Here is a 54,062-nt window from a genome sequence, read left to right as displayed (position 1 = left end):
GCCAGAACCAGAGCCAGAACCAGAGCCAGAACCAGAGCCAGAACCAGAGCCAGAACCAGAGCCAGAACCAGAGCCAGAACCAGAGCCAGAGCCAGAACCAGAGCCAGAGCCAGAACCAGAGCCAGAGCCAGAACCAGAGCCAGAACCAGAGCCAGAACCAGAGCCAGAACCAGAGCCAGAACCAGAGCCAGAGCCAGAGCCAGAGCCAGAAGTCAACGTTGTTATCAGTAACTCAAATACAATTGTCGTCAGCAGTGAAACTACAAACGTAGTTCAGTTCAATTCCTTAGAGGAAATTGGTGGTACCGTTGTTGGTTTTAGTCCGTCAGACTCATTATCATTCAACTCATCACTGTTCGGTAGTTTCAGTAATTCCAGCTTCACCAGTGTAGTTGTCACTGAGTCAACTAGCAGTACTGATATCGAAGGCCAAGGTCTACTAATTGTTGAGCAACAAATTAACTCATTACAAGAGCTACAAGCACTCCTAGTTAATTTAGAAGTAGACAGCCCAGTATTCATTGAATACACTAATTCCGCAGGTAATACCGTAGTCGCCTTTGCACAAAGTAGTAGCGAAGTAGAAGTTGTCAGCCAATTTACATCCGAAGTACAACTAACAGAGACCAACTTTAACTTTACTCAAGTAACCACAGCAGCAGCAGAAACAGAAATTACTGCTACGGCAGGTTTAGTGGATACTATTTTATTCGAGTCACTGGTTGAAGAAACCACTATTAGCGACTTTGAGGTAGAAACAGATATACTTCAGTTTAAAACAGGAGTATTTGGCAACTTCAAGAATAGTAACTTCACTCAGGTTACTGTGAATGAGTCAACCAGTACTGTTGAAAGTAATGTAGGTCTAGTGAAGCTGACTCAAGAATTTTCTTCTCTAACAGAAGTGGAAACACGATTAGAAGAACTTGATGTTAATGGTGTCTTTGCTACCTATACTAATGCCCAAAATCAAACTGTCCTCACATTCTTCCAGGAAGGCAGTTTAGAAGTTGTTACTACCTTTAATGCAGAGATAGAATTAAACGCCAGCAACTTTTCTTTTGCTGGTATACTCGCAGGTAGCGCGTCAGACGACTTCCTTTCTAGTGGAGTTGCTTCAGATATCCTCAATGGTTTTGCAGGGGATGATACCATACAAGGTCTTGGTGGAAATGATACCCTGCGTGGTGGTGATGGTAATGACATTCTCAACGGCAATTTAGGCGACGATCGCCTCAATGGCGGTGACGGTAATGACACTCTCAACGGTGGTTTTGGTAACAACTTTATCCTGGGAGGTGCTGGTGACGACCTTTTGATCGGTCGTACTGGTTTTGATATTATGCTAGGTGGTGATGGTGACGACACTCTAAGGTCTGGCATCGGTCGCGATCGCCTCAATGGTGGTGCGGGTGATGACGAACTTACGGGTGGTGCAGGTATTGACCGTTTTATCTTTGCTACAAATCAGACTTTTAGTCAAGCAGATATCGGTACAGACACAATAACTGATTTTGTTGTAGACCAAGATATTATTCTCCTGGATAAAACTACTTTTGCTGCTCTTACCAGCGTTCAAGGAGAAGGTTTCAGTGTGGAAACAGAGTTTGCGTTAGTTACCAGTGACGAAGAGGCAGAAAGTTCTGATGCGTTTATAGTTTACAACAGTGAAAATGGTAAATTGTTCTATAACGCTGATGGTAGTACTGCTCATTTTGCCACCTTAACTAATAATGCGGCAATTACTGCTGAAGATTTCTTCCTGCGTTAATTTAGCTGTCAGCTGTCAGCTTTCAGCTTTCAGCTTGGGTTGAAATTTCTAAGGCCAATCTAAGCTGTTTGCTGAGTGCTAAATTGCTCAAGGCTTTTGAATTAGAACTAACAAAAGACTATAGAGCTTATAGTTTTACCTTGATAGGATAATAGAATTACTGGGAAATTCCTGGTAATTCTATTATTTTCAGGACTTATATCATGTCCAGATAATTAGTTATAAAAAAACTTTCTCCTTCAACTCCTCTTTCTTCCCTCCTTAGTTCCCCTCCCCTCCTGGGAGGGGTTAGGGGTGGGTTGGGAGGGGGAGGGGCGAGGGGTGGGTTGACTCCTGAGGACTCCGTAGTTATTTATCACTGTTCAACCGGACATGATATTACGCAATTGCACCAATCATAGTTTTTATATCAGCAATAATGACAAATAATACACTATATGTAGCGGTAATGCGTAAGTCCTGATTTTGAAAAAATTGTAGTTAATTTTGGGTAGTTATGGCTAGAAAACGTTTAATTATTGAAATGGGTATGGGGATAGACCAGCATGGCCAGGAGCCAACAGTAGCTGCAGCTAGAGCTGTCAGAAATGCGATCGCTCATAATGCTTTACCCGGAGTCTGGGAAGTAGCAGGTTTAAGTCACCCCAATGAAATGATTGTAGAAGTACAGGTAGCTGTACCTTACCCAGAAGAGGTGAAGGTAGAAGAGGTTTTGGCAGTATTGCCTTTTGGCCAGAAAAGTATTACTATTGAAGATGGAGGTATGGTAGTCCAGGGTCGGGCGATCGCTGAGTTGGAAGATAAAAATGATGAAATGTTAATTGCGGTAGCAGCAGTAACCGTGTTGGTAGATACTTGACATACTCCCGACGTTGCGCAAGCGCGACAAAGCGGGATTCTTCAGCCAGATAAATCTTGGCCGCTGTTTTAACAGAGGTGATGTCCTCCCCCTGTGTTGGTAACAATTATAGTGACTATATTTGCAATTGTCAATAACTATAGTAAAATAACTATAATATGTATTCTATAAAGAGAATAAAGAAAAAATTCGCTGAGGAACAACAAATACAACGCCCGGCTTTCCCATCCCTCCGCTCCCCTAATAGCTGCCGCACTTGCTCCGCCTTTTCCTGACGGAATGCTCCGCAAACATGTCGGCGACAGCCGTTAACGCAGTTCTGCGCTAGCAAAACGGGAGAGCGCGGGACTTCCCGCCGGGGGAGTTAAATCGGTTGTTTGGGTTGATACAGATATGATGTACTTCATAGTGTCTGCAAGAATAAAAAATCTGCTATGCTTGACTACAAAAGACATAACAGATATATCTAGGTTACTTAGTTGAGGTTACTATAAGTTAGTTGAAATTCATACTTACTATTATTAACTTTTTTTTTGAAAAAACATCAATTTTTTCTCATCTTCATCAAATCTTTAAATAATAATGAATTCTTGTAAAGATTTGATGAAGATATTTATATATCAATAGATATTTATTATTTTTACAGATGTTTTTTTCTTAAATTTAAGACTTTTGGCAGTTGACAAATCAATCATTCAAGTGTTAAGCAAATTTGAAAAAAGAATGTCACCAATTTTGTATTTGCTCAATTATGTAGATGATGAGGCTGATCGTCGTCGCATTTTAACCCAACTCAATCGTGGTGAAAGTCGTCATAGTTTAGCAAGAGCTTTAATTTTATGGTCGTCGTTGTGAGGTATGTCAGCGTTACCGTGAAGGTCAAGAAGAACAGTACAGGAAGAAGGAGTCAGGAGTCAGGAGACAGGAGACAGAATTTGAGAAGAAAATCATAGCTGTCGCGATCGAGTACACCATCGAGCAAGTATTTATGCGTAAATTTTTTACTCAGAATTTGATCGACGAAAAAAGTAATTGAGATGATTTGCATAGTATAAATACCTACCAAGCTACGGATTTATATACTACTTTTAATGCTACAAATTGACGTGCGGAATGTGGGTTTTAAGATTAATCTTTTTTTCCCTACTCCCTAAAGTCCTAAAATTTTGTACCTCATCAACTCTAAAACTACTTTAAGTATTTGTAGGAAAAAGTGAATTAGACAATTTCCAGAAAAAAGGAATAATCAAGCAATAGGAAATAGTACTTCTAATGCAAGAATATTAACTTTAGTTGAAAATTGCTATAAACTGTATATTTTGTAACTAAAATACTTGAGTAAATATGCACTTTGAATTTATTTCTTGATCTGAAATACTAATTATTTTTGAAGATGGCTAAATTTGATACACAATTTACTTTTGCTTAATGTATCATTAGCAATTAAGTTCCACTAATAAATGTATAACTTGATAGATTTTAAACATTTTTCACACGAATATCCTTAAGGGAAGCATTGAAAATCAAATACTGATTTGCTTTCGATCAGCAGAATTACTTATGCAATTCAATCATTACTACTAATAGTCAAAACTTAATAATTATCTAGTTATAACTAGATTTTTTCATATCAGTATTCTCTGAAACTAGAACTACGATTAACAGTTTTAGTAATCTAGCCAATTCAATCTTAGAAGAAATGTAGAAACTTTATTTCAGAAAGTTTAGTTAAATATAGTTATCCCAATGACTGTAGTTCTTCCTATCAATTTTTCATTCTCTCTAAATACAAACCTTACATTAAATAACTTTTGTATTTAGAAATAATTAGGGTTTGCGCTTCACTAGTCTTATGGATGAGGGTAGGAGACAGGAGACAACCCACCCCTCGCCCCTCCCCCTCCCAGGAGGGGAAGACAGGAGACAGGAGAAATGGGTACGAGCGAGGAGGTAGGAGTAAGAATTGTAAGAATGATTTTTCTGCCCAACTATGCGCCTAACATACGCTCCTTTTTGAGGGTTTTAGACGTAATACCAGGCACTTTTTAAAGGCAAAAAAAAGGCTCAAACCTTTATCTGTAAATACTTTTAGAATTAATCAGCAAGCCCTAATTAACTAAACTTTCAATTTAATCCTAAGTTTTTTTCAGTTTGTGAAGTTTGAAAATAATCATAATTTAGCCATGAATAACTGTCCTTGTTGCTCTACTCAAATGCTGCGTCATAGTCGTAATTCCCAAATTTATTGGTATTGTTCGCACTGTAAGGCAGAAATGCCAAATTTAGTAGATCAGCTCAAAAAACAAATTATTTTAAACAGTTTTCGTGAACATTCTTGTCAAGTCGCAATCAAAACTGCCTACAGAAATGTAGAAACCCACTTGCATGAAGAAAAAACAGTTATGAACTTACTTGGCATTGCCTAATATCATGTTCGGTTGAATACTTACACTTTGGAGGAAGGAAGGCAGAAGGCAGAAGGCAGAAGGCAGAAGGCAGAAGGGAAGAAAAGGAAAGGTGAAAAGGGATAAAGTTTTTTTATCATATCATGTCCGTTGGTATCGTTTGTGTATAAAGATTGGAGAAATATCTACCGTCATATTGTGAAGTAAACTGCTGTTCGCCCCTACTTCTTCCTTCTTCCTGACCTTCTCTATGCAATACCGATGCTACCGGACATGATATCACTGATTATCCGAACATGATATAATAGAAATAAAAATAATAAAACTCCTGTATGTTAATCTCATAACACAGTGTCAATTGTATAACCAGATTTCAGGAGTTGCATAAATGCGGGATGATTTTAATAGTTTTGTGAAATGGGCATCTTGCCCGCGATGGGGTGTACCTCAGGCTTAATAGAATCTGCTGTAACTACTAACTACTAAAAATCATCAAATCATTCAGCAACGCCAATTATTTTAAAGTAATCACAGTTCTCACCACACCCGCACGTTGCCCCCGCGCCGTCATTTCAATTTCACAACCAGCAAAACCTTTAATCACCCACTCAACATGACAACGATAATCATTACCTCCAGCAGAATTAGCAAAAGCTTTATTCGATCGCCCCTCCAAATGACCTATTTCCTGTAACTGCTTCCCACTAAGCAACACTACATTTTCAGGCAAAGTCAACATCACCTCTATAGGTCGAACACTTTTTCCTTCCCTCGCTTTTTCACTGGTATAAGTAGGCAAAAATCCCTGATTTTCCAACTGCACCACTACCAAATAAATATCACCACCCTGATGCTCAACTACCGTCTGACTAACTGCCAAATGAGGTGACATCAAAGCATGAGAAATAGCAAACTGACAATGTTGCTCGCACAACTTTGGTAAATATTCTACAGGAGCATTTTGCCAAACCTCCTTATGATTCCATCCACCAATTTCTACAGTACCTAGTTGTGGATGTTCAAACAGTTGCCAGTCAATAAAACCCTTCCCACCTAACTTTTCATCATTCCACTGCATCAATTTCAAATCGTCTGAAACAGGATGGCGTTGTAACCACTTAACATAATCTTCCTTCTGAACACCTGCTGCCGTAGGTGCATCCCAAAGCTCTATAACAAAACCAAACCAACCAAAGCGATCGTAACAATAATCATCCATCCCACCATAAGTCTTCCGGTTAGCAGGATAGCAAAAGTTATGATAAACCGAAACACATTCATAACCAGTAATTTCAGTACCCTTTTCCCCAATCAACTCGTAAATTTCCAAATCCTCCACAGGTAAGCGGTCATCTGGATAAATACTATAAGGACGTAAAATTACCGCAGAAAAGGTATGATAACTAATGAAACCATTAATATTAGAATGCTCGCGCCAAAATTCTGCTACAGCACGAGTTTCCGGTTCAGAAAAAGGAAAATCTCCAGCACCTGTTTGTTTTCCCTCCGGTTGCCATTCATAAGGATAGTTGCGATTAAAATCCATTCCTTCTAGTACAGGAGCAATTTTAATATCGTAACCGTTATAGTTTTTGATGATTCCCTCTTGGAGAATAGTGTAGTAAATGCCTCCAAATTCATCGGGTTCACGACGCACCATTATTCTATGGTCTTCTGGCGAAATTTTCCACGCTCCACAGTCATCCTTGAGTCGCATCTGCAAAATTAACCCATCCCCATTTACATCTTCCCAGTGGAGTCCGTCGCGTTCTTCGGGATATGGATAATGACGAATACTCGATCGCAATCTTTGGGGAGTTGTTAAATATTGTTCTGCTCCATCAACAGCAATACGAGGTAATACATAAACTGTGTAGTTGTCTAATAAACGAGTAATTTGAGGTTCCCTAGCGTAATTATTAAGTAGGTGATAAATAATATATAGAGCAACAGCAGAACCTGTAACTTCTCCAGCATGAATATTAGCATCAATCCAATATCCAGGTTTTTCTTTTGCTTTTCCTGTATTTTGGTTAGTAACAGTAGCTAAGAAAATATCCAGTCCGCCGTAGCTTTTACCAATAACTTCTAACTCAATCAAATGGGGATTACTTTCACTCATTTGATACAAAAAATTCACCACTTCTTGATATGTATAGTAGTGGCTAAAGTCAAACCCTGATTCTGTCATTTTAAATTATTAAATCTCTATACATAGCAATCTTATTTGAGTTGTGAGATATTGTAAATCTTAGGGAATAGGAAATAGGGAATAGGGAATAGGGAATAAGAAACACCAAAACAATAAAATTATCGCGAATGATTTAGGATTACTATAATTAAATTAGAAAGCCAAATCTGAGAGTAAAATTATCAGTTTGAACCATAATTATTAAACTTTTTATCAAAATAATATAGGTCGCGCAACCCCCGCCTTTTAAGGCCAAATATTTTTTGGAGTGAAGCTCAAATCCCCTACTTCCCCTCCACGGTCATGGTTAGGGGTGGGTTAACTTCTGACTTTTAACTTCTGACTTCTGACTTTGTTAAGACTCTTGGTAATTATGTTCCCATTTCCACATACTGCTAGAAATCAAATTTGTCAAAATGTGCGCGATAATTGGTATTAATAAATTACCTGTTACTAAGGCACTATATCCCAACACCATTCCAACTATTGTTGCCCAAACCATATAAGGCCATTGTTGCTTACCGCTCAAATGTAAAACACCAAAGAAAATACTTGAAGCAATTAATGCCACTGTATCCAATCCCAAGGCAGACAAAATTACACCTCGAAATAATAATTCTTCACTCAATCCTGGTAGTAATCCCAACCAGATTAAATCGGGCCATAACAAAGGAGTCACAACTAATTTAAGATATTGATCTGCACTACGACGATAAGTTGGCCAAATGCGATAAACTAAGGAACTGGCAATAGTAATACCTAAAGCGATCGCTACTCCCCACAATAATGCTCTGGGATTCCAACTCACAGGTAATAAATCAACACCAAGTAGCAAACAGGTTTTAGAGATTGCCAGTAATACTAATGCTGTTACTCCCATTGCCACCAATACTTGAGTACGAGTTAGAGGCTCGATTTCTGGATTTTCAGGAATTTGCTCTGTCACTTGTCCGCCATTAAATTAAGTTTAGATTTTATATTTAACTATTGTATAGGATGGTATAGCAGTGCGTGCTGGTATATTTACAAATTGCAGGAACTACCCAATAGCTAAAAGTCTTATAAGATAAGTTTTTTATTCCCCTCCTGGGAGGGGGAGGGGCGAGGGGTGGGTTGCCTGTTGCCTGTTGCCTGTTGCCTGTTGCCTGTTGCCTGCGCGAAGCGCTGTACTACTGAATTTTGGCAATAGGTAATATTTCTGGCCTTAATGCTTCTGAACTAATACCAGCTCGATGAGCAACTAATACCCCCAACGCCTCCAAATATGAATTAACCTCTAATGCTTTTATCCCCAAACTTTCTGGTGAAGCTTGCATTTGAGTTTGATTTTCTCTGACGGCAACAATTTGCGCTGGAGTTTGACTGAAACTCATTATTGCACTACCACCACAAGCAGTAGCAGGTACAACTACAGCATCTACTTGTTTTGCCAAAATAGTATTAGGGGGTAGGGGACTATCTTTTGTTTTTACTAATTGTGGCGCTCGACTCAACCCCACCAATACACAAGGCAAAAATGTGTAACCAATTTCTTCGGCAGCAGACCGAGGCGATAAGTTAGGGTCTAAGGGTAGAGGTAATAAAGCAGGAGCATGAGCGCAGGGAACCTGAAAAGTTTTGACAATCAAATGACTAATAACTGCTTCTGCACCAGCTAAAGGGTCAACTCCTTGTCCGTGGCGATATAGTTGTAATCCTGTACTACCTTCATCATCGGGAAATCTGGCAACAACAGCGATCGCTTCTGCTTTAGCTTTGTGAATTAGAGTTTCCGCAGCTCGTAGCAAACTATCTGAATTAGCTATGGTGCCCCAGGATGCTCCAGAATCAGATTGTTGTAATTGTACTTCTAGTGGGACATCTGTAATTATATAATCTGTGAGATTTAGCCCTAAAGTTGCTCTAGTCGCATCCGCAGCTTGTAAATGGCGCAGTTGCAATTCTGGTTCAATGCCTTGGTCAAGGATTAAACCCACTCGGTTTTGATGTACAGGTTGTAATCCATACCATCCCTGAGCAAATTTGTCAAGGGCATAGCCTTCTACATAGAGAGTATTAGATAATGGCCAATAGAGTTGTGCCCCATTCAGAACATTGGGGTGAGTAATTAAGAGGTCGCAAGTTTGCGCGATCGCTCGTGCCACTGGTAGACCATCTCCAGCATAACCACCAATAGATGCACCGATACCAGTGGGAATAATTAAGACTACTGTATAAGGTTTTAAGTCGAAGGTCAAAAGTCAAAAAGTAAGTTCAAAAGTTTTAACAAGTTTTTGATTCAATAATTTCAGCAGGAAAGCTAATTTTTCAACTCTATTAAAAATAATTTTAGGTTAGGTTTATTTACGATAATACCTAACCCTACACTCAACAATTATCAATCAAAAAGCATGAATAACTAATTAAGAATTAGTGCTTAAACTTTCTGATTCAATTACAACAGCTTCTACATGAGCTTGTTGTTTTTCTGTATCTATCTTTGTCACTGCCCAACGTAGAGGTTCACCACGTTTTTCTAACTCTTTTTCAATTTCTTGAGTGAGTTTATTTGGTGATTCTTGTAGGTCAATTTCAGCATTAATAAAGTGAGTAGTCATTTCAGTTATCAGTTATCAGTACAATTTTAATTTAATTAGTTTACGAAATAAACTTTATTTACCGAATAATTAAGGTTTAAAGTCTCTCCTTTAAAGGATAAAAAAGCGGTCGAGGAATGGGGGAGTTCTCCTCGCCATATCCAATCGACCAAGAGAAGAAAAAAAAATCCCTACCGCGTCAATCCTCTCCTTGATAAAGAAGAGGTAATTATTAATTATTAATTATTAATTATTAATTGTTGAAGTCTTCCTTTTCATTCATTTTGAAGCTATTTGTGAAGCACCAAATTGACGGTCGTAAACCTCATCTTCCTTTCCAGTTTCTATCTTTAAATTAGACCGAGGATAGGCAACACATAATAAAACATAACCCTCTTTTTGAAGTTCTGGACTAACTCCCATACCATCAGCTTGATCTACAGTACCCTCTCCAAGAATTTGGGCTGCACAGGTTGTACAAACCCCTGCATTGCAAGAGTTAGGCAAATCTAGTCCATACTCCTCCTCAGCAACCTTTAATATTTTTTTATCCTCTGGCACCTCAATAGTGTGAGTTTGTCCCTGGTGGTGAATTTCAACAGTATAAGTCTTTGACATATTGTAATTTGTAGATTTAATTCCAGAGAGGAATTTAGGCTCCTTGATTTTATGAAATCCTATGTATATTAGCCCTTTTAGAGATTGAGGGCAACGTTAATTCTCCAAAATGAAACAAAATTTTACAATCCTAATAGTGACAAAATTTTTCAATATTCAAAAATCACTTAACTGAGAGAAAACTTATTTTTATCTTTAGAAGTATTTTTTATTCAAATAGAATTTTTATTAACAGCAGGTATTACTAATTCAAGAAAATCTAAAAGTAATTTTATCTAGAAAATAAATTTCAAAATCATCTTTGATTTATGATAATTTTTTATTTCTTAGCTTTACTTCAACACAAACTTAAATAGCCATGCTAGAAATATACAGCAGTCGAAGGAAAGGGCGCAGACATATCAAAAGCTAAAACTCAGACAAAGCAATATTTTTCCTTCTTCCTTCCCTCCTAGATAACTAAATTCCTTCTTCTTTATTCCTTCTGCTACACTATAAAAAAACCGTGCAATATTAAAAAAAATAAGTTAAGTAGCTAGACATAATCCAAAGCAAAATAAAGTAATTTAATTTATTTCATCAAAACTATAAACTATTATCTAGTTCATAAACCTGTCAACTTCTCTATCTATAATCTCCTGATTAAAATTAATTTCAAAGTCAAATAATATCATGTCCGGTTGAACAGTTATAAATAAACGACGAAGGAGTCAGGAGTCAACCCACCCCTCGCCCCTCCCCCTCCCAGGAGGGGAACTCAGGAGTCAGGAGGGTAGAAAGAAGAAGAAAGAGAAAGTTTTTTTATCACTAATTATCCGGACATGATATAAGACCGTTTTTAATATTTTTATTGCTTGTTCTCTGTGTAGCGATCGCCACAATTTTTTAATCTTATTTTCTAAAATTGATATAATTGACTTCAATTCAATTTTCATTATCTCAGGGAAAAAAATGGAAGGTCAACAATACGAATTCGAGCATTCTCAAAATGAATTGATTTTAGACTTATCCAACAAAATGCGCTTTGTGAGCTACTTTTTAATTGCTATTGGAGTTCTTTCTGGAATAATTGGGTTGTTGAGTATAAATCCAGGTGCTATTATTCAAGGGGTTGTTCAGACATTTATTGGTACTTGGACTCTAAATGCTGCTTCTTCTTTTAAACTAATTGTTGATACAGAAGGTAATGATATTGTTAACCTGATGGGTGCTTTAGGTGAACTCCGAAAACTATATCGACTACAATATTGGTTATTAGTTAATGCTCTAGTTTTTATGGCGATGGTACTTGTTATAGGTATTATTGTAGTTATTTTTAGTAGAGTTGTCGCTAAATAGAGGGAAAAAATTGCTCCAACCTAGACAGAGCAATAATCCCAAGGCATTTTAGAAGCAAATAGCTACAATCCTTATCGAACAAGGATTTTGGGGATTTTTTAAGTTATAAAGCGACAAGTCTAGTAATTATTGACATCCTCCCCGGCCTAAAGGCGCGGGGATTCCTACTGAGCCGTAGCTCCTCGGTGGGTTGACACTTCACAGGGTACTGCTTCCTTGGCGGTAGTCTAACGCTTTCCTCCACGTCCGTTTAGAGTTTCCGAGTGCCCCCCGGCAACTAAAAACACTGTAGCATATATTCCATTCACTTGCAAATAAAATAAAAAGTCGCCCTACAAGGGCGAGGCTTTAAACCCAATTTTTCGGTAAATGCTACTTTAGCACTTGCTGGTAATGGGACTTACACAAAATTAACCCTGAAAATAGGCTCAAATATATATGGGCAGAGGCTTTTACGTCAAAAAGGTATAAATCCTGAATTACCAAGGTTTCTAGCCATTTCTAAGACATCGACGTAATTCCCTTGACTAGACTGACTTTGAAGCATTTGTTCTACCAAAAAAATGTCTAAGTACCAGTAATAGTTAGTAGAGAATAATTTAACGTATTGCAAAATCTGACTTAGCAGGTTTTAGCAATACCTTATTACCTGCTTCTCTAAATATTATTTCCCTTTTTTTCTTCCTTTTTGCCTGTTCCCTCTTCCCTCTTTCTTCTGCTATTAAACCTTCCTAAATACGATCAAAAATCCCCTGCTATAAAAATCTATAGCAGAGGATAAATGCAATTTAAAAAGCGTTTCCTGGTGGAATGCTGTGCAAACAGCAGTTCAGTAGTCAGCTTTGTAGATAGCTAATTCCATGCACTACCTTTTGAGGCTGATAACTGAGGCGCTAATAGCTGATAGCTAGTTAACTGCGGTCAGCTATAGCTACAGGTTCAAAACTAGGTATAACCAAATCATCATTTTGCTTAGTTAACTGGTTATACAGTCTTTCAGTATTCGGGAAATTAGCAGCAGGAAGAGTCGGGAAGCGACGATAAGGAACAGTATCCTCCCCAAACATCTCAATATACTCAGCACTATTTACCATAGCGTTGATAAAACCTTTAATTCCCAAAGTCGCCAGAATCTGATTATACTTACGAATCTCAACTTGATTGCGAGGAGCGCGTCCTAAGAAATGTTTAGTACCAAGTTCAATTACCTTAGTATTAGGATAGGGTGTATAAAACTCCTTAACATAAAGTTTAGAACAACCTAACCCTTCAATAAATTCCTTGAGGTTGATTTCATCATTCCCTAACTTACTTTCTAAGGAAGAGAACTCACTCTTAACAACGTAAGGATCGATATCGCGTTCAAAAATCTGACGATAAGCAGCAGCAATAATCAATTTCACCTGTTGCTTATCTTGGGTACTTGTCAACTTAAATACCTTAGACTGCTCTCGTTGCTTGTTAACACCTTGAAGAACTCGGAACTGAATATCAGGTTCGCTACGAACTTCCTCAGGAGTACCCAACTCCACGAATCTTGGCGTAACTTCTTTCTGTACAAGTAGATTCTTGTCAGCAATACTACCAACCCTAGTATTTCGCAATGACAAACCACCAGGAGTCAGATAACGTTCATAAGGAATCGTATCTTCTCCAAAAGATTCATTGTATTCTTGACTATCAATAATCGCATCTACTAAAGTATAGAAACCTTTCTTAGCACAAATATCGAAGTAAGAATTAATTTCCTTACGTCCATAAGTCGGACGACCTAACAACCTTCGGTGAATATACTCAATTGCCTTGCACACATACAAGGAACTCCAGTACATATTACGGAAAGTATCAGACTTCGCCAAAGCACGAATGAACTCGCGAACAGTAATATCGCCGTTTTCAAGTCTGTTCTCAGCACTCTTTAGACGCTGACCATCATAAACATCACGACCAAAGACCTGACGATAAGCAGCAGTAATGATCTTTTGAGTAGAACTTTCAGAGAACTTGATACTAGCACCGTTGCTACCACCAGAGTTACTGAAACCACTACTAACATAACCTCCAGGCAGTTGGTCAAGTTTGAAAACCTTTGGACCAAGAGAACCAGGATTTTTAGCTCTTGCACCAGGATTACTAATTTGGCTATCAATACCAGCACCCTGACGAATTAGAATCCGGCGAGTATCTTTGCCAAAAGGTGCAGGACGATTTTTGGGACTACGGGTTTCTTTCGGGAAGATTGCCCCAAACTGGATTTCTAATGAGTCATTACCTCTACCATAAACGTGTTGATCTGGCAAGGGCTGATTGTAGTCAGCAAATAAGGTAACAAATTGAGGTACTTTTCGGAAAGGGGCACTGTAGTTAAACAGATCGATTTGTGGTCCCCAGTTACGACATTCCTGAGCCTCTTGACCTAGACCACGGAGATATGGTACTGTCTCTTCGCCAAAATAATCGGAGTATTCTTGAGAGTCCACCATGGCATCTACCAAAGCTGACAAACCACCTTTGGTAACAATGTTAAAGTATTTGCTGAACTCTTGGGGTGAACTCAAACCCCTACCCAGAAAGTGACGAGCTGCCAATTCCACAACACGACTATTGACAAAACCTTCATAAAACTGTTTCCGGTACAAAGGAGATTTACCCAAACGACGGATAAACTCTTTCATGGAGATTTCACAATTTTTGGCTTGAGATTCCAGGTAGGAAATATTCAGACTATAAGCTCGGAAAATATCCCTCTCAAATACTTGGCGATAAGCAGCTTTAATAACATCCTGTTTCTCGAAGTTAGACAAACCAGGTTTCATCACAAATTTTTGTCGCTTTTCAGCAGCATTAAAGTAAATTTGTGGTAGTTGTAAACCTTGTTGGTCTGAACTTTGGCCCCGGCGTTGCTTACTAGAGGGTGTTGAACCACGGAACTCAGTCAAAAGGACATCAAAGTATTGAGCAACAATTTCTTTTGCTTCCTGGTCTTGAAAATACTTAATCGAAGCTTGTCGCATCTGTTGGATAGCTACAATTGTAGCTGCAGAGGAACAGGCATTCTCAATTATTTCTCTTAAACCACGAACGTTGACTGAGATAATATTAGGGTCTCCCGCCACAATAGCGTAAGTAATATAGCGTAAGAACCAGGATAAATCCCGCAAGGATTTGGTCATATTAACTGGACCATACCGAGACACACTAATTGGCCTAAAGCCGGCAGGTACAGGGCCAGCACTACTAGCTCCTAAATTAGTGAACAGCGAGCGTATACCCTGCAATGGGTTGTTTCCTTTCTTGTTCTCTACATAAGTAACAGTACCTAGCTTCATGCCTTCAGAAACTGCTGTTGTTGCAGCCGGAACAGCACTCATGGCCATTTCTTGATCATCTGGCTTTTCTAAAAAGGCTAAAGGCGAACCACCAGTAAAAATAGTATTGGCAGCAACAGAAACAATTCTTTCTGAATTATTAGTCAGTATTTGAGCAATTTCTAAACGTTTTGCTCCTGAACTAAAAAAAGTTGCCAGTTCATTTAGTTCTCCTTTTCCTAAAAAGCGGTCTTGTTGTTCCGCTTGAGAAATAGTTGATACTGGTAAAGTTTGATATAGTTGCGGACGTGCAACTGAGCTTCCACCACTTGCTTTGACAGTCATTCGATTATTATTGCTCCCTATTTTGAAGTTTTTACAGCTTCTATTCAGACTGTTCGCTTGAATTTTTATGACATTTCCCGGATACTTTCTTTAGTTAGTAAGTATGGGTTTTTATGAGGTTGCAATGAAAATTTCTCCTACTATAAAAGCTGTTTTACACACAGGAGAAAATATTTTTTACTGTCTGTGCTTGTTTACTTTCATCAGCAACTTAATTGATATTTGAGGCGATGCCCCACCTCAAATTTTATGGCTCATTTAGCCTGCTTTCTATGGTTTATTCTGGATTATTGCTGAAAGCATAGTTGTTTTTTATTAACACCACACTTGCTGAATTTACACAGATAAACTACTGTAGCTTTACATCAAAATTTTCCTTTGAGATGTTTCTTACATCAGCATTAAAAACTTATACCTTATTTTTGCAGATATTCTAACAGACAGAACATCTTTAAAAACTAGGCTTAATTTATATTAAGTATTGCCTAGCCCAATGTACCTGCTTTATTTCTAATCCTGGCTTGGTTATTTAACCTGAGGTTTTGTAACACTAACCCGATAGAAATATTGAGGCAAAATAAAGTAGGTATTTTTGCTATTTTTACTTTCTAGCTTTTCCTTACTTTGTTTCAAAGGTAAAATATTTTGGGCTAACTACCCGCGTTTGTTAAAAACCTTACAGAATTTTATTTTATAGATTTATGGTCATTTATCTTAGAAAAAATAATAATTTTTGTTAAGTAACTTTTGCTCCGAGGGTTTTAGTCAAAAGTCAATACTTAACAGCCAAAAGTTATATAAGTCTTTTTTAATCATTTTTTAATCGGATTTAGACAAAGGCGCTATCTTAATACCAATTTTATGTAAAGCTGCACAGAATTAGGTATTAGGTGGTAGGTTTTAGGTCTTAGGTGTTAAGTGCCACAGAATTATGAAATTTATTAACTTGTCTGTCTCAATCTACAGTCAACTCTGATAAAAATATTATTCTACACAACTTAGAGATGAATTTATTATTAAAACTATAGCGCTACATATATATAGGTTTTGGGCATGGTTGTGAAAAAACTAATAAGTAGCAGTTCAACAATTAATAATTAGGGTTTGTTGAAAAAGTCTTATGGGTGAGGGTAGGAGTCAGGAGTCAGGATAAATGGGAATTATAGAGGAGATAGGAGGAAGAATCGTCCCTTAATTTTTCTGCGCAACTATGAGCCTAAAATGCTAATTTTTTGAACCTAAGCAACCGAAAAGCTTGGATTTTTTTTAACTAAAAAATGCTAAAAACTTTATATGTTAATGCTTTTAGATTTAATCAACAAACCCTAATTACCTCTGATATCAAGTCCCCAGTATTGTCAGGTAAGAATCAGAAATAAGGAAGATAAAAGAAGGCTTAAAAAATTGAAAAAACTTAAATTTCCTGTAGATATTCACCTCTGGGTTTACACAAACGATCAAGTGCGGACATGATATTATATGATGCTTAAAATAAAAATAAGTATGATTTTTTATACTTTAACTTATTACTTTTTTTACTATTACAAGAAATACAAAGAAGTTGCAGATTATCCCAAGTTGTTAAACCACCTTTGCTGAAAGGATAAATATGGTCAGCCTTAAGTTCTTTATCTAATTTTAAGATGGGTTGGATTCTCCAATAAATTTTTCTATAGCATCAGTAAAATTATCCCAAGGGTTAGATAGCCCTTGTTTTTTAGCTATTTCAACCATTCTCTGAAATGGCTTATGACGATCTTCATCATTTTCACTATCCTCATCATTTATAGTAGTATAATTTTTGTGAATACCGACTAATCTAATGAAAGTAACTGATTTAGATTCACTATAGTAAGCTAACCTAATATCTTAACCAGAAAGAGGTGTTCCACCTTCATTTATTCTTCTGAAGATTTCCAGTTTGGTTTCTAATTTTAAATCTTTGGGAAGATAAATAATAGTCAAAGGATAATTTAAGAATATTTTTTGTAGCTTTTTATCTAACTCCTTAAATTTTTTACCACTGTATAAGATTGATTGAGGTGCTATATAAGAAACCTTATCATTAGCATTCATAGTCAAATCATTGTTATAAAATTTATAGATAGTACTAAGACGTTGTTGACCATCGACTACCTCATCATTCAAGTCTTCACCTTCACAAAAAAAGAAAGCTGGTACATTCAACAATTAATAATTAATAATTAATAATTAATAATTAATTATTACAAACGGATAGGATTGACTCAAAGGAAATTTTTTTCTCTCTTGGTCGATTAGATATGGTTAGGAAACCCATCCATCCCACCCTACGGGAAAGCTGCGAAGAGAGAACTCCGTTCCGCTGTCGCGTTTCTCGTCAGCGTTGCGAAGCAAACGACCGCTTGTTTCTCCACAGCGAGTGAGAGGCTTTAAACCTTAATTATTCGGTAAGATTATTTAGTAAAGATTCTATAAATAGAGATTGTTTACGATAATCCCATTGTTCAGAATCTCTTTGATAATCAGGAATATATACCTCTCCATCATCCAATTTGCCCACAATAGTTCTGATACTTTCATTTTGAGCTTTTGTCGTGTATTGTACTAGAGGCGAGAAAGAATTTGTCATATTATTTATAACTTTAAATATTAGGAATTGACGCAATTATTGTATCTTTGTAATAAAAAAAATCAAAAATAATTTGTCATATTATTTATAACTTTATATTAGGAATTGACGCAATTATTGTATCTTTGTAATAAAAAAAATCAAGATGAAAACGGCAACACTAACAATAATTTGCAAATTTATCAATTTAAGAAATTACATATACTAATCCTATTTCACTTATCAGTTATCAGTTATCAGTACCTCTGCAATAAGGAAGCTACGAAAATACAGAATTCTCTGATTTTTCGGTAAAAATATCTTTTAATTTAGGCAATAGGGAATACCGTATCTGGGAATACTGGTAAAAGTCTCATAATTTTTATCTATCCTTAGATTTTTTGACAAATTATTTGGGATTGCTATATATAGCACTATAATTTTTAGCAAATATATTTAGTAACTATTAAACCCAAAACAAAATGAAGGATAAATTAGATATTAGTTCTGCTGTAGAGGGACTGTACGATACTTTTCCATTTCCCCCAGACCCTTTAGTAGATGAAGCACCACCCGGATATAACTGGCGCTGGAGTTGGCCAGTAGCTTACAGTTTTTGCACTGGTCAAACACCCCAAAAACAAAATATTAGGATTTTAGATGCAGGTTGTGGCACTGGTTCTAGTACAGATTATTTAGTTCATCTTAATCCTCAAGCATCTGTAGTTGGAATTGATTTAAGTAGTGGAGCTTTACAAGTGGCCAAGGAACGGTGTAGTCGTTCGGGAGCTTCACGAGTAGAATTTCATCATCTCAGCATATATGATGTAGGCCAAATAGAAGGAGAGTTTAACTTTATTAATTGTGTAGGAGTGCTGCATCATTTACCCGATCCAATTAGAGGTATTCAAAATCTGGCTTTGAAATTAGCTCCTGGTGGAATTATGCACATCTTTGTTTATGCAGAGTTGGGTCGCTGGGAAATTAGACTCATGCAACAGGCGATCGCTATCCTTCAAGGTAATGAACGTGGCAACTATCAAGATGGAGTGAAAATCGGACGTCAACTTTTTGCTTCTCTACCAGAAAATAACCGTCTTGTCAAATATGAACAGGAAAGATGGGCTTTTGAAAATAAAAGAGATGAGTGTTTTGCAGATATGTATGTCCATCCCCAAGAGATTGATTATAATATCGATACTCTATTTGAGTTAATAGAAGCATCTGGTTTAGAGTTTCTGGGATTTTCTAATCGTGAATACTGGAATATAGAGAGACTGGTCGGAAAATCTTCCGAGTTGCTCGATAGAGTTGTTGGTTTGGATGAGCAAGAACGTTATCGTTTAATTGAATTATTAGACCCCCAGATTAGTCATTATGAGTTTTTCTTGAGTAGGCCACCTTTGCCCAGGATTAATTGGTCTGACGATCGCCTTCTCTTAGCAGCAACACCTAAATTAAGTCCTTGTATTCAGGGATGGCCGAGCGAGAATATATTTGATGGAGATTATAAATTGGTAAATTTGTCAAGGGAAGAATATGAATTTCTACAAGCTTGTGATACTAACTCTAACAGCCAATCTCCATCCACAGTAGGAGAAATATTAGCTAATGTACCAGTAGGATTAGAAATTGTGCGATCGCTTCAGTCCAGACTTTTGATTCTACTTACCGAATAATTAAGAATTAAAGCCTCTTCCTTATAGGAGAAAAAAGTGGTCGAGGGATGGCGAGGTATTAATTAGCCATAATAAAAATCTTTTCCCCGATCAATTTCTCCCTGTTCCCTATTCCTTCAATTTTTTATTGTGGGTATTCAAAGAAACATGATATTATATCTTGTTCTGAATAATTAGTGATAAAAAACTTTCTTCTTCTCTTCCTTCTTTTTTCCTCCTGACTCCTGACTCCTGAGTCCTGACTCCTCAGACTTATGGCCTCTAAATTTTAACTTTTGACTTCTGGGTATGCTTGCTCCAACATGGTATGATGACTCTTGGCATATAGAAAAAGCCTACCACTTGTGATTAGTATCTAAATTTTTGTGAATACATCTGATACATCACCAGAAACCATAACTGTTGACGATAGTAATACTCCAGAAGTTGAAACTGCAGCGGCAGAACCAAACACTTCAATGCAAGAGTATTACAAACTGCAGCAGGAATTATATGTAATCACCTTGACAATTACAGGTATAATATTTATCTTTGTCTGGGTTTTTTACTCCCTAAACATTGCTCTTAATTATTTGATAGGAGCAACTACAAGTGTGGTTTACTTAAGAATGTTAGCTAAAGAAGTTGAGAGTATTGGCGGGGATAAAAGAAGTGTAGGTAAAACCAGACTAGCAATATTTGTCGGGCTAATAATATTAGCAACTCAGTTAAATCAGCTCAAAATTTTGCCGATTTTCCTAGGGTTTCTGACTTACAAAGCAGCACTAATAATACATGTACTGCGAACCACTTTGATGCCAAACTCATAGCAATTCAAGCTAATTCTAATTGTTGAAAAATCCACTTGATATAAATCGGGAAGCCTGAGAATCAAAATGCTAGATATTTTGCATACTATTAACTATTTACCTCTGGCTGAACTAGAAGTTGGCCAGCATTTTTACTGGGAGCTAGGCAGCCTCAAAATACATGGGCAAATTTTACTCACATCCTGGTTTGTAATTGCCTTGATAGTCTTGGCTGCCTTAACAGCAACACTAAATGTGCAGCGAATTCCTAGTGGGATGCAAAATTTCATGGAGTACATCCTAGAATTTATACGCAGCCTAACAAAAGACCAAATTGGTGAAAAAGATTATCGGCCTTGGGTGCCATTTGTTGGTACTTTGTTCCTATTTATATTTGTGTCAAATTGGTCAGGAGCGCTAGTACCATGGAAAGTAATAGAACTACCTGCGGGAGAACTAGCTGCCCCCACAAGTGACATTAATACAACAGTGGCATTGGCACTACTGACTTCCATAGCATATTTTTATGCAGGTATCAGCAAAAAAGGCTTAGGATATTTTGCGGGCTATGCTGAACCAGTACCATTTATGGTCCCCTTTAAGATCATAGAAGATTTTACCAAGCCTTTGTCCCTAAGCTTCCGTTTATTTGGTAATATTCTTGCTGATGAATTGGTTGTGGGAGTGCTAGTTCTGCTAGTACCTCTATTTATTCCTCTACCACTAATGGTTTTGGGTCTATTTTTAAGTGCTATTCAGGCACTAATTTTTGCAACCCTAGCTGCTAACTACATCGGAGAAGCGTTAGAAGAACACGGCGCAGAACATCACGATTAAGAGTTAGTTAAGTAGTAGAAAAAAAATTTGCTTAAAAGTAACTCAAAGTCTGGTATTCTAGGCAGTGAATGGGATGAATTCTCGCCAGATTCACGGAAACTGGAAATGGTAGAGCAATAAGTCCCCCAAAACAACAAAACAAGTAAACTTCAGAGTTGACGAGTGATGTGAGATAAAAGCATGAAACTTGAACTTATTGAGTTTCGGATTTCACTTCAACCATCACATCAGTTCATCGAAAAAAGTGACAATTGTGTATGTAGTTGATTACGCAACAGTGTAATCAATATAGTTCTAGTTAATCGTCAAGTTTGTACTTTAGGTTAAAAAAGGAAAGAAAATTATTATGGATCCATTGATTGCTGCTGCTTCCGTCGTTGCTGCTGCCTTAGCTGTAGGTTTAGGTGCGATTGGTCCTGGAATTGGTCAAGGAAATGCAGCAGGTCAAGCTGTAGAAGGTATTGCCCGTCAACCAGAAGCAGAAGGAAAAATTCGAGGCACATTATTGTTAAGTTTGGCATTTATGGAAGCTTTAACAATTTACGGTTTGGTGGTATCACTGGTGTTGCTATTTGCCAACCCCTTTGCATAAACAACCCTCATTATAGAAAATAGGGATTTTAGATTTTTGATTTTGGAGATCGAAAATCTAAAATCTTTAAAAAGCATTCAGCAGTTCAGCAATTAGCAGTCAGCTTTGCGCATTTGCAGAGCATTCTGAACGGAAAGGGGATTTAAAGCAACCCCTAAAATTAAGCGAAAAGCTAGAAGTCGGGGATGTTTTACCCAAGCTTTTTCTGGCGGAATGCTACGCAAACAGATACCTAAATTATATGGGCAAATTTTTAGGCTGATAGCTGATAGCTGATGGCTAGTTAAACCCAACCTAAACTATTGGGAACCACCTAAAAATTAGAGAAAATGATAAATTGGACAATATTACTAGCCGTTGAAGAAGTAGCAGAAAAGGGTGGTTTGTTTGACATTAACGCAACTCTACCCTTAATGGCAATTCAGTTTCTGATTCTGGCTTTTGTCTTGGATAAAATTTTTTACAAACCACTGGGTAAAGCTATAGATTCTCGTGCAGATTATATCCGCGACAATCAAATAAAAGCAGAAGAGGGTTTGGCAAAGACCAAAAAATTAGCTGAACAATACGAGCAAGACCTAGCAGAAACTCGTAAAAAATCTCAAGCAATTATTACTGAAGCTCAAGCAGCAGCTCAGAAAATAGTAGCCGAAAAAGTGGCTAAAGCTCAACAAGAAGCACAAGCCAAAAGAGAACAAGCAGCTCAAGAAATAGAACAGCAAAAGCAAGCAGCTTTGCAACAGTTAGAAGAACAGGTAGACTCTTTGAGCCGCCAAATTCTAGAAAAACTATTAGGACCAGAATTGGTCAGATAGCCAAAGAAAATTCCAGGTTGAAAAGTTGAGCTATTGATCGTAAAACTCAGCATACAACAAGATAATTTAAGGCTAACTATCACAGGATATCATGGTAAATGTTTTATGGCTAGCCACAGAAGCTAGCGCAGAAGAAGGTTTTGGTCTAAACCTGGATATTTTAGACACTAACCTAATTAATTTAGGAATTTTGATTGTAGTTTTAATTTATTTTGGGCGAGGCTTTATAGGGAAAATTCTTAGTGAAAGACGCGCCACTATTGAACAAGCAATCAAAGAAGCAGAAAAACGTCAACAAGAAGCAGCATCAGCTCTAGAAGCTCAACAACAAAAGTTGGCTCAAGCTCAAGTAGAGGCCAAAAAAATTCTAGCCACTGCTGAAACAAGAGCACAGGAAGTCAAGCAAAAAATTGAGCAACAGGCAGAACAAGATATTGAGCGGATGAAAGCTACTGCTAGCCAAGAGATGGACTCTGAAAGAGATAAAGCAATTGCCCAACTGCGCTCAATTGTAGCATCTAAAGCATTGGCACAAGTAGAATCTCGCCTCAAAGAAACTTTAGATGAGAATTCCCAGCAACAATTAATAGATCGTAGTCTGGGGTTATTAGGAGGTCAATCATGACTGTAATTGCTGGTGAAATTGTAGAACCCTACGCAGCAGCTCTAATGTCCTTGGCTAAATCAAAAGACCTTGCCGAGAGGTTTGGGGAAGATATACGTTCCCTGATTAATATTATGGATGAATCCCCAGAATTGAAGCAATTTATGGGAAATCCAATTATTAAACCAGAAGACAAAAAAGCAGTACTGCAACGCATGATGGGCGATGAAGTCAATCCCTATATGCGTAATTTTTTAAAGCTGCTAGTTGATAGAGGTCGGATTATTTTTCTAGAAGAGATAGGGAAAAAATACCTAGCACTATTGCGAGAACTAAATCAAACTGTTCTAGCAGAAGTGACCTCCACAGTAGAATTAAACGAAGACCAAAAAAATACAGTCCGCGAACGAGTCAAATCAATGACTGATGCAAGGGATGTAGATATTGAAACCAAAATCGACCCCAGCTTACTCGGTGGTGTCATTATCAAAATAGGCTCTCAGATAATTGACTCTAGTCTGCAAGGACAACTACGCCGAATTGGGAATAGCCTCAAATCTTGAAGAAGGCAGAAGGCAGAAGGTGTAATTGCATGGGGATAGTCAACGACCGGCCACTCCGTGTCTTATAACCCCAAGCAATTTTAAGCACCGCAAGTGACGGTGGGGTATTAAACCCGCAAAAGATAACTCACTCATTTTTTGTAATAAAGACTGGACAATAAAAAAGAAAAATGGTATCAATCAGACCTGACGAAATTAGCCAAATTATTCGCGACCAAATAGAACAGTACGACCAAGATGTCAAAGTATCTAACGTTGGTACTGTTCTACAAGTGGGTGACGGTATTGCCAGGATTTATGGCCTAGATAAGGTAATGGCAGGAGAACTGGTAGAGTTCTCAGATGGCACAGTAGGCATTGCCCAAAACCTAGAAGAAGACAACGTCGGTGCAGTATTGATGGGCGAAGGCCGGGAAATTCAAGAAGGATCTGCTGTAACTGCCACAGGTAGAATTGCCCAGGTTCCAGTTGGAGATGCCATGATTGGCCGGGTGATTGATGGTCTCGGTAGGCCGATCGATGGTAAGGGAGATATTGCAACTACTGATAGCCGTTTGATTGAATCTCCAGCTCCAGGAATTATCGATCGCCGTTCTGTTTGTGAACCTATGCAAACAGGTATCACGGCGATCGACTCCATGATCCCCATCGGTAGAGGCCAACGGGAATTGATTATCGGTGACAGACAAACAGGTAAAACAGCGATCGCCATCGATACTATCATTAACCAGAAAGGCGAAGATGTTATCTGTGTATATGTGGCTATCGGTCAAAAAGCTTCTACTGTAGTTCAGGTAGTAAGTACCCTTGAAGAAAAAGGTGCAATGGATTACACCGTTGTAGTAGCTGCTAATGCCAGTGACCCTGCAACTCTCCAATACTTGGCTCCTTATACTGGTGCAACTATTGCTGAATACTTTATGTATAATGGCAAAGCAACTCTGGTAATCTATGATGACCTTTCCAAGCAAGCTCAAGCTTATCGCCAGGTATCTTTGCTACTGCGTCGTCCACCAGGTCGTGAAGCATATCCAGGAGATGTATTCTATCTCCACTCCCGTCTCCTAGAAAGAGCTGCTAAACTCAATGATAACTTAGGTGGAGGCAGTATGACTGCTCTACCAATTATTGAAACTCAAGCTGGTGACGTTTCGGCCTACATTCCTACCAACGTTATCTCTATTACCGACGGTCAAATCTTCCTCTCCAGTGACTTATTTAACGCAGGTTTCCGCCCAGCAGTAAACGCAGGTGTTTCCGTGTCTAGGGTGGGTTCGGCCGCTCAGACCAAGGCAATGAAAAAAGTTGCTGGTAAAATTAAGCTAGAGCTAGCACAGTTTGCTGAATTAGAAGCGTTCTCTCAATTTGCTTCAGACTTGGATAAAGCTACCCAAAACCAACTGGCAAGAGGTCAGCGCTTGCGGGAGATTTTGAAACAACCTCAAAACTCACCTCGCTCTCTTCCCGAACAAGTAGCAGTGATTTATTCTGGTATTAATGGTTACTTGGATGATATTCCTCTTGAGAAGGTGACTAAATTTATTTCTGGTTTACTAGATTACTTGAACAACAGTAAGCCCAAGTTCGGTGAAATTATCAACACTGAAAGAGTACTCACTGATGATGCTCAAACTGTCTTAAAAGAAGGCATTACTGAGTATAAGCAAACATTCTTGGTATCTGCTTAGTAAATTAGTTACTTTCTAGGTATTAACATTTAGTGGTTAGTTGTTAATGCTCAAAAGCAACTAGCCACTAATTATTAGTTATTAATACTTAACTATCAAAAATGGAGCTTTGAGGACTTCCGGTATAATCTCCGATTTACCGGGAGATGAATCGCGACCAAACAAACAATAAGCACTCCATTGAGATAGAATGGTGTCACTGCGACCTTTGCAGATCGTGGTTCAACAAATTGACGCTCGTTGGCGTACTGTCGGGGGTTGTTTTCAATCTAGATAAGTGCCACTCAAGCAGTAAACCTAAATCGTGAGGTTTGGGAATCTCCCGTTATAATCGCTCTTATTTAACGGGAGAGGATGTCAAACTACCTAACTTTGAAGACTAATTCGCACTTAATTTATAGGCCAATCTCTATAGACTTATAGAAAATAGACTTATAGAAAAAAAGGGTTGAGAGTTCCCTTCTTCTTTCTTCATTGTTACTTGTTACTCCTTCCTATACAAAATTATGCCTAATTTAAAAGCTATTCGCGATCGCATCAATTCGGTCAAAAACACTAAAAAAATTACAGAAGCAATGCGCCTAGTGGCTGCGGCCAAAGTACGTCGTGCCCAGGAACAAGTGATTAAAACTCGGCCTTTTGCCGACCGCCTTGCTCAAGTTTTATATGGACTTGCCGAACGTTTACAATTTGAAAGTGTAGATTTACCCCTACTAAAACAAAGGGAAGTTAAAACAGTAGGGTTATTAGTCATTTCTGGAAATCGTGGTTTATGTGGTAGCTATAACAGCAGCATCATTAAACGCGCAGAAACCAGAGCTAGTGAACTCACTGAGCAAGGAGTTGATTATAAATATTTATTGATTGGACGTAAAGCGATTCAATATTTCCAACGTCGGGAAGCTCCAATTTTAAACACTTATGATAATCCTGAAAAAATTCCGACAGCTGATGATGCTTCAGCAGTTACTGATGAAGTACTTGCTGATTTTCTCTCAGGAACAGTAGATAGAGTAGAGTTAGTTTATACCAAATTTATTTCACTAATTAGCTCTCAACCTGTGATTCAAACTCTCTTACCTCTCGATCCTCAAGGTTTAGAAGTTCAAGATGATGAAATCTTCCGTTTAACTACTAAAGGTGGTCACTTTGAAGTATCACGGGATAAAGTAACAGCACCTACTAAAAGCTTTCCCCGCGATATGATTTTTGAGCAAGACCCAACTCAAATTTTAGAAGCTCTCTTGCCATTATTTTTAACTAACCAGTTATTGAGGGCGTGGCAAGAATCATCTGCTAGTGAGTTAGCATCTCGGATGACAGCAATGAGTAATGCTAGTGATAATGCTAGTGAATTAGTTGGTACATTAACTCTTTCTTATAACAAAGCTCGGCAAGCTGCTATTACTCAAGAAATTCTGGAAGTTGTGGGTGGTGCTAGTGCTTTAGAGTAATAGGCTACTTTGGAAAATTATTTATATTGTTAATACGTCTGGGATGACTCAGGCGTATTTTTTTTCTTATTTATTCAGAGGAGGGAAAAGGCAGCAGCAGTGCTACTCCGCAGGGTACGACAAACTTATTTTGCTGACTGACCGAAAAATTGGGTTTCAAGCCTCGCCCATAAGCGGGCGACTTTTTAGTTGATTTTTGTCTGTAGATATGTCATCATATTGTTAGTTGTAACGGCTTGCAAACAAAAACACCTCGGCTCGCAAACAAGGCAATTTTTCCTACGGAATGCTCCGCAAACAGCTCACATTAACTGCAAATAAAAACACCCTTCGGCTCACATTATCTGCAAACAAGCTCACATTAATTGCAAACAGCTTGCAAACAAGATTTTCAGCTCACATTAATTGCAAATAGGCTGTAAGCTTTTTGATGCCTAGATTACAGGCTTTAAAAAATATAATGTCTCAACTGCGAAGACAAATGTTAACAGCAACCCTCAGTCCACAAGGGCAGAGTAGTACTAATACTCTGTTCACAACATAAATTCTGAGTTGAAAAAGTATGTATTTTATATACTTTTATTACAGCAACTATTAAAAGAATTTATTCTCTGATTTACTTAAAATATTTAAAGCTTTATGTGCAGCGTCTTCTGCACGAAGTGAAGTAACTTTTTGATACCGTTGCGAGAAAATCAGCAATAGCTCGTTTGGCTGCTATGATATTTGGAAATGTCAGCTCCTGAAAGGGGTCTGGATCGACAAATGGCTGCACTGGCAGTTCAAGAATCTCTGTGAAATTGGGAAAATTGATGATACCATTGACGTTACTAGAATTGGAAAGAGATAATTGCTTGGCTAAGGCTTCTATTCGGTCTGCCCTTTTTTGAGTGCGTGTTTTTTTGAGGTTACGGTAACGATGTAAAGGGATAGGACCACTGATAGGAGAGTAAGGTCCGTAGCGTTTGTCAGTATGTTCCACATACAGTTCATTGTCAAATAGTCCCCACCAAAAGGTGACTGTCTCTCCGGCTAAGTCTGAGTCTACTTCATAAGCAACTCCATCAATACTGACACGAGCATCAATACCAACTTTACGACGTTCGGGTTCGCGAGCAAAGGTACAAAAACGTTCCCAACTACACATTTGACGTATGTTTTCTGGGGGTAGGTTAGCTAACCAGTCTTCTATTCTAGAGTGAGGTTCGTTGCGGTGAGGTTGACTGTTGTAGTAGTGGAGAAATTGCATTAAACCTACATTAGCTTCTTTTTCAGTTTCTGGTTCCTTCAGATGGTAAAGGGTTTCGTGCATTTCTTTGACGCTGCGGAATGGTCTTTCTACTTTTCATGCATGAGCGGGCGGTGACTCGTCTTCCGTCTTTTCCTTCAGGAAGATGAGTAACAACTTCAACGCCTAAGCAACTCATTTTGAAATACTTGAGACGGACGTGGAGGCAAGCGTAACCCACCCCCATCCCCTCCCGGGAGGGGAGCAAGAGGGGTGGGTGCAGCAGCCAATGTTAGCGGAGCTTTGCGGAGCGCAAAACGTCAACCCGCCGAGGAGCTTAGGCTCGGTAGGAATCTCCGTACCTTTTAGGCCGGGGGGGGATGTCAAATGAATCATGGTTGGCTTCTGTCGCTGTCGATGGCACTACATACCTTTAGGACCTCTAGTCCCTGGTATAACAACAGGCATTTGGCCATAAAGAGGAATTTGCCAAAATCCCTTGTGTTTATAAGCGCCTTTGATTCTACCTTGAGAAAGTAAAACTCTGACGCGTTGACAACAAATACCTAATAAAAAAGCTGCTTCTCTAGTTCCAATAATAGTCATTTTTACTATAGCACTATAGTTTTTGTTGTTTAATTTCTATAAAATAAATTATAGCAATTTTTACTTATATTTCCCAAATGATTACAGGTAAAACAAAATTATTAGGAGTCATTGGCTATCCCGTTGAACATTCTTTGTCTCCAGTAATGCACAATGCTGCAATTAAAGCAATAAATAATCAACAAAACTTAATAGATTATGTTTACCTACCTTTTCCAATTAAACCAGAAAATTTAAAAACAGCTATTGCTGGGTTTTCTGCTATTGGCATTCAGGGTTTTAATATTACTATTCCCCACAAACAAACAATATTACCACTTTTGTCAAAAGTTTCAGACCTTGCTCAAGCAGTGGGGGCAGTTAATACTGTTTATCAAACAGATAAGGGATGGGAGGGGACAAATACAGATGTGGAAGGATTTCTTTCTCCACTAAAAACTTATAATTGGGATTGGCATCAAAAGGTAGCATTGATTTTAGGTAATGGTGGTGCATCTCGCGCAGTAGTGGCTGGTTGTGCTCAATTGGGTTGTGCAGAAATTCATGTTATTGGTCGGTCTCAAGAAAAGTTAGCTGCTTTTAGGCAAAGTTGGATTAATTCTCCTTTACCAGTAAATCTAAAAATACATAAGTGGGATGAAATGTCAAGATTAGTTTCACAGGCAGATTTGCTAGTGAATACTACTCCGATTGGAATGTATCCTAATATCGAGCAGTCTCCAGTAGATGAGAAAGTGTTCAATCTATTATCACCAGGAGCAATAGTCTATGATTTAATCTATATTCCCAACCCTACTAAATTTCTTCAACAAGCTCTGGTTAGAGGAGCGATCGCTATTGATGGATTAGAAATGTTGGTTCAACAAGGGGCTACTGCCTTGGAATTATGGTTACAAAAGTCTGTCCCAGTTGATATTATGCGCCATTCTCTACGCCAACATTTAGGCTTTAACGATTAGACCTGTAATATCATGTCCAGTTGAATACTTATTATATAGTTTTTGGAGATGGGGAGATGGGGAGATGGGGAGATGGGAGATGGGGAGATGGGGAGATGGGGAGATTGAAGTGTGGATAGAATTATAAACATAATACTGTATAACCGGATTCCATATTAGAGTGGGATAGAACTCCGTTCCGCGCTCCGCGTTTCCAGTCCTTAATGGTATGCTTTCCATGTTGAACAGTTTTTTACTGTTTTGATTCTCTTTCATATAAGAGCTTTGACATCCTCCCGACGCTGACCTGACGGTACAGCGCGGGATTCCCATCCATCACTCGAACAGACTAAGCTGAACAAATGACTCAGGGCGGGTTGACACATCATTGGAATCTGCTGGCTTGCCAGTCTGAGGCTTCCTCCGTGTCCGTTTAATCGTCTCCGAGTGCCCCTCGGCGACTTGATTGAAAAGTGATAGTTGTACAGGATTCTCCTGTTTAACAGTTTCTTCAACTTTGGTTATCGGTTGAGTTACTGTTTCTGCAACAGAAGTATTAAGAATATTTACAGCAGCATTAATATCTCTATCATGGAAAGTGCCACAGTTTAAGCAAGTCCACTCCCTAATATTTAACTCTTTCTTCCCACCTTTAAACCCACAACAACTACATTTTTGAGAAGTGGGTTCCCATCTGTTTATGACTCTAAATTCTCTACTATATTTCTCGCACTTAGCCTCAGTTAAAGTCCTAAATTTTCTCCAACCTAAATCACTAATTGCCTTGGCTAATTTGCGGTTTTTAACCATACCGGAAACATTTAAGTCTTCTAATATAATTGTGTCTAACTTTGTCTAATTATTTTAATACTGTTGATAGCCCCTCTTGCCAATCATACATTTCTGCGTTGTTCCAATAGGTTTTGATAATATAGTACACATCCAAAAATGATAAATTAGTACCATCTTCAAATGCTACATCCAAAGCTCTATATTTGCGATCGCCTGAAATCAATTTTTCTCGACAACTTTGCACCAACGTTATTAAAAATACGATCAAAAATACTAACCAACTCCGGCTCTTTCTTTGATGGTTAGCAACAAACCATGCTTCAATACAAGTACCCCATGTAGGGACGTTGCATACAACGTCCCTAGCCACTCCGCTGCTCAATAAAATGATAAATGGTACTATACCTTTGCTACTTGGTCTGATTTGCTGTACTTAAACAACGAACCACAAGCTACACGAGTCCTCCCTGCTGCTACACTCCATAGTTGCAAAGCCACATCTTCTAAATTTTGCCCATCAGCTTGAAGCATCCGGGAAATCATGCCAATTCTACCGAAAGACCAAAACAAACCAGCCTCCAGCAGATATGGTTCGTTGGTTTCAGCATGGACTCGGAAGTCATACAAAGAATAATCGCGACAACCTAAAGCAACATGAGCTTTCTTGGCAGCATCTGCTAGTTTCTCGAATAGTTCTGGTGTGACATTAGCTGGACATACTGGCTTTACTTCTGGTTTCTCAGGTTGTTTTCCAGGGGTTCCGTCTGATTTTAGCTCCAACTTATCATGTACAGTTCTAATAGGGTTTTCCTCCGTCACTAAATACTCTATCATCGGCAAGACGGACAACTTACCTTCATATTCAACCACACCTACACGGAGTTCCCTTCCAGGAATATAATCCTCAACTAACAAAGTCTCGTCTAGTTCAAACCCAACTTTCAATGCTGCCTCTATTTGAGATTCATCCCGCACCAATGTCACACCCAAAGAATTGTCTTCTGAGGTTGGTTTCACGACAAAGGGCGGCTGCATTGTTAATTTATCTCCCTGACGTAATTGTTGTGCTTTGGCAACCCGAACACCTGATGTAGAAACAATATTTCTTGTATGGGCTTTGTTAGTTGCTAATGCTGTGCAATGGGATGGTGAGCCAACTATGGGGATACCAATAATATCCTCAAATAAAGCCCTGAAACTGGTCATTCCAGGAAAGCAGAACATATGGGGAACTACTACGTCAATCTGAGGTAGTCGAGGAATCATATCCTGGAGAGACATCTTTTCCGACAAGGAATCTAAGGATGTTCCTAACTGCCAAAGACTGTCAGGGTGTACCACTGCATAGTAGCTACTGACACCCACTGGTTGTACTACTTCTTTTGCATAGAGTATTGATAAATTGTAGTAAAAGTCAGATACAAGGGAACCTGCTAGGTGCAATACTCGTAACATTGGCATTGTGGTTAAGGATGAAGGTTGAATCTGAGGAATTTTTTCTAATGTCATATTTGTTTCTATTCAATTAGTTAAGGGTTTTTGGGAGGTTTTTACAGCGCTTTTCAGATTGATGAACCACATCGTCATAACCAAAACCCTGTAGGGGCGATTCGCGTAATTAGGAGCATTCCGTAGGAAATCGCCCCTACTGTGGTCTACTAATCATGAAAACCGCTGTAAGTTATAAAGCGACAAGTCTATTAAATATATTACCAAAAGCTGTTAGAACTTTTCTAGGTGGCGTTGCTGAATTGAAGTATGAATGTGCGATTGTTTGGTTCTGGTAAAGCCCCCGCGCATCCCCCGTTCAACAAAAAGCGCAGCAACATCTGGCTTCCCCCGATCCTGCGGGGGACGGGAGGGGGATCAAGGGGGACTTTTAGAGTTTTATTCCCCCCAATTTTGGCTTGCTCGGGGGGCTTGCATCATACCCATAATCAGCAACGCCTTCTCGGTGATGATGAGATGTCATTTAATTCTAGCAAAGCTCTCAACTTTTGCCTTCAAATCGTGATACTTTATTTGTAGCGTCCATCTTTTTTCCTCTTCATAAAACCGATACAAAGTAGTATAATTTTTTTATTGACTCAACTCTCTAGAGTCGATCAAAAAATGAACAATTCCATAAAAAATAAAGCCTGCAGCCATACCGGGAAGAACTTCATAAATAGCGCTAGATAAACCAAGTCCTAAATTCCAGGCAATAGAAACAATAATACCAATAATCATCATAGCGATCGCTACTGGCACACTTGTAGGTTTTTGCCAAACCCGCAATCGAGTTACGATATTATCAGATGGTTGTTACGATCAGCTTGAGTTGATCGTAACCTGTGGCAACTACATACTTTTAACAGTGGAGTTTTTGCCTAATTGGTTGAACTTTTCAGTTAGTTCAGAGACAACCAATGTTTGAATTGTATACATGGTAGACAGCTGTTCTAAAGGGAAACGCTTTATTTCCCAATATCCGTTTAACTGTGAGCCAAAGTTATTAGGGTAAAAGCGTCCCTTAATCCATCCTTCAAATTCTTCTTCAGTCGTTGTCTCAATGCGTATGAACTTCCATGCCATATCACAGACATCATACAAACGAGTCTTAGGATCGGTTGGTTGTGGTTTCATAAAGCCAATCCAGCATTCGGGATTTTCTGTATCAGCCACATGAGCATCATTGTACCCTATCCACGTCCAGACAAAAGCCAAATGCATAACTCGATCTGTAGGATAGTCATCAATAGAGATATTACTGAGTTCTTCTCCTAAAGAATCTATGTCAACATAGAAACGACCGTGCCAAGGTGGCAGCCATATATCACATGGGTATTCCGCTTTACTATATAAAGCATAATCATTTGAGTTTGCAAAAAGCCTCTTTTTTGAGACAGGTAAAAGTCGCTTCCCATTTTCTCCATATTCAAAGCGATTGTCTAAGGTTTCAAATAACTTCTCAATATACTAATGATAAGCTAACATATTTTTGTAGCCTTCAACAGCTTTGTCTATTGTACTTGTGTCTACAAACATTCTTCCTATCTCTATGACAAATTTTAATTGTAATTCTAGCAGAGTTTGGACATAAAATAAGGTAGTATAATTTTTTTATTGACTCAACTCTCTAGAGTCGATCAAAAAATGAACAATTCCATAAACAATAAAGCCTGCAGCCATACCGGGAAGCACTTCATAAATAGCACTAGATAAACCAAGTCCTAAATTCCAGGCTATGGAAACAATAATTCCAATAATCATCATGGCGATCGCTACTGGTAGACTCACTGGCTTTTGCCAAACCCGCAATACCAATAACGGTCCTAAACCACAAGCTAAAACTGACCAAGAGAAAATTACTAAAGCGAATACGTTATTGTCTCCTGTTAGGGCAATTGCTAATACAATAGCTGTGACAACTAACGTAGCAATTTTAGCCATTCTATAAGAATCAGCTATATTAGGAATCAAGTCTTGACTGAGTGCAGCCGAACAAGATAGTATCTGAGAGTCTGCTGTAGAAATCGCTGCGGAAAATAATCCGGCTAACATTAACCCCACCATAACTGCTGGTAACAGTTCCATAGATAGATAAGGTAATGCCAACTCTGGGTCACTGGATGTGATTAAATCTGGTAACAATGCTCTTGCTGTTAACCCAATACCAAAAGCTGTGGCAGAGTTCATTTGACCGCAGACAAATTTGATGTTTCGAGCCAAAGCTACATTCTCTGCAGAGTCAATTGCCATTGCTCGCACTAATATTTGAGGCTGACCGACGGCGCCAAACCCTGCCACTACCCATCCTAAAAAGTAGGGAAAAAATCCCCAAGGTAGATTGGTAGGAATCCAATTTGTGAGTGTGGGGTCAATTGCATTGAGTTTTGTCCAAAGTCCTCCAAAACCACCACATTCTATCAAACCTACTGCACACAAAACCAGCAATGAGCCAATCATCAAAATTGCCTGCACTGAGTCAGTCCAGATAGAAGCACGAATGCCTCCTGAAAAGCAATATATCACTACAATTATAGCTCCAATGATAACTCCTAATTGATAGTTCCAGCCAAATATTGCATTTAGTCCTTTGCTTGCTGCTACCAGTTGAGCGGAGGCATAAGTACCGAGAAAAGCAATAGTAATTAAGGCTGAAATTATTGTAATCCAGCGCCCATTATTTTTGCCTTGCTCTAGATTTTCTTGACCGAGGAATGAGGACACTGTATCTGAATTAGTTTGCTGAGAGACTAATCTCAACTTTTTGAATATCAGCCACCAAGCAATATAGTCTCCTATGGCCCAAGCAACAGGTATCCAAATGGAAGCAACTCCCACTTTGTAAGTAAAGCCAATTACTCCAATAAATAAATACCCACTTTGACCTGTTGCCATTGCTGATAGTGCTGTCAGCCACGGATTAACATTTCTACTTGCTAATAGGTAATCATTTGTTGTGTTTTGTTTTTGGGTTGCGGAGTAAATGCCTACTACTGTAAATAATAGTAAAAAGGCAATAAATGTTATTGCAATCCAAATTTGTCTATCCATAATTAGGTAACATACTGGGCGGAACTCAAAAGTCAAGTCGCTTCGCTACAATTCAAAATTATCAATTATCAATTCAAAATTATTACCTCGCAGCTTCAGCTACCTAATAATTTTATTATTTACTCAAATTTTTAGGCTCAATCAGAAAATTAGCAATTCCATAAACAATAAAACCTGCTACCATACCGGGAAATACTTGATAAATAGCACTTGATAGGTTAAGTCCTAATTTCCAAATAATGGAAACGACTATGCCAATAATCATCATTGTTATTGCCACTGGCACACTTACAGGTTTTTGCCATACCCGCAATACCAACAACGGACCTAAACCGCAAGCTAAAACTGACCAAGAGAAAATTATCACAGCAAATACACTCTTGTTTGTTGTTAGAGCGATCGCTAACACAAGAGCGGTAACAACCAGGGTGGCAATTTTAGCTTTTCGATAAGAGTGAGTAGCACTAGGAACTAAATCTTGACTTAATGCAGCAGAACATGATAATATTTGGGAGTCTGCTGTCGAAATAGCTGCAGAAAAAAGTCCTGCTAACATCAACCCTACCAAAACTGCTGGTAATAATTCTATAGATAAATTCGGTAATGCTAACTCTGGGTCCCCAGATGTCATTAAGTCTGGCAACAATACTCTGGCAGTTAATCCTATACCAAAAGCAGCCAGTGAATTCATTAGACTGCAGACAACTTTTATATTACGAGCTAAGGCTATGTTATCTGGGGAGTCAATTGCCATTCCTCTCACTAATATATGAGGTTGACCAACTACAGCAAACCCTGCCGCCAACCATCCCAAAAAGTAAGGAAAAAATCCCCAAGGTAAATTGGCAGGTATCCAATTTGTTAAGGTGGGGTCAATGGCATTAAGCTTAACCCAAAGTTCTCCAAACCCTCCACAGGCAATTAAACTTACTATAAACAAAACCCACAAAGATACTATCATTAAAACTGCCTGCACGGAGTCAGTCCAGATAGAAGCACGGATACCTCCTGAAAAACAGTAGGCAACCACAATTACAGCTCCAATAATAATCCCTATTTGATAGTTCCAGCCAAATATAGCATTCAATCCTTTGCTTGCTGCTAATAATTGAGCAGAGGCATAAGTGCCTAGAAATACTATGATAATTAATGCTGAAATTATTGTAATCAACCGCCCTTGATTTTTTTGCCCCAGATTTTCTTGACCCAAGAATGAGGAAACTGTCTCTGAGTTTGTTTGCTGAGAAACTAACCTCAATCTTTTGAATACTAACCACCAAGCAATATAGTCTCCTATACGAGGGGCGATGGCGATCCAAATAGAAGCAAATCCAACCTTGTACGTAAAACCAATCGTAGCAATAAATAGATAGCCACTCTGATGTGTTGCCATCGCTGATAATGCTGTCAACCAAGGATTAACATTTCTACTTGCAAGCAGGTAATCAGTTGTTGTGTTTTGTTTTTGGGTTGCGGAGTAAATACCTACTACTGTAAATGACAGCAAAAAGGCAATAAATGTTATCGCAATCCAAATTTGTTTCTCCATTAGTTAGTGGGTTAGCTTTTAGTTTGTTGCTAATGTTATTTGCAAATAAACTTTGTTTTTGCCTCAAAGCAAAGCCGAAAATTAAAGAATATTAAAGCTAGATTTTTTTTCAAAATCTACCTAAATTTAATCCCTAGCTACTGGAAATATTTGTGATTTATTTCTAGAGTTTTTTTTAGTATATTAGAGGATTCTTCACAATATTTATTCTTCTTGCAATTCGACCAGTTTCCCAATACAAAAGTCGATGCTCACCCAGCTTTTTAATTTTCGTAGATTCCCCAACAATAGTAAAGGTATTTGCCAATGGTGTACCATCAAAAATGGTAATGGATCATTCACCTGAAAAATTGCATCTGTTCCAGTAGTAATTCTCTTTATCCAACTTTTTAATTGCCCCAAAGACCTGATTTTTCTCAGTCGCCATAGTTCATGGTAAGTCCAATAAGTAGGTTTACTATTTTGCAGTGGTATTAGTGAAGCTTCATTTTCATTTTTACTATCTTTTAAATAAGTATCTGCTACCCCTGGATGGTCGTGAAATGTGGTAATAGCTGAGTGAGTTCTCGGATTACATTCAATAGGATAAACTCGACCATCTTCTGTTTCAATAAAGTCAAAGGAAATTTGCCCAGTAATATTTAATTCTCGGACAAATTTTTCTACCCACTCATAAATTTGAGGTTTATGAATATGGTGATAATTGACTTGAAATTCTGATGATTCACAACAGCAATACAGTCGAATTTTTCCTTTTCTGACAGTGCTATGGGTACAATATTCTTTGCCTTTCACAAATTCCTGCATAATCCAGGGATTCTCTTCACTAATTGGTAAACTGTTGATAAATTCCTCCATTTTTGATTTGGAATTCATCGGCAGTTTTGTCATATTTAAACGACGCACTGAGTCGTAAGAAATACTTTTGAGAATATATTTACTCCCATCAGTAGCAAAGTCAAAATTGAGAATTTGTTCTGGATCTGTAATCAAAAATGATTTTGGTACAGACAAACCAAAACTTTTAGCTTTTTCAATAAAAGTAAATTTATTATCTAACATTTTAGTAATGTCAGGGTCAAAGTGAAATACTTCACAATGGGGAGATAAAATTGGTTTTACCAAAGATTCATAGTAGCAAACAGCAGCACCCGAGACAGGGATAAATATATCTATCTTTTCTTTCTTGACAATCTCCAGTAATTCCTGGCAATAACCATCCCAATTTTTCTTTGGTGCAGGTACAGTGTAAAAACCTGTAACGGCATTAGAAAACCTATTTCCTGATAACCAATATTTATTAGAATCTAATAGAAAAACTTTGTGTCCTGCTGCATGAAATGAACGGGCAAGTTGCAAAGATTTTGTCATTTTTGCACCCGTAATTAAGACATTTTTCTGGTCTTGAACTACTACTTTTTTTTGAAAATTTTTACCGATAAAATTCCAGATAATTGATGGTATTACTATTAGTAAATTAAAGGGTAAAACAATTAATAATAAAGTAATAGTACCAATATTTTGGCACAGTGCATAAGCGCGCCCTTGAACAAATAGTATGAGTGCCATATTAGTAGTTTGGTAAAGACATTATTTTACATTAGAACTGTTAAGCAACTTGAAGTTTTTGACAGGGAATAAATTCTATCAATTTTAAATTCCCAAATTGTAATTTTTCATAGAGACAATATTAATATTGCCTCTATGAAGGTTGTCTAATGTAGACTTGAGTTAAGTAAGTGGATTGTTGTTTTCATCCACCAGAATTACTTTCGGACGATGTAAAAGTGCCTCATCTTCTGTCATTTGAGCGTAGGCAATAATTATTACTTCGTCGCCTACAGAATTCATTCTGGCAGCAGGACCATTAAGACAAATAGTTCGGCTACCCCATTCACCAGGAATAGTATATGTTTCCAGTCGGGAACCATTATTAACGTTAACTACCTGTACTTTTTCATGGGCAAGAATACCCGCAGTTTTTAGTAGTTCTTCGTCAATAGTAATAGAACCTTCATAGTACAATTGTGCTTCGGTTACTTTTACTCTATGCAGTTTGCTCTTCAAGCTTGTAATTAACATTTGATTGTCCTCCGAAAAATTAGAATGATTTTACCTAAATAAGAGAAATTATTTGTCCTTCGATAATTGCTACTTTCGCCTAATAATAGTTACCCCATCTCGCAAAGGCAATAAAACTTGTTCAACTCTGGGGTCTTCTGCAACAAAACGGTTAAATTGAGCGATCGCTTCTCCATTGGCAGTACGTTTTTCTGGTGGGAGATAAGGTTGCCCTTGCAGTAAAGTATTATCAACACAAATAAATCCATTTGGTGCTAATAAATTTGTATCTAAGAGCATTTTCAAATATTCTATATACTCTTTTTTATCAGCATCAATAAATACTAAATCAAAAGTTTCTCCTGTATCTGCCAACTTTTGCATTGTTTCTAAAGCTGGCGCTACTTCCACTGATATTTTCTTCCCATCAGGAGACTTTTCAAAACAAGATTTGGCAAAGTCAGCCACATATTGATCGACTTCACAAGCAATTTCATATCCATCTTCTGGTAGAGCTTCTGCCATTGCCAATGCAGAATACCCAGTAAACATCCCAATTTCTAGGATACGTTTTGCCCCAGTCATATAAACGAACATTTTCAGGGTTTGCCCCTCAATATGTCCAGATAACATTTCCTGTTCCAACTGACGTACAGTTTCACCATCAGAAAATCGTAAATTCCAGGGTTCCTGGCGAGTCTTTTGTGCTAAAGCTGCCAGCGCATCTGACTCCTGGGTAGTATTATTTTCAATGTAGGGGTCAAGACCTTCTGCTAATTGATAGGCTTCTTTTATCGCCTCAGCAAGTTCTACAGGTATATCTGCGGTCTCTGCCATCTTGACAGTTTTCTCAAGTTGTTCTACCAAAATACCCAATGGTGTAACTGGTCTGGCAGTTTCTATATTTACAACGGTTGTCACATTTCTATTCCATTACTTATTGAACAAGTAGTCAGTACTCAGTAGTTGTTAATTGTTAGTCAATGAGTCACTGAGAATGTTCGATGGCGACGATCGCTCCACCAACCTCATTGACAGCATGAGTGACGCGCGTGGGTTAAACCCATCAGGAAAAAGATAACAGTAAGGTGGGGTAAAGATTGAATTATCCATAATAGCAGTAGAAGGAAAGATGTTTGACAGTTCAAAAGTTGAAAATTCAGACAAAGTAATACTTTTCCTTCTTCCTTCTTCCTTCTGCTATACAATGAAAATTTTGTGATATTTGTCCACCGTCGCTCTTTTTTGAAAAGGGAGTAGGGAGGAATTTCTTGTTTTCTCTACTCCACAACAAAATTGCTGTTTTTTCTACTCCAAACCAAGGTCACTCAAATATATCTGTTCGCCTTTTCCTTCATTTGGCAAAGAGGTACAAAAATTCTTATGTTCCTTCACAGTAGATATTAATAAGTCTGGAGGTACTTCTCCAGCAAAACTACAAGCACCAATACCTGTAGGTAAAGGTGCCCATAACCCACTACTACCCCGCTTGCGACGCATATTTTTCTGTCCTTGAATCATCAATTCACTGTCTTCAAGGATAGGATGATAAACTGATAAACCAAGAGAGCTACACAATGCCACTATTCTGTCGCGATCGCCTTTTTCTAACCAACCCATTTCCATTGCCAAGGTTGCTCCAAAAGCCATACCAATAGTAACAGCATGACCGTGCATCAATTTGGCAACTGGCTCAAACTTGGGACTCCAAGTGTGACCGTAAGCGTGGGGTCTGTCTTGATAGGTCTCGAACATATTTGTTCCCTCATGCTTCATGTAGGAATACAATGCTCGATAAATTACTTCATCAGCTACTTTAATCAGTTCCTCATCCGCATCAAAGTTAGCAAAATGGGTTTCAAGTAACCGTGGACCGTATTCTTCTAGTAAATCGAATAACACTGGGTCATCAGTTACTGCCATTTTGATAATTTCTGACATCCCATTGCGGATATGACCTTTTGCCAAAGTACGGAATAAGCTACGGTCTACTATGGTTATGACGGGAGGGTGATAGGCACCGATACTATTTTTAAATAGCTGACCATTTGTGCAGGTACGAGGCGATGGTCCGGCGTCAATAGCTGCAACAATTGAACTTCCAATCATTACATAAGGTGTTCGTCGGTGCTGCAAAGCACAGGCTAAACCTGCCACATCGCTGAGTACGCCACCTCCGATAATTAATACCGGTTCGTTGCGGGATACATCACAGCCATCTTTACCTAAGAATTTGAGTATGTGCTGGACTGTTTCTGGAGTTTTGTCTGATTCCCATGCGCGACAGACTAGAGTTTCTAGAGGAATCTCATTGTGCTTAAAGTAAGCTTGCAGTGATTCTCCGTACAGTTCATCCACTGTTTGATCGACAACTGCTACACAACGACCGCGACTTTTGTAGATTTCTGCTAAAACTGGATTAGATGGGTCTAAGACTCCGTTTACCAACTTTACTTCTGATTTGAGGGTAAAGGTTGCAGAAATCTCAAATGAGCGACCATCTTCTACTGCCTTTATTTCCCCACGACCGTCGTACCATTCTGAGGTTCGGTACTTTTCTGCATGATTACGCCGAATACTGGGGTCAAATGTGAAGTCTGGTTTGCTGATTTCTTCGGTGAATGATGTAGGGGGTGAGGTTGTGTTGGTCATAATTTTAGTTAGTTAATGGTTTGCTCTGAAGTTTTACTTCCGATCACACAATAGAAGTTTCTGCTTGCACTTAAAATCAGTTTATCAGCACATTATAGTACATGACTGAGGTGGTGTTTAGGGTTATTGTTACTTCCTTAGAGGAGTTTTTTTCATTAAAAAGCGTTTAGCAGTTCAGCCATCAGTGGTCAGCTTTGTGCGTTTGCGTAGCATTCTGGTACGGAAAGGGGATGCGCAACCCCTCCTAAAATTAAACGACAAGTTAGAAGTCGGGGATTTAAACCCAAGTTTTTCCGTTCCGGAATGCTCTGCAAACTGATACCATTATCTATGCACAAATTTTTAGGCTGATAGCTAATAGCTGATAGCTAGTTAATGCTAATTCAACAATTAATAATTAATAATTAATAATTACCTTTTCTTAAAAAGAAGAGGACTGACTAATACCAGTTTTATACAATATTGCTACAGTAGTTTGGCTGGTGGAAATCTAGAGATTAATACTGTAACTATCTTTGTGTGAATTTGGTATCAAAAGACATAAGAATGATTTTTTTTCCTTAACAGGAGAGGTTTCAAACCTAAAATTATTAATTATCAATTATTCAGTGAATTATTTTTGTTACTACAGTATTTCTGAGCAGTGCCTTCAATACTTAATACAAATAGTTTAGTACATTGACAGTTTTTTTTGATCGCTACTAGGAAATATCAATGAAATTCTTAAAATACATTGAAGCAATTTTAGACATCATAAATATAGACAATCTTTGTATAATCTCAAGATTGACTGATGCCATAGACTTAGGAAGTCCTCTTGTAAAAGGTTAACCAGATGCTAATAATTACTATTTTGTCAACACCAAAACCTATGACAGTGTCTTTATTTGATAGCAAAACTGAATTTATGCCTTTATTGGTGTTTTATTGTTATTTTACTTCTTCTCAAAACTATAGTATAAAGCCGATATTCTTGTCTATCTCCTAACTTCCACTTCAAAGTACAACCGTGATTCACGTTTTGATCTGGATTTAACGGCTGCTTGGTAGGTATTATGTTTAGCATAGTTGTCAAATCCTTATATTTGTGACTAATTGACTGATTTGGTAATTTTCATTATGGCGACGTGAATCTAACTTGTGTTTACGATCACTTTTAATTCTTTACCAGTTTGAATTATAAATTACCTCATACTGAAGGAGTATTTTAGTAATGCTACTAAAATAACCAGCTTAATCTATGCCTGAAGGCAGGCAAAGTTCTAAACTTTCAACACTTTTAGGAGGTTGAAATTTTCTGTCTCATTTCAGGGAAGCTATCCTAAGAGGTGCGTTTTCTCCCACTTTCCAGACTTCATTTGACTATCTTGGAGTTTTAGCCAACACATTCTACAGGTTTGCAGTGTAGCTATTTTCTCCATTCATCCAATAAACTTGGCAGAGCCGTTTGATCACCAAGATGTGCTGACGTTTTTAGTAATATCCTTAAATCAGGGACATTCATTTTTTTGGACTATACTAATAATTTCACTTTCGGTTTGCAATGGCTAGGTCATGGCTCTTCAATATGTTGATTTTTGTTCTTGTCTGTTAGTTTAACTCTTGATTCGTATCATTTTACTTAATATTAAGTTAATCTTTGTTAATTTTCAACAATTATATATAAGTTTAATTAATATTCTGTATATTTGTGATTTTATGTGATAAAATAAGGTCTTTTATATTTTATCAAAATAAAACGGGTCTAAAACCCCGCCTTTTAAGGCGCAATATTTTTGGAGCGGAGCTCAAATCCCCGTTACAAAAATAACTTCTGACTTCTGACTTCTGACTTCTGACTTCGTTAACTTGCGGGTTGAATACCCCACCGTCAATGGGGGTGCTGAAAATTGTTTGGGGTTATAAGACACGAAGTGGCAAGTCGTTGACTATCCCTTCGCACTCTAGACGATCTAATATTTATTTGATAGACACTCTCTCATATCATGTATCTTTAAAAATGCCCACAATAAAAATTTTAGGGAACAGGGAACAGGGAACAGGGAGAAATTTATCAAATCAAACATTTTTATTATGGCTAATTAATGAGACTTGATATTATTACAAAAATCACTATAAAATATTTAGTTGATAGTCATATAAATTTATTTATATATATTTTATGTAAAATAATAGACTAATTGTATGGAAGAAAGTTAATTATTAAATACCCTCTTTCCCAAAGAAAAGCGCAGGTTTATTTTTCTATATAGAGTTACTACTAATTTTAATAATATAAATAATAATTGTAAATTATAGTTGTTACTCCATAGCAGAAATATATAAATATCTCTAAGAAGTTATCGAGCAAAAAATGGCAAATCAAGAATATCTAGCCCTACTTAATCGGGGTATAACTTCATGGAATGAATGGAGAAATAAAAATCTACATCTACAACCAGACCTTACTAATGCCAACCTCAGAAGTATTCACCTGCAAAGTATTAATTTCCAAGGGGTAAATTTAACAGAGGCTAATCTCTGTTTAACTCAATTAAAAACAGCTAACTGTAGTGGTGCTAATTTAACTTCAGCTCAACTAATTCATGCTAACCTTACTTCTATTAATCTTCAGGGAGCTAACTTAAGATATGCTAATTTGATTTCTGCAGATCTAAGACAGGCTAACTTAATAGATGCTGATTTAGTGAGCGCAAATTTGATTGGAACTGATTTACAAAATGCTATTTGTCGATATGCTGATGCTACTTCAGCAGACCTGAGAAGAAGCAACCTAGCAAAAGCAGACTTAATGGAAGCTAACTTCAGTTATGCTAATCTTAGTCATGCTAATCTCCATGAAGCTGAATTGATTGGGGCTTATTTTTATCAGACTAATTTAGACAAAGCTAATCTGATTGAAGCTCATCTTAGTGGAATTCATTTATCAAATGCTTCTTTAAAGGAAGCAAATCTTTATAAAGCAGATTTTAGGTTTGCAAACCTCAAAAAAGTTAATTTTCTAGATGCAAATTTGAGGAGGGCTTATTTCCGAGGAACTAATCTAAGTAAGGCTATTTTAATTAGAGCAGATTTGAGAGGTGCTGATTTGAGAGGTGCTAACCTAAATAAAGCTAATCTTACTGATGCTTTGATTAATGATATTAACTTTTCTGAGGCTAATCTTCAGGAAACAATTATGCCTAATGGTAAAGTCAATCATAATTATTAACCTTGAAGTTTTTAGTATTTTAACTATGTAATATAAATACTATTTATGTTTGAGATATTAGCAGGAAATTCAATATTTTAAAAGATAGGGAAGAGCGACAGATTTGAAAAAGTTTTTGTAAGTAAAAAAAATAATAATCTAATTGAATAACTCATCTAAAAGGATGATAGAGCATATTAATTAAATTTTAAAATTAAGTCTAAGACCAGGAAAATCAAAAAACTGAGTGCTAATTAATAATTACAATATTATTCACTAGGACCTTCTAGTATTTCTTGTACCTCATTATTAGTTTTGCCTAAAATTCTTGCTATAGGTCCTACTAAGTTTGTATCTACTGCTTTACCTGCATAAATATCTTTAAGCTGTTCAGGAGAAATTTTATGAATATCACAGAATTTAATAAACTCATGGCCACTAACCTGTAGTTGTTCTTGCCTTTCTCGCAACAAGAGGGCGACCGCTCTTGGTCCATATTTAGGTCGTTCAGCCAGGGCGATATATTTCTGCATTAAGTCATTGACTCTACTTCTTTTTCCTCCCACCCGTCGCAGTAAATCTAGACAAGCTAGTCTTAAAGCCTTGCGTAGCCTTTCCTGCTCATTCATAACTTCTAGAATTTCTTCGGCATATTCAGGTTTACAAATGCCCACTAATTCTCCATCATTTAAAATTGGCACATAGAAACCCATTCCACATTCCCAAGATAATTCTTCATTGGTAGTCATGCCCAAATCTCCTACTTTTCTTTAATTTGCTAGAATTAGAATAGTTTACTACGTTAATACTTGCTAATATAAGCGTATTTTATAAAAAAAACGAGAACCTTGTCCTCGCTTTTTCACTGATATTGATATTATTTGAATAAGTCCATTTCACAAAATGTCAATTAGACTGACATTGGAGTAGATGTGGATGCTGCCAACTCTTGCAAACGTTCCTGCTGATCTTGGGTAATACAAGCTTGAATTACATTTTCTATATCTCCCTCAAGAAGAGGTGCAAGGGAAAAGTTCTGACTCAAGCGATGGTCTGTAACCCTATTATCCTTATAGTTATAAGTCCGAATTTTTTCTGAGCGGGAACCAGTACCTACTTGCGATCGCCTCATCGAACTAACTTCTTGTTGTTGCTCCTGCAGCTTCATCTCATAAAGTTTAGCTCGTAAAATTTGCATTGCCCGCTCTCTGTTTTGTAGCTGACTGCGCTCCTGAGTACAGAAAATTCTAATTCCCGTGGGTTTATGAAATAAATCTACAGCAGTTTCCACCTTGTTCACATTTTGTCCACCTGCTCCACCAGAACGAGCAGTTGTCAGTTCAATATCTTTTGCATCTATCTCAACTTCCACATCATCCACTTCTGGCATAATGGCCACCGTTGCCGTTGAAGTGTGTACCCTCCCACCGGCTTCTGTCACTGGAACTCTTTGAACCCGATGAACTCCTGCTTCAAACTTCAGCTTACTATAAACCTGTTCCCCTTTAATTTCTAAAATTGCCTCTTTAAAACCGCCCATATCTGCTAAAGACTCACTCAGCAAACTCACCTTCCATTTTTGAGTTTCTGAATAACGGGAGTACATTCTCACCAGGTCCCCTGCCCAAATACTCGCTTCATCCCCTCCTGTACCAGCTCTAATCTCCAACATGATATTCTTATCATCGTTGGGGTCTCGTGGTAGTAGGGCAATTTTCATTTGAGTTTCCAGAGATTCCAGTTTGGCTTCCAATTCCTCCACTTCCATTCTGGCCATCTCTTGCATTTCTTGGTCGCCACCAGCTTCTTTCAATATTTCCTTCGCATCAGCTAATTCTTGCTGACTATTCTTCCACTCTTCATAAGTATTGACCACTTCTTCTAATGAGGAGCGTGCCTTAGCTACTTTTTGGAACTCAGTTGGATCTTTGGCAATATCTGGATCGGCTAAACGTAGAGTTAATTCATTGTAGGTTTGCTCAACAGATTTTAATTTTTCCAGTAAATATGTTTCAGCCATTGTCAGTTGTCCCTTGTCTTAATTAGTATTTTATTTATGGGAAATTTTTATTGAGATTTTGATATTAATTGTTGTCCATCTATTACCGAAAAGCGACGTTGAAAGCCCCCGTGTTTTAAGCGGGGAATGAAAACAAGCGAGTCGTTTAGACTAGACAACTTTAGTTGTCCTGTGTTATTATCTGGATATATAAACGTTTAGACAAAAGTAAGCAGAAAGCTAGGGTTAAACTTAAGCCGACTGTGTAGGGGCACTTTGACTTGTCCCCAAAGAGTAGATCTTTGGTCAGCTAAGAAAAAACAAAGCAACATGGATTTATCCTGTTGCGTAGTATCAACTTAGAATCCCCTAGGCAATAGCTGCGGGGAGTAGTCAAAGACAACTAATTAAGGACAATTGACATTCCAGCTATTTTTTATCCTTACTCTTTTTAGATTTAGAGCTTTTCCCTCCATCTTTCTTACTATATTTACGCATAAATCTCTCAACTCTTCCTTCAGTATCAATAATTTTCTGAGTACCTGTAAAAAAGGGATGATTTCCCGACCAAACATCAACATTAATCTCTGGTTTTGTGGAACCAATTGTCATTACCACTTCACCATTACAGTAAACTTTGGCTTCTGGATACCACTCAGGATGAATACCAGTTTTAGGCATTTTCTTTACTCTACTTAAAATTACAAATATTTTTTCTATATAATATTTTAGCTTATTCTACTGAATTGACACAGTTAATTTTGTGCATTATGTTACTGGGTTGGGGATAGGTTTGTCATCAATTATTTCTCCCTGTTTCCTATTCCCTGTTCCCTCTTTTGCCAGAAAATTTTTGCCAATTATCACAAATTTGTAATAATTGGCAATCTCGTTAAAATATCATCGTTTGGAATATTGAGGTGCTTTACGAGCTTTGCGTAAACCATACTTTTTCCGTTCTTTAGCCCGGGGGTCTCGAGTCAAATATCCTTCTGTCTTCAGAGGTTTACGATTATCTGGGTCTAACTGGCACAAAGCCCTAGCAACTCCTAATTTAATAGAATCAGCTTGTCCTGTTAACCCACCTCCTGTAGCTTTCACTAGAATGTCATACTCATTTTCCAAACCTAAAGTCTCTAGTGGAGCTTTAGCAGATGATAAATAACCATGATTATATTGTAGGTATAACTCACCATCTTTACCATTAATAATCAATTTACCTGTACCTGGAACTAGGCGTACTGAAGCGATCGAAGACTTACGACGACCAGTACCCCAATACATAGCACGGCCACTTTCTTTTGCTTGCATTATTTTTATTCTCCTGGAGTAGTTTCAATAATTAACGTTTCAGGTTTTTGAGCTTGGTGAGGATGGTCAGGCCCTGGATAAACTTTTAGTTTAGCATGAAGTTTTCTTCCCAGAGAATTTTTTGGTAGCATTCCGTAAACTGCCTCCTCAATAATTCTTTGAGGCAAACGAGCTTGCAACTTAGAAAAAACCTCTGTTTTCATACCTCCTGGCCTTCCAGAATGGCGACGATAAAGTTTCTGACTACTTTTTTTACCAGTTACATTCACCTTTTCAGCATTAACGACAATTACAAAATCTCCTGTATCGAGATGTGGAGTATAAGTAGGTTTATTCTTACCCCTAATAATCATCGCAATAGCAGTAGCTAATCGCCCTAAACGTTGTTCTTTAGCATCAATAACATACCATTTTGGCTCTAGAGAATTCAGTGGTGGAACGTATGTTGTATTCATAATTTACTTAATTTAGTTGTTTTTTTTAGAAGCGTTCAGCAATCAGCTTACAGCTTTCAGCCTTTTAAAAGGGGCATTTAATTAAATCAATTCAAGATATGAAATCAACAATTTCATCCCCCTATTCCCTGACTCCTGCAAGAAGTTTATTTAACTAGCTATCAGCATTTAGCTAGAGGGCTAAAAATTCAAGGGTTTAAATCTCCCATTATAGATTCAACTAGAAGCTGATAGCTAACCGCTGACCGCTGACTGCTATTTCAATCAATAAAAAATAAATTTAGGCATATTATTATACCAAACTTCTTGATTAAAAGGAAATTCCAGATAACCAACCCGCAATAAACAGAGGCCACTAGCCGGAGCTGAGTGCTTCACAACTTCCCTTCTTTGATTAACCCAGATATCTGTAAAACTTTCCAGAGATAGCTGCTGTTGACCCACTTGAATAAGTAACCCCACCAATAATCGCATCATTCCATATAGAAACCCACTAGCTTGAACCTCTATATGAATAAATGGTCCCTGACTTTCACACTTCACCTCTTGTACATCTACCCAAGAATGAGGACGAGAAGAGCCAGCTCTTTGAAAAGCAGCCAAGTGATGACGGCCAATTAAAGGATTCAAAGCTGCTTGAATCAACAATGGATCTAATGGTGCTTGATAGTAATGCCAAACAAAAGGCATCACAAACAAATTAGGCCGTTTTTCTGTATATAAAGTGTAGCGATAACGCCGCGAAGTTGCAGAAAACCGAGCGTGCCAGGTAGATTCGACTTGAGCAGAACTTGCGATTAAGATATCATTAGCTAGTCGTGAATTGAGTATAGTAGCCCACTTATGGGCAGGAATTGGGCCTGGAACATCGAAATGAGCTACTTGTGCTGCGGCATGAACTCCCGCATCCGTTCTTCCTGCACCATGTAATATTACAGGCTGGTTAACCACAGAAGAAATAGTATTTTCAATCTCTTCTTGTACAGTTCGTTGATTTGGCTGTCTTTGCCACCCATGAAAATGAGTGCCTTGATATTGAATTACAAGAGCAACACGCTGAAGTGATATACTCCCACACTGATTACAAGAATCAGATGTAGGCTTCTCAGGGACTTCTCTATTTATGATTGATTTCCCAACTACTTCTATAAGTATATACCTTAAACCAGTTCAATAATTGCCATTTCTGCGTTATCTCCACGACGGCGAACAGTTCTTAAAACACGGGTATAACCTCCATTACGAGAACCGTATCTCTCCTGTGCCCCTTCAAATAGAGAGTGAACTAGCTTTTTGTCAAATATATAACCTAAAGCTTGTCGGCGAGCTGCTAACGATCCATCCTTTGCCAAGGAAATCATTTTTTCTGCTTCTGACTGTACAGCTTTAGCACGGGTTTTTGTGGTAGTAATCCTACCATGACGGATTAATTCAGTGGCTAGAGACCGCAGAAGAGCGCGACGCTGATCTGCTGGTTTTCCTAGCTTTGGAACACGACGACTATGACGCATGACTACTTTGAGTATCTAAAAAATTTGAGCTAATGTTTTTGATTTGTGTTTCCCTACTGCTACTAACAGCTTCAAAGACTCGGTCGATCATCTTTGAAAGCATAGTATTTCAGATTTACATTTTTTATGCCATTGACAAAAACTGGTTTGAATTCCTAACTTTTGGCCTCTAAGTAGCTTTAGCAACTTTTTCTTGAGGTAAAGTTATTCCCAAGCGTTTTTGTAAAGCTTCTATAACTTCCTCAGCAGATTTTTGACCAAAGTTTTTGATCTCTAAAAGGTCTTCTTGACTGTACTCCAGTAGGTCTGCAACAGAGTTAATTTGCGCTCTTTTCAGACAGTTATAAGCCCGAACCGATAGTTGTAATTCTTCTATTGGAATTTGACTTGTTGGATCTGTAGGCTCTCCTGATGGAGGCTCTGCCATATTAGTAATATCTTTGAGTGGCTCAAACAAACTCATTAAGATACCAGCAGCATGACTCAAAGCATCTTGAGGTGTGTAACTGCCATTTGTCCAAACCTCCATAATGAGTCGGTCTTCTTCTAAAGATCCACCTATACGAGCTTCCACTGTATAGTTAACCTTACGAACTGGCATGAAAATAGCATCAATTTGCAGAAAATCAAGAGCTGTAACATCATCGCGAGTACGATCTACCGCTCTATAACCAGTCCCTTTCTCAATTCTAAACTCCATCTCCAGAGTTGACCCAGGAGATAGGGTAGCGACATATTGGCTGCGATCAATTATTTCTACCTCCGAAGGTACATCAAAACGATCTGCAGTTAATGTTGCTGGCCCTTCTATCCTGACTCTACCAATTTGTGGTTGGTTGGAATGGCTTTTGAGAACAACCTCTTTCATGTTCAGTAGGATCTCTAGAACATCTTCCCTTACCCCTTTGATTGTGGCAAACTCATGATTAACCCCAGCTATCCTCACTGATGTAATGGCTGTTCCTTCTAAGTTAGATAGTAGAACCCGCCTCAGTGCATTACCTACTGTTGTCCCTTGACCGCGAGCTAATGGCTCTATAATAAATTTTCCGTACTGACTACGATCTTTGTCAGTTTTAGATTCTATACACTCGTAATGAAACTGCGCCACGGAGTGACCTCCCTTGAACATTAAACCCCAGAGTTAATAATTTGATTAGACTCTACGCCGTTTTGGTGGACGGCAGCCATTGTGAGGAATTGGGGTAATATCTCGGATCAAAGTTATCTCTAGTCCTGCCCCTTGTAAAGCCCTAATAGCAGTTTCTCTTCCTGCTCCAGGACCACTAACCATCACTTGAATCTGACGCATTCCTTGGTCGTTAGCTCGGCGTGCTGCACTTTCTGCCGCTGTTTGTGCAGCAAAGGGAGTTCCTTTTTTTGCTCCTTTGAATCCACTAGAACCTGCTGATGCCCAAGAAATTACTTCACCATTCAAGTCAGTAATAGTTACAATTGTATTATTGAAGGTAGACTGAATGTAAGCTACCCCATTAGGCACATTCTTTTTTTGCTTTTTTGCACCTGTTTTTTTACCTGGTTGTCGTGCCATATTTGTCTTTATGAGTGGTATCTCAAGTTAGTAATGTACTTTTCTCAGAGCAACTGGACTTATTTCTAATTTCAATCCTATAAGAATTTTTTGCTTTTATATAGCGTTAAAAGCTATGCTATATCCTTAAAGTTACTAGAAATATTGTATTTTGGTCTTACATCACAGAATGTCTGAGAAATAAGCTTTTCTTTTGTTGGCTATTGAATTTTTAAATGCTATAATTTTAATAGTACCAACAGCCATATTTTATATCTGAAAACAAAATCTTAGTATACATAGTCAACTCATTAATGTGATGATTTTTTACCTTGTCAAGTTTTTACTTTTAGTAGTATAGCTATGAGTATATAATTGTTTTAATATCTGAAATAGCTAATTTTTTTGTGTTTCAAAACCTGGTAAAATTTTCTCACTTAAGTCAACCAATTAGATTAGAAATATTTTTTTCTCCTTAATTTAAGAGTTATAATTAGACAATAACAATTTACTTTCAGAGTTGATAATTTAATTCGATGAATTTACTTTTAATGTGAATAAATCACATCAATTTGTTTGTACTCAAGTAAGCTATATAGAAGTAGAATTAATAGTTAAGTAGATTATCAAATCAAATAATACTCAGTAGAAAGTAAGGTTTTGACTCAGTTTTTCCCACCCTTTAGTGAGCTAGATATCTACGTAATTTAGAGTAATAGCTTTACATAAAGATACAAACAAACTTCTATTTCTTAGCACTAGCTTTTTTCTTACCAGCTACAGTTCGACGTACACCTCGACGAGTTCTGGCATTAGTGCGAGTTTGCTGTCCTCTAACTGGCAGACCCATCCTGTGCCGACGACCTCGGTAAGTACCAATATCCATCAACCGCTTGATGTTCATGGCTTCCAATCGTCTCAGGTCTCCTTCAACTTGGTAGTTATTCTGGACCATAGAACGAAGTGCTGCTATATCAGCATCACTTAAATCCTTAACACGGGTATCAGGATTTACACCCGTTTCATCTAAAATTTCTTGAGACCGAGATAGTCCAATTCCATAGATGTATGTCAGACCAATTTCTATACGCTTATCGCGTGGGAGGTCTACTCCTGCAATTCGTGCCACTTTACTTTATCTCCATCACCTTAAAATTAAACTTAAACTAGGTTAATTAGTAGTAGGCAACAATCTGATGCCTGTGTCAAAATATGCTTAACCTTGGCGTTGTTTATGTTTGGGATTAACGCATATAACCATTACTCGTCCTTTACGACGAATAACACGACACTTTTCACACATTTTTTTGACAGATGCTCTAACTTTCATGCCTTATTATGGCAATACTACAAATTTAGTATTGTATCATTTACTAATGTTTTCAGCAAGTAGATAATCTCTCTACAAATTATTGAGTAGAGACTTTGATCATTACTACTTTTTCCTTAGGCGATATGTAATTCGACCTTTTGTCAAGTCATAAGGTGTTAACTCTACCTTGACTCGATCTCCTGGCAGAATTTTGATGTAATTGCGACGGATTTTACCAGAAATATGAGCTAGCACATTAAACCCATTATCTAAGTCTACTCTGAACATAGCATTAGGAAGGGATTCCGTCACTGTACCCTCCATTTCTATGAGATCTTGTTTTGCCAACTGTTAATAACCTCAACGCTGCAAGTAACCAATTTTTTATATTGGGAACAGCCTGTTATTTCAGGTGATTCCCCTCAACATATCCTATCAAAAAGTTCTTAGATTTTCAGAGGTTATTGAGCATGAGCCAGACATAATATATCTCTAAAATATTTAGTTGGCATTTAGAGAGCTACAACTAGATATTTAAGGTAGAAAAAATTTATCAAAATCTAATTCTTTTTTACCCTATGATGATATATTAACCGATAGCTTGAGAGAATTAGTCACAGCATCAACAGACTGATTTCCATCTATTGTAACTAGCTGCTGACGTTCTTTGTAAAATTCAATCAAAGGTTGTGTTTGTCGGTCGTAGACTTTTAAACGGTTTCTAATAGTTTCCTCATTATCATCTTGCCGACCTCTTGATAATAAGCGACCGACTAAAACCTCATCTGGCACTTGTAAATTTATGACCATCAAAGAATTACTAATTTCAGCTTTTTCTTCTTGAGTGTCATTTCCATTTTTGCTTGCAGATAAAAGTTTTTCTACAAAATGTGCTTGAGCCACATTTCTAGGAAAACCATCTAGAACCCAACCATTTTGAGCATCATCTTTTTTCAGTCTTTCTTCAACCATGTCAAGGATGAGTCCATCGGGAACTAAATCACCTTTGTCCATATATTCTTTTGCTTGTAAACCCAGGGGTGATTTCTGTGCCACATTATTGCGTAAAATATCACCTGTAGAAATATGAGGAACTTGGTAAAAATCTGCTATTCGAGATGCCTGTGTTCCCTTACCCGCCCCTGGCGGACCTAAGAATATCAGTTTTACCACTATTGCTTCACCATTCCTTCGTATCTCTGAGAGATCACATAAGTTTGAATTTGCTTTGCTGTGTCTATAGCTACACCCACTAGAATTAATAGAGAGGTAGCTCCTAATCCTCTAAAAGTAGGTACACGAGTCGCACTTTCTACTGCCGTAGGGATAATTGCTACTAAACCAAGGAAAATAGCTCCTAGGAAAGA

General features: G+C 37.9%; 49 protein-coding genes and 5 pseudogenes. 16 read left to right on the top strand and 38 right to left on the bottom strand.

The genetic code is table 11. From position 1 onward, the window contains the following. From F6K15_RS23385 to F6K15_RS23370, 4 genes and pseudogenes are all read left to right on the top strand, one after another. Positions 1 to 1,771, top strand: a pseudogene (locus F6K15_RS23385) (hypothetical protein); the annotation flags it as partial. Between the two features lie 496 nt (positions 1,772 to 2,267). Further along, positions 2,268 to 2,630, top strand: a complete 363-nt coding sequence (locus F6K15_RS23380; RefSeq protein ID WP_293065017.1) for a Lin0512 family protein — start codon at positions 2,268 to 2,270, stop codon at positions 2,628 to 2,630. Between the two features lie 720 nt (positions 2,631 to 3,350). Further along, a pseudogene (locus F6K15_RS23375) lies at positions 3,351 to 3,522 on the top strand (Tn3 family transposase); the annotation flags it as partial. A gap of 1,291 nt (positions 3,523 to 4,813) precedes the next feature. Beyond that, entirely contained in the window at positions 4,814 to 5,056 is a 243-nt protein-coding gene (locus F6K15_RS23370) for a hypothetical protein (protein ID WP_293065014.1), read from the top strand. A 115-nt stretch (positions 5,057 to 5,171) separates the two neighbouring features. On the opposite strand, the gene F6K15_RS23365 is transcribed toward F6K15_RS23370, so the two are convergent. The 6 genes from F6K15_RS23365 to F6K15_RS23340 form a co-directional block, all read right to left on the bottom strand. Beyond that, complete coding sequence (locus F6K15_RS23365) at positions 5,172 to 5,318, bottom strand: hypothetical protein (protein ID WP_293065013.1); 147 nt, start codon at positions 5,316 to 5,318, stop codon at positions 5,172 to 5,174. A gap of 231 nt (positions 5,319 to 5,549) precedes the next feature. Further along, complete coding sequence (locus tag F6K15_RS23360) at positions 5,550 to 7,226, bottom strand: M14 family metallopeptidase (protein ID WP_293065010.1); 1,677 nt, start codon at positions 7,224 to 7,226, stop codon at positions 5,550 to 5,552. A gap of 355 nt (positions 7,227 to 7,581) precedes the next feature. After that, positions 7,582 to 8,172, bottom strand: coding sequence for a CPBP family intramembrane glutamic endopeptidase (locus F6K15_RS23355; protein WP_293065007.1), 591 nt, complete (start codon positions 8,170 to 8,172; stop codon positions 7,582 to 7,584). A gap of 223 nt (positions 8,173 to 8,395) precedes the next feature. Next, positions 8,396 to 9,463 carry a DUF3326 domain-containing protein gene (locus F6K15_RS23350; RefSeq protein ID WP_293065004.1) on the bottom strand — a complete coding sequence of 356 codons (1,068 nt, stop codon included), beginning with the start codon at positions 9,461 to 9,463 and terminating at the stop codon, positions 8,396 to 8,398. Positions 9,464 to 9,628: 165 nt separating this feature from the next. Continuing rightward, a complete protein-coding gene (locus tag F6K15_RS23345) occupies positions 9,629 to 9,823 on the bottom strand; it encodes a hypothetical protein (protein ID WP_293065002.1) in 195 nt (64 codons plus the stop codon). A 258-nt stretch (positions 9,824 to 10,081) separates the two neighbouring features. Then, complete coding sequence (locus F6K15_RS23340; protein WP_293064999.1) at positions 10,082 to 10,420, bottom strand: 2Fe-2S iron-sulfur cluster-binding protein; 339 nt, start codon at positions 10,418 to 10,420, stop codon at positions 10,082 to 10,084. A 951-nt stretch (positions 10,421 to 11,371) separates the two neighbouring features. Here F6K15_RS23340 and F6K15_RS23335 point away from each other — a divergent pair. Further along, complete coding sequence (locus F6K15_RS23335) at positions 11,372 to 11,758, top strand: hypothetical protein (protein WP_293064996.1); 387 nt, start codon at positions 11,372 to 11,374, stop codon at positions 11,756 to 11,758. Positions 11,759 to 12,669: 911 nt separating this feature from the next. Here F6K15_RS23335 and F6K15_RS23330 read toward each other — a convergent pair. From F6K15_RS23330 to F6K15_RS23320, 4 genes are all read right to left on the bottom strand, one after another. Further along, complete coding sequence (locus F6K15_RS23330) at positions 12,670 to 15,411, bottom strand: phycobilisome rod-core linker polypeptide (RefSeq protein WP_293064993.1); 2,742 nt, start codon at positions 15,409 to 15,411, stop codon at positions 12,670 to 12,672. 1,486 nt (positions 15,412 to 16,897) lie between these two features. Continuing rightward, a complete protein-coding gene (locus F6K15_RS38555) occupies positions 16,898 to 17,056 on the bottom strand; it encodes an HNH endonuclease (protein ID WP_363268551.1) in 159 nt (52 codons plus the stop codon). Between the two features lie 224 nt (positions 17,057 to 17,280). Next, on the bottom strand, positions 17,281 to 17,601 hold the full coding sequence (locus F6K15_RS23325) for a DUF262 domain-containing protein (protein WP_293064990.1): 321 nt from the start codon (positions 17,599 to 17,601) through the stop codon (positions 17,281 to 17,283). A 232-nt stretch (positions 17,602 to 17,833) separates the two neighbouring features. Further along, positions 17,834 to 18,022, bottom strand: coding sequence for a hypothetical protein (locus F6K15_RS23320; RefSeq protein WP_293064987.1), 189 nt, complete (start codon positions 18,020 to 18,022; stop codon positions 17,834 to 17,836). Positions 18,023 to 18,483: 461 nt separating this feature from the next. On the opposite strand from F6K15_RS23320, the gene F6K15_RS23315 reads away from it, so the two are divergent. The 9 genes from F6K15_RS23315 to F6K15_RS23275 all read left to right on the top strand — a co-directional run bounded on the left by F6K15_RS23315 (position 18,484) and on the right by F6K15_RS23275 (position 27,021). Further along, positions 18,484 to 19,680: a bifunctional 2-polyprenyl-6-hydroxyphenol methylase/3-demethylubiquinol 3-O-methyltransferase UbiG gene (locus F6K15_RS23315; protein ID WP_293064984.1), complete on the top strand. Its 1,197-nt coding sequence runs from the start codon at positions 18,484 to 18,486 to the stop codon at positions 19,678 to 19,680. A gap of 365 nt (positions 19,681 to 20,045) precedes the next feature. Beyond that, entirely contained in the window at positions 20,046 to 20,489 is a 444-nt protein-coding gene (locus F6K15_RS23310; RefSeq protein WP_293064982.1) for an ATP synthase subunit I, read from the top strand. A 66-nt stretch (positions 20,490 to 20,555) separates the two neighbouring features. Then, the gene (gene atpB / locus F6K15_RS23305; RefSeq protein WP_375339679.1) at positions 20,556 to 21,305 is read left to right on the top strand and encodes a F0F1 ATP synthase subunit A; all 750 of its coding nucleotides are present in this window, start codon (positions 20,556 to 20,558) and stop codon (positions 21,303 to 21,305) included. Between the two features lie 346 nt (positions 21,306 to 21,651). Next, positions 21,652 to 21,897, top strand: a complete 246-nt coding sequence (gene atpE / locus F6K15_RS23300; protein WP_011611801.1) for an ATP synthase F0 subunit C — start codon at positions 21,652 to 21,654, stop codon at positions 21,895 to 21,897. Between the two features lie 329 nt (positions 21,898 to 22,226). Next, on the top strand, positions 22,227 to 22,712 hold the full coding sequence (locus F6K15_RS23295; protein WP_293064964.1) for a F0F1 ATP synthase subunit B': 486 nt from the start codon (positions 22,227 to 22,229) through the stop codon (positions 22,710 to 22,712). A gap of 91 nt (positions 22,713 to 22,803) precedes the next feature. After that, positions 22,804 to 23,337: a F0F1 ATP synthase subunit B gene (locus F6K15_RS23290; protein WP_293064961.1), complete on the top strand. Its 534-nt coding sequence runs from the start codon at positions 22,804 to 22,806 to the stop codon at positions 23,335 to 23,337. Then, the gene (gene atpH / locus F6K15_RS23285; protein ID WP_293064958.1) at positions 23,334 to 23,879 is read left to right on the top strand and encodes an ATP synthase F1 subunit delta; all 546 of its coding nucleotides are present in this window, start codon (positions 23,334 to 23,336) and stop codon (positions 23,877 to 23,879) included. Before F6K15_RS23290 ends, atpH begins: the two co-directional genes overlap by 4 nt. 170 nt (positions 23,880 to 24,049) lie before the next feature. Further along, positions 24,050 to 25,567 carry a F0F1 ATP synthase subunit alpha gene (gene atpA / locus F6K15_RS23280; protein ID WP_293064955.1) on the top strand — a complete coding sequence of 506 codons (1,518 nt, stop codon included), beginning with the start codon at positions 24,050 to 24,052 and terminating at the stop codon, positions 25,565 to 25,567. A 506-nt stretch (positions 25,568 to 26,073) separates the two neighbouring features. Beyond that, entirely contained in the window at positions 26,074 to 27,021 is a 948-nt protein-coding gene (locus F6K15_RS23275) for a F0F1 ATP synthase subunit gamma (protein WP_293064952.1), read from the top strand. A gap of 855 nt (positions 27,022 to 27,876) precedes the next feature. Here F6K15_RS23275 and F6K15_RS23270 read toward each other — a convergent pair. Both F6K15_RS23270 and F6K15_RS23265 read right to left on the bottom strand, forming a co-directional pair. After that, positions 27,877 to 28,448, bottom strand: a pseudogene (locus tag F6K15_RS23270) (IS481 family transposase); the annotation flags it as partial. A 224-nt stretch (positions 28,449 to 28,672) separates the two neighbouring features. Then, positions 28,673 to 28,855: a hypothetical protein gene (locus F6K15_RS23265; RefSeq protein ID WP_363268543.1), complete on the bottom strand. Its 183-nt coding sequence runs from the start codon at positions 28,853 to 28,855 to the stop codon at positions 28,673 to 28,675. A gap of 77 nt (positions 28,856 to 28,932) precedes the next feature. On the opposite strand from F6K15_RS23265, the gene F6K15_RS23260 reads away from it, so the two are divergent. Next, a complete protein-coding gene (locus F6K15_RS23260) occupies positions 28,933 to 29,814 on the top strand; it encodes a shikimate dehydrogenase (RefSeq protein WP_293064950.1) in 882 nt (293 codons plus the stop codon). Between the two features lie 315 nt (positions 29,815 to 30,129). Here the strand turns inward: F6K15_RS23260 and F6K15_RS23255 are convergent. From F6K15_RS23255 to F6K15_RS23200, 12 genes and pseudogenes are all read right to left on the bottom strand, one after another. Further along, a pseudogene (locus F6K15_RS23255) lies at positions 30,130 to 30,633 on the bottom strand (RNA-guided endonuclease InsQ/TnpB family protein); the annotation flags it as partial. A 19-nt stretch (positions 30,634 to 30,652) separates the two neighbouring features. Next, positions 30,653 to 30,955 carry a hypothetical protein gene (locus tag F6K15_RS23250; RefSeq protein ID WP_293064948.1) on the bottom strand — a complete coding sequence of 101 codons (303 nt, stop codon included), beginning with the start codon at positions 30,953 to 30,955 and terminating at the stop codon, positions 30,653 to 30,655. A 29-nt stretch (positions 30,956 to 30,984) separates the two neighbouring features. After that, positions 30,985 to 32,094 (bottom strand): D-alanine--D-alanine ligase, encoded by a 1,110-nt coding sequence (locus F6K15_RS23245; protein WP_293064945.1) that lies wholly within the window; start codon positions 32,092 to 32,094, stop codon positions 30,985 to 30,987. Positions 32,095 to 32,664: 570 nt separating this feature from the next. Then, complete coding sequence (locus F6K15_RS23240; RefSeq protein WP_293064942.1) at positions 32,665 to 32,862, bottom strand: hypothetical protein; 198 nt, start codon at positions 32,860 to 32,862, stop codon at positions 32,665 to 32,667. A gap of 63 nt (positions 32,863 to 32,925) precedes the next feature. Continuing rightward, positions 32,926 to 33,297: a hypothetical protein gene (locus F6K15_RS23235; RefSeq protein WP_293064939.1), complete on the bottom strand. Its 372-nt coding sequence runs from the start codon at positions 33,295 to 33,297 to the stop codon at positions 32,926 to 32,928. A 390-nt stretch (positions 33,298 to 33,687) separates the two neighbouring features. Continuing rightward, positions 33,688 to 35,124, bottom strand: coding sequence for a sodium/proline symporter (locus tag F6K15_RS23230; protein WP_293064936.1), 1,437 nt, complete (start codon positions 35,122 to 35,124; stop codon positions 33,688 to 33,690). 115 nt (positions 35,125 to 35,239) lie between these two features. Then, positions 35,240 to 36,673, bottom strand: a complete 1,434-nt coding sequence (locus F6K15_RS23225; protein ID WP_293064933.1) for a sodium/proline symporter — start codon at positions 36,671 to 36,673, stop codon at positions 35,240 to 35,242. A 204-nt stretch (positions 36,674 to 36,877) separates the two neighbouring features. After that, positions 36,878 to 38,242: an ATP-grasp domain-containing protein gene (locus F6K15_RS23220; protein WP_293064931.1), complete on the bottom strand. Its 1,365-nt coding sequence runs from the start codon at positions 38,240 to 38,242 to the stop codon at positions 36,878 to 36,880. 162 nt (positions 38,243 to 38,404) lie between these two features. Continuing rightward, on the bottom strand, positions 38,405 to 38,755 hold the full coding sequence (panD, locus tag F6K15_RS23215) for an aspartate 1-decarboxylase (protein WP_293064929.1): 351 nt from the start codon (positions 38,753 to 38,755) through the stop codon (positions 38,405 to 38,407). A gap of 69 nt (positions 38,756 to 38,824) precedes the next feature. Next, positions 38,825 to 39,655, bottom strand: coding sequence for an O-methyltransferase (locus F6K15_RS23210; RefSeq protein ID WP_293064926.1), 831 nt, complete (start codon positions 39,653 to 39,655; stop codon positions 38,825 to 38,827). A gap of 387 nt (positions 39,656 to 40,042) precedes the next feature. Next, positions 40,043 to 41,386, bottom strand: coding sequence for a sedoheptulose 7-phosphate cyclase (locus F6K15_RS23205; protein WP_293064923.1), 1,344 nt, complete (start codon positions 41,384 to 41,386; stop codon positions 40,043 to 40,045). Between the two features lie 913 nt (positions 41,387 to 42,299). Beyond that, positions 42,300 to 42,452, bottom strand: coding sequence for a hypothetical protein (locus F6K15_RS23200; RefSeq protein ID WP_293064921.1), 153 nt, complete (start codon positions 42,450 to 42,452; stop codon positions 42,300 to 42,302). A gap of 1,287 nt (positions 42,453 to 43,739) precedes the next feature. Between F6K15_RS23200 and F6K15_RS23195 the strand changes: the two genes are divergently transcribed. Further along, positions 43,740 to 44,597: a pentapeptide repeat-containing protein gene (locus F6K15_RS23195; protein ID WP_293064918.1), complete on the top strand. Its 858-nt coding sequence runs from the start codon at positions 43,740 to 43,742 to the stop codon at positions 44,595 to 44,597. 248 nt (positions 44,598 to 44,845) lie between these two features. Here the strand turns inward: F6K15_RS23195 and F6K15_RS23190 are convergent, their stop codons facing one another. The 14 genes and pseudogenes from F6K15_RS23190 to F6K15_RS23125 form a co-directional block, all read right to left on the bottom strand. After that, positions 44,846 to 45,325 carry a hypothetical protein gene (locus F6K15_RS23190; protein ID WP_293064915.1) on the bottom strand — a complete coding sequence of 160 codons (480 nt, stop codon included), beginning with the start codon at positions 45,323 to 45,325 and terminating at the stop codon, positions 44,846 to 44,848. A 161-nt stretch (positions 45,326 to 45,486) separates the two neighbouring features. Continuing rightward, entirely contained in the window at positions 45,487 to 46,596 is a 1,110-nt protein-coding gene (gene prfA / locus F6K15_RS23185) for a peptide chain release factor 1 (RefSeq protein WP_293064912.1), read from the bottom strand. Between the two features lie 408 nt (positions 46,597 to 47,004). Continuing rightward, entirely contained in the window at positions 47,005 to 47,256 is a 252-nt protein-coding gene (gene rpmE, locus F6K15_RS23180; RefSeq protein WP_293064909.1) for a 50S ribosomal protein L31, read from the bottom strand. A gap of 219 nt (positions 47,257 to 47,475) precedes the next feature. Continuing rightward, positions 47,476 to 47,886, bottom strand: coding sequence for a 30S ribosomal protein S9 (gene rpsI, locus F6K15_RS23175; protein ID WP_124143143.1), 411 nt, complete (start codon positions 47,884 to 47,886; stop codon positions 47,476 to 47,478). 5 nt (positions 47,887 to 47,891) lie between these two features. After that, positions 47,892 to 48,341, bottom strand: coding sequence for a 50S ribosomal protein L13 (rplM, locus tag F6K15_RS23170; protein ID WP_293064904.1), 450 nt, complete (start codon positions 48,339 to 48,341; stop codon positions 47,892 to 47,894). 264 nt (positions 48,342 to 48,605) lie between these two features. Beyond that, the gene (gene truA / locus F6K15_RS23165; protein WP_293065019.1) at positions 48,606 to 49,409 is read right to left on the bottom strand and encodes a tRNA pseudouridine(38-40) synthase TruA; all 804 of its coding nucleotides are present in this window, start codon (positions 49,407 to 49,409) and stop codon (positions 48,606 to 48,608) included. A 92-nt stretch (positions 49,410 to 49,501) separates the two neighbouring features. After that, complete coding sequence (gene rplQ, locus F6K15_RS23160; protein ID WP_293064901.1) at positions 49,502 to 49,852, bottom strand: 50S ribosomal protein L17; 351 nt, start codon at positions 49,850 to 49,852, stop codon at positions 49,502 to 49,504. A gap of 169 nt (positions 49,853 to 50,021) precedes the next feature. After that, on the bottom strand, positions 50,022 to 50,984 hold the full coding sequence (locus tag F6K15_RS23155; RefSeq protein WP_293064898.1) for a DNA-directed RNA polymerase subunit alpha: 963 nt from the start codon (positions 50,982 to 50,984) through the stop codon (positions 50,022 to 50,024). 24 nt (positions 50,985 to 51,008) lie between these two features. Further along, positions 51,009 to 51,404, bottom strand: a complete 396-nt coding sequence (gene rpsK / locus F6K15_RS23150; protein ID WP_124143139.1) for a 30S ribosomal protein S11 — start codon at positions 51,402 to 51,404, stop codon at positions 51,009 to 51,011. Positions 51,405 to 52,128: 724 nt separating this feature from the next. Then, positions 52,129 to 52,512 (bottom strand): 30S ribosomal protein S13, encoded by a 384-nt coding sequence (gene rpsM, locus F6K15_RS23145; protein ID WP_202225088.1) that lies wholly within the window; start codon positions 52,510 to 52,512, stop codon positions 52,129 to 52,131. Between the two features lie 87 nt (positions 52,513 to 52,599). Next, positions 52,600 to 52,713: a 50S ribosomal protein L36 gene (rpmJ, locus tag F6K15_RS23140; protein WP_287522657.1), complete on the bottom strand. Its 114-nt coding sequence runs from the start codon at positions 52,711 to 52,713 to the stop codon at positions 52,600 to 52,602. A 105-nt stretch (positions 52,714 to 52,818) separates the two neighbouring features. Then, complete coding sequence (gene infA, locus F6K15_RS23135) at positions 52,819 to 53,043, bottom strand: translation initiation factor IF-1 (RefSeq protein WP_008191178.1); 225 nt, start codon at positions 53,041 to 53,043, stop codon at positions 52,819 to 52,821. Positions 53,044 to 53,271: 228 nt separating this feature from the next. Next, positions 53,272 to 53,868, bottom strand: a complete 597-nt coding sequence (locus F6K15_RS23130; RefSeq protein WP_293064891.1) for an adenylate kinase — start codon at positions 53,866 to 53,868, stop codon at positions 53,272 to 53,274. Continuing rightward, positions 53,868 to 54,062, bottom strand: a pseudogene (locus F6K15_RS23125) (preprotein translocase subunit SecY); the annotation flags it as partial. The pseudogene F6K15_RS23125 and the gene F6K15_RS23130, both read right to left, overlap by 1 nt.

The organism is Okeania sp. SIO2B3 (genome assembly GCF_010672525.1).
GTDB lineage: Bacteria > Cyanobacteriota > Cyanobacteriia > Cyanobacteriales > Microcoleaceae > Okeania.
Note: the sequence above shows the minus strand (reverse complement) of the source record. Positions and strands in the feature narration are given on the sequence as shown.

What these genes read in the sequence shown, in the direction of transcription:
- F6K15_RS23380 (WP_293065017.1), top strand. Translation starts at nt 2,268, where the DNA reads ATGGCTAGAAAACGTTTAATTATTGAAATGGGTATGGGGATAGACCAG.
- F6K15_RS23370 (WP_293065014.1), top strand. Translation starts at nt 4,814, where the DNA reads ATGAATAACTGTCCTTGTTGCTCTACTCAAATGCTGCGTCATAGTCGT.
- F6K15_RS23360 (WP_293065010.1), bottom strand. Translation starts at nt 7,226, where the DNA reads ATGACAGAATCAGGGTTTGACTTTAGCCACTACTATACATATCAAGAA.
- F6K15_RS23345 (WP_293065002.1), bottom strand. Translation starts at nt 9,823, where the DNA reads ATGACTACTCACTTTATTAATGCTGAAATTGACCTACAAGAATCACCA.
- F6K15_RS23340 (WP_293064999.1), bottom strand. Translation starts at nt 10,420, where the DNA reads ATGTCAAAGACTTATACTGTTGAAATTCACCACCAGGGACAAACTCAC.
- F6K15_RS23335 (WP_293064996.1), top strand. Translation starts at nt 11,372, where the DNA reads ATGGAAGGTCAACAATACGAATTCGAGCATTCTCAAAATGAATTGATT.
- F6K15_RS23330 (WP_293064993.1), bottom strand. Translation starts at nt 15,411, where the DNA reads ATGACTGTCAAAGCAAGTGGTGGAAGCTCAGTTGCACGTCCGCAACTA.
- F6K15_RS23320 (WP_293064987.1), bottom strand. Translation starts at nt 18,022, where the DNA reads ATGACAAATTCTTTCTCGCCTCTAGTACAATACACGACAAAAGCTCAA.
- F6K15_RS23315 (WP_293064984.1), top strand. Translation starts at nt 18,484, where the DNA reads ATGAAGGATAAATTAGATATTAGTTCTGCTGTAGAGGGACTGTACGAT.
- atpB (WP_375339679.1), top strand. Translation starts at nt 20,556, where the DNA reads ATGCTAGATATTTTGCATACTATTAACTATTTACCTCTGGCTGAACTA.
- atpE (WP_011611801.1), top strand. Translation starts at nt 21,652, where the DNA reads ATGGATCCATTGATTGCTGCTGCTTCCGTCGTTGCTGCTGCCTTAGCT.
- F6K15_RS23295 (WP_293064964.1), top strand. Translation starts at nt 22,227, where the DNA reads ATGATAAATTGGACAATATTACTAGCCGTTGAAGAAGTAGCAGAAAAG.
- F6K15_RS23290 (WP_293064961.1), top strand. Translation starts at nt 22,804, where the DNA reads ATGGTAAATGTTTTATGGCTAGCCACAGAAGCTAGCGCAGAAGAAGGT.
- atpH (WP_293064958.1), top strand. Translation starts at nt 23,334, where the DNA reads ATGACTGTAATTGCTGGTGAAATTGTAGAACCCTACGCAGCAGCTCTA.
- atpA (WP_293064955.1), top strand. Translation starts at nt 24,050, where the DNA reads ATGGTATCAATCAGACCTGACGAAATTAGCCAAATTATTCGCGACCAA.
- F6K15_RS23275 (WP_293064952.1), top strand. Translation starts at nt 26,074, where the DNA reads ATGCCTAATTTAAAAGCTATTCGCGATCGCATCAATTCGGTCAAAAAC.
- F6K15_RS23265 (WP_363268543.1), bottom strand. Translation starts at nt 28,855, where the DNA reads ATGACTATTATTGGAACTAGAGAAGCAGCTTTTTTATTAGGTATTTGT.
- F6K15_RS23260 (WP_293064950.1), top strand. Translation starts at nt 28,933, where the DNA reads ATGATTACAGGTAAAACAAAATTATTAGGAGTCATTGGCTATCCCGTT.
- F6K15_RS23245 (WP_293064945.1), bottom strand. Translation starts at nt 32,094, where the DNA reads ATGACATTAGAAAAAATTCCTCAGATTCAACCTTCATCCTTAACCACA.
- F6K15_RS23235 (WP_293064939.1), bottom strand. Translation starts at nt 33,297, where the DNA reads ATGCATTTGGCTTTTGTCTGGACGTGGATAGGGTACAATGATGCTCAT.
- F6K15_RS23230 (WP_293064936.1), bottom strand. Translation starts at nt 35,124, where the DNA reads ATGGATAGACAAATTTGGATTGCAATAACATTTATTGCCTTTTTACTA.
- F6K15_RS23225 (WP_293064933.1), bottom strand. Translation starts at nt 36,673, where the DNA reads ATGGAGAAACAAATTTGGATTGCGATAACATTTATTGCCTTTTTGCTG.
- F6K15_RS23220 (WP_293064931.1), bottom strand. Translation starts at nt 38,242, where the DNA reads ATGGCACTCATACTATTTGTTCAAGGGCGCGCTTATGCACTGTGCCAA.
- panD (WP_293064929.1), bottom strand. Translation starts at nt 38,755, where the DNA reads ATGTTAATTACAAGCTTGAAGAGCAAACTGCATAGAGTAAAAGTAACC.
- F6K15_RS23205 (WP_293064923.1), bottom strand. Translation starts at nt 41,386, where the DNA reads ATGACCAACACAACCTCACCCCCTACATCATTCACCGAAGAAATCAGC.
- F6K15_RS23200 (WP_293064921.1), bottom strand. Translation starts at nt 42,452, where the DNA reads ATGCTAAACATAATACCTACCAAGCAGCCGTTAAATCCAGATCAAAAC.
- F6K15_RS23195 (WP_293064918.1), top strand. Translation starts at nt 43,740, where the DNA reads ATGGCAAATCAAGAATATCTAGCCCTACTTAATCGGGGTATAACTTCA.
- F6K15_RS23190 (WP_293064915.1), bottom strand. Translation starts at nt 45,325, where the DNA reads ATGACTACCAATGAAGAATTATCTTGGGAATGTGGAATGGGTTTCTAT.
- prfA (WP_293064912.1), bottom strand. Translation starts at nt 46,596, where the DNA reads ATGGCTGAAACATATTTACTGGAAAAATTAAAATCTGTTGAGCAAACC.
- rpmE (WP_293064909.1), bottom strand. Translation starts at nt 47,256, where the DNA reads ATGCCTAAAACTGGTATTCATCCTGAGTGGTATCCAGAAGCCAAAGTT.
- rpsI (WP_124143143.1), bottom strand. Translation starts at nt 47,886, where the DNA reads ATGCAAGCAAAAGAAAGTGGCCGTGCTATGTATTGGGGTACTGGTCGT.
- rplM (WP_293064904.1), bottom strand. Translation starts at nt 48,341, where the DNA reads ATGAATACAACATACGTTCCACCACTGAATTCTCTAGAGCCAAAATGG.
- rplQ (WP_293064901.1), bottom strand. Translation starts at nt 49,852, where the DNA reads ATGCGTCATAGTCGTCGTGTTCCAAAGCTAGGAAAACCAGCAGATCAG.
- F6K15_RS23155 (WP_293064898.1), bottom strand. Translation starts at nt 50,984, where the DNA reads ATGTTCAAGGGAGGTCACTCCGTGGCGCAGTTTCATTACGAGTGTATA.
- rpsK (WP_124143139.1), bottom strand. Translation starts at nt 51,404, where the DNA reads ATGGCACGACAACCAGGTAAAAAAACAGGTGCAAAAAAGCAAAAAAAG.
- rpmJ (WP_287522657.1), bottom strand. Translation starts at nt 52,713, where the DNA reads ATGAAAGTTAGAGCATCTGTCAAAAAAATGTGTGAAAAGTGTCGTGTT.